This window comes from Butyricimonas sp., from assembly GCF_019423355.1.
In the GTDB taxonomy this organism is placed as follows: Bacteria; Bacteroidota; Bacteroidia; order Bacteroidales; family Marinifilaceae; genus Butyricimonas; species Butyricimonas faecihominis.
In genome coordinates, this window is record NZ_JAHZBP010000017.1 from 1 (window position 1) to 48,209 (window position 48,209).

At 44.5% G+C, this 48,209-nt stretch carries 38 protein-coding genes; 27 read left to right on the forward strand and 11 right to left on the reverse strand.

Features of this window, described 5'->3' with window-relative positions; translation table 11 throughout:
* The first annotated feature begins 199 nt into the window (after positions 1-199).
* The 21 genes from QVC79_RS17285 (at position 200) to QVC79_RS17385 (ending at position 30,943) form a co-directional block, all read left to right on the forward strand.
* Complete coding sequence (locus QVC79_RS17285; RefSeq protein ID WP_270593910.1) at positions 200-1,207, forward strand: hypothetical protein; 1,008 nt, start codon at positions 200-202, stop codon at positions 1,205-1,207.
* A 181-nt stretch (positions 1,208-1,388) separates the two neighbouring features.
* The gene (rpsA, locus tag QVC79_RS17290; RefSeq protein WP_124318081.1) at positions 1,389-3,230 is read left to right on the forward strand and encodes a 30S ribosomal protein S1; all 1,842 of its coding nucleotides are present in this window, start codon (positions 1,389-1,391) and stop codon (positions 3,228-3,230) included.
* Positions 3,231-3,233: 3 nt separating this feature from the next.
* On the forward strand, positions 3,234-4,166 hold the full coding sequence (locus tag QVC79_RS17295) for a ribonuclease Z (RefSeq protein ID WP_270593911.1): 933 nt from the start codon (positions 3,234-3,236) through the stop codon (positions 4,164-4,166).
* Positions 4,167-4,510: 344 nt separating this feature from the next.
* The gene (locus QVC79_RS17300; protein WP_270593912.1) at positions 4,511-5,077 is read left to right on the forward strand and encodes an RNA polymerase sigma factor; all 567 of its coding nucleotides are present in this window, start codon (positions 4,511-4,513) and stop codon (positions 5,075-5,077) included.
* A gap of 57 nt (positions 5,078-5,134) precedes the next feature.
* Positions 5,135-6,283, forward strand: coding sequence for a FecR family protein (locus QVC79_RS17305; RefSeq protein ID WP_270593913.1), 1,149 nt, complete (start codon positions 5,135-5,137; stop codon positions 6,281-6,283).
* 105 nt (positions 6,284-6,388) lie between these two features.
* Positions 6,389-10,063, forward strand: a complete 3,675-nt coding sequence (locus tag QVC79_RS17310) for a SusC/RagA family TonB-linked outer membrane protein (RefSeq protein ID WP_270593914.1) — start codon at positions 6,389-6,391, stop codon at positions 10,061-10,063.
* A 10-nt stretch (positions 10,064-10,073) separates the two neighbouring features.
* Positions 10,074-11,654, forward strand: coding sequence for a RagB/SusD family nutrient uptake outer membrane protein (locus QVC79_RS17315; RefSeq protein WP_270593915.1), 1,581 nt, complete (start codon positions 10,074-10,076; stop codon positions 11,652-11,654).
* Positions 11,655-11,673: 19 nt separating this feature from the next.
* Complete coding sequence (locus QVC79_RS17320; protein ID WP_270593916.1) at positions 11,674-12,753, forward strand: hypothetical protein; 1,080 nt, start codon at positions 11,674-11,676, stop codon at positions 12,751-12,753.
* Between the two features lie 262 nt (positions 12,754-13,015).
* Positions 13,016-13,948 carry an ABC transporter ATP-binding protein gene (locus tag QVC79_RS17325; protein WP_270593918.1) on the forward strand — a complete coding sequence of 311 codons (933 nt, stop codon included), beginning with the start codon at positions 13,016-13,018 and terminating at the stop codon, positions 13,946-13,948.
* Positions 13,949-13,960: 12 nt separating this feature from the next.
* Complete coding sequence (locus QVC79_RS17330) at positions 13,961-16,249, forward strand: Gldg family protein (protein ID WP_270593919.1); 2,289 nt, start codon at positions 13,961-13,963, stop codon at positions 16,247-16,249.
* An 18-nt stretch (positions 16,250-16,267) separates the two neighbouring features.
* The gene (locus tag QVC79_RS17335; RefSeq protein ID WP_270593920.1) at positions 16,268-18,553 is read left to right on the forward strand and encodes a Gldg family protein; all 2,286 of its coding nucleotides are present in this window, start codon (positions 16,268-16,270) and stop codon (positions 18,551-18,553) included.
* Positions 18,554-18,606: 53 nt separating this feature from the next.
* A complete protein-coding gene (locus QVC79_RS17340; RefSeq protein ID WP_270593921.1) occupies positions 18,607-19,794 on the forward strand; it encodes a FecR family protein in 1,188 nt (395 codons plus the stop codon).
* A 55-nt stretch (positions 19,795-19,849) separates the two neighbouring features.
* A complete protein-coding gene (locus QVC79_RS17345; protein WP_287642526.1) occupies positions 19,850-19,987 on the forward strand; it encodes a hypothetical protein in 138 nt (45 codons plus the stop codon).
* Positions 19,968-23,360 carry a SusC/RagA family TonB-linked outer membrane protein gene (locus QVC79_RS17350; RefSeq protein WP_270593923.1) on the forward strand — a complete coding sequence of 1,131 codons (3,393 nt, stop codon included), beginning with the start codon at positions 19,968-19,970 and terminating at the stop codon, positions 23,358-23,360. Before QVC79_RS17345 ends, QVC79_RS17350 begins: the two co-directional genes overlap by 20 nt.
* A 19-nt stretch (positions 23,361-23,379) precedes the next feature.
* Entirely contained in the window at positions 23,380-24,846 is a 1,467-nt protein-coding gene (locus tag QVC79_RS17355; protein ID WP_270593925.1) for a RagB/SusD family nutrient uptake outer membrane protein, read from the forward strand.
* Positions 24,847-24,875: 29 nt separating this feature from the next.
* The gene (locus QVC79_RS17360; RefSeq protein WP_164719738.1) at positions 24,876-25,571 is read left to right on the forward strand and encodes a DUF4843 domain-containing protein; all 696 of its coding nucleotides are present in this window, start codon (positions 24,876-24,878) and stop codon (positions 25,569-25,571) included.
* A gap of 14 nt (positions 25,572-25,585) precedes the next feature.
* A complete protein-coding gene (locus tag QVC79_RS17365) occupies positions 25,586-27,268 on the forward strand; it encodes a PKD-like family lipoprotein (RefSeq protein ID WP_124317469.1) in 1,683 nt (560 codons plus the stop codon).
* A 345-nt stretch (positions 27,269-27,613) separates the two neighbouring features.
* Positions 27,614-28,171 (forward strand): sigma-70 family RNA polymerase sigma factor, encoded by a 558-nt coding sequence (locus QVC79_RS17370; protein ID WP_124317245.1) that lies wholly within the window; start codon positions 27,614-27,616, stop codon positions 28,169-28,171.
* 151 nt (positions 28,172-28,322) lie between these two features.
* Complete coding sequence (locus QVC79_RS17375; RefSeq protein WP_158571832.1) at positions 28,323-28,481, forward strand: hypothetical protein; 159 nt, start codon at positions 28,323-28,325, stop codon at positions 28,479-28,481.
* A 157-nt stretch (positions 28,482-28,638) separates the two neighbouring features.
* On the forward strand, positions 28,639-29,913 hold the full coding sequence (locus QVC79_RS17380) for a DNA cytosine methyltransferase (RefSeq protein ID WP_124317246.1): 1,275 nt from the start codon (positions 28,639-28,641) through the stop codon (positions 29,911-29,913).
* Entirely contained in the window at positions 29,897-30,943 is a 1,047-nt protein-coding gene (locus QVC79_RS17385) for a hypothetical protein (protein WP_124317247.1), read from the forward strand. The genes QVC79_RS17380 and QVC79_RS17385 overlap by 17 nt, the downstream gene beginning before the upstream one ends.
* Before the next feature lie 9 nt (positions 30,944-30,952).
* Here QVC79_RS17385 and QVC79_RS17390 read toward each other — a convergent pair whose 3' ends face one another.
* Together QVC79_RS17390 and QVC79_RS17395 are read right to left on the reverse strand one after the other, a co-directional pair.
* Positions 30,953-31,435 (reverse strand): GNAT family N-acetyltransferase, encoded by a 483-nt coding sequence (locus QVC79_RS17390; protein ID WP_270593929.1) that lies wholly within the window; start codon positions 31,433-31,435, stop codon positions 30,953-30,955.
* Between the two features lie 9 nt (positions 31,436-31,444).
* Positions 31,445-33,064 (reverse strand): hypothetical protein, encoded by a 1,620-nt coding sequence (locus QVC79_RS17395; protein ID WP_124317249.1) that lies wholly within the window; start codon positions 33,062-33,064, stop codon positions 31,445-31,447.
* A gap of 154 nt (positions 33,065-33,218) precedes the next feature.
* On the opposite strand from QVC79_RS17395, the gene QVC79_RS17400 reads away from it, so the two are divergent.
* Entirely contained in the window at positions 33,219-33,368 is a 150-nt protein-coding gene (locus QVC79_RS17400; RefSeq protein ID WP_158571833.1) for a hypothetical protein, read from the forward strand.
* Between the two features lie 10 nt (positions 33,369-33,378).
* Here the strand turns inward: QVC79_RS17400 and QVC79_RS17405 are convergent, their stop codons facing one another.
* From QVC79_RS17405 to QVC79_RS17420, 4 genes are read right to left on the reverse strand one after another with little or no spacing between them, the layout of a single operon-like run.
* A complete protein-coding gene (locus QVC79_RS17405; RefSeq protein WP_270593930.1) occupies positions 33,379-34,110 on the reverse strand; it encodes an ATP-binding cassette domain-containing protein in 732 nt (243 codons plus the stop codon).
* The gene (locus tag QVC79_RS17410; RefSeq protein ID WP_270593931.1) at positions 34,100-35,014 is read right to left on the reverse strand and encodes a glycine betaine ABC transporter substrate-binding protein; all 915 of its coding nucleotides are present in this window, start codon (positions 35,012-35,014) and stop codon (positions 34,100-34,102) included. Before QVC79_RS17410 ends, QVC79_RS17405 begins: the two co-directional genes overlap by 11 nt.
* Entirely contained in the window at positions 35,011-35,652 is a 642-nt protein-coding gene (locus QVC79_RS17415; protein WP_124317252.1) for an ABC transporter permease, read from the reverse strand. Before QVC79_RS17415 ends, QVC79_RS17410 begins: the two co-directional genes overlap by 4 nt.
* An 18-nt stretch (positions 35,653-35,670) precedes the next feature.
* Positions 35,671-36,801, reverse strand: a complete 1,131-nt coding sequence (locus QVC79_RS17420) for a hypothetical protein (RefSeq protein WP_270593933.1) — start codon at positions 36,799-36,801, stop codon at positions 35,671-35,673.
* A 165-nt stretch (positions 36,802-36,966) separates the two neighbouring features.
* On the opposite strand from QVC79_RS17420, the gene QVC79_RS17425 reads away from it, so the two are divergent.
* Positions 36,967-37,875, forward strand: a complete 909-nt coding sequence (locus tag QVC79_RS17425) for a DUF5996 family protein (protein ID WP_270593935.1) — start codon at positions 36,967-36,969, stop codon at positions 37,873-37,875.
* Here QVC79_RS17425 and QVC79_RS17430 read toward each other — a convergent pair whose 3' ends face one another.
* Complete coding sequence (locus QVC79_RS17430) at positions 37,876-38,052, reverse strand: hypothetical protein (RefSeq protein ID WP_241241707.1); 177 nt, start codon at positions 38,050-38,052, stop codon at positions 37,876-37,878.
* A gap of 372 nt (positions 38,053-38,424) precedes the next feature.
* On the opposite strand from QVC79_RS17430, the gene QVC79_RS17435 reads away from it, so the two are divergent.
* Positions 38,425-38,727 (forward strand): hypothetical protein, encoded by a 303-nt coding sequence (locus tag QVC79_RS17435; protein WP_124317477.1) that lies wholly within the window; start codon positions 38,425-38,427, stop codon positions 38,725-38,727.
* Between the two features lie 253 nt (positions 38,728-38,980).
* Here the strand turns inward: QVC79_RS17435 and lpxA are convergent, their stop codons facing one another.
* From lpxA to QVC79_RS17455, 4 genes are read right to left on the reverse strand one after another with little or no spacing between them, the layout of a single operon-like run.
* Positions 38,981-39,760 carry an acyl-ACP--UDP-N-acetylglucosamine O-acyltransferase gene (gene lpxA / locus QVC79_RS17440; RefSeq protein WP_124317476.1) on the reverse strand — a complete coding sequence of 260 codons (780 nt, stop codon included), beginning with the start codon at positions 39,758-39,760 and terminating at the stop codon, positions 38,981-38,983.
* A 19-nt stretch (positions 39,761-39,779) separates the two neighbouring features.
* On the reverse strand, positions 39,780-41,162 hold the full coding sequence (locus tag QVC79_RS17445) for a TolC family protein (protein ID WP_151411479.1): 1,383 nt from the start codon (positions 41,160-41,162) through the stop codon (positions 39,780-39,782).
* A gap of 6 nt (positions 41,163-41,168) precedes the next feature.
* Positions 41,169-44,342 (reverse strand): efflux RND transporter permease subunit, encoded by a 3,174-nt coding sequence (locus tag QVC79_RS17450; RefSeq protein ID WP_124317474.1) that lies wholly within the window; start codon positions 44,340-44,342, stop codon positions 41,169-41,171.
* A 40-nt stretch (positions 44,343-44,382) separates the two neighbouring features.
* On the reverse strand, positions 44,383-45,558 hold the full coding sequence (locus QVC79_RS17455; RefSeq protein ID WP_164719743.1) for an efflux RND transporter periplasmic adaptor subunit: 1,176 nt from the start codon (positions 45,556-45,558) through the stop codon (positions 44,383-44,385).
* 205 nt (positions 45,559-45,763) lie between these two features.
* On the opposite strand from QVC79_RS17455, the gene QVC79_RS17460 reads away from it, so the two are divergent.
* From QVC79_RS17460 to QVC79_RS17470, 3 genes are all read left to right on the forward strand, one after another.
* Positions 45,764-46,330, forward strand: coding sequence for a Crp/Fnr family transcriptional regulator (locus QVC79_RS17460; protein ID WP_087420179.1), 567 nt, complete (start codon positions 45,764-45,766; stop codon positions 46,328-46,330).
* 147 nt (positions 46,331-46,477) lie between these two features.
* Entirely contained in the window at positions 46,478-47,401 is a 924-nt protein-coding gene (locus QVC79_RS17465) for an EamA family transporter (RefSeq protein ID WP_124317727.1), read from the forward strand.
* A 17-nt stretch (positions 47,402-47,418) separates the two neighbouring features.
* Entirely contained in the window at positions 47,419-47,946 is a 528-nt protein-coding gene (locus QVC79_RS17470) for a GNAT family N-acetyltransferase (protein WP_124317728.1), read from the forward strand.
* The last annotated feature ends 263 nt before the right edge of the window (positions 47,947-48,209 follow it).

Sequence of the window (48,209 nt, forward strand, 5' to 3'; positions counted from 1 at the left end):
GAGGATCGATGAAAGTCGATCCTTTCTTTTTTTATTCAGCATATGAAACTAACACGTTTTTCACGTGAGACAATAGATAGAAAATGAATAGTTGTCGTATTTACTATATAGTTGTGTTTTGGAATGTATAAAATACGCTATTTCCTTTGTTGTGTGGATGAATAGTCATACCTTTGTAAAAATAAATAATTCTTTGTGTATGAAAAAGGTGGTGTATATTTTGAGTTGTATTTCACTGTTTTTATCATGTAGAGGTAAAGACGTGTATAAAGCTCCGGAGGCAGATCTGAATCTGTTGAAACCATATGAGGATATGGAGGTCATCGTTCCGGAGGGGTATGCCTCGATTGTCAAGTTATATGATGATACCTTGGCAATTTGTACTTGTTCAACAACAATTTCGATCCCTACTTTCTGGGCGTCTAAATTGGGTCGGGCATCTGAAAATAGTCCGATCACAATTGAAAATGTAAAGAATGAGAATAATTATTATCAAGGTGTGTTAAATACTTGGCAGGTCGTGGCCTTTGAGGATAGTCGGGAAGGAGATTATGACTATAATGATTTGATCATACACGTGAACTGGAGCATTCGGGAAAATAATTACACGATATCCGTTCAGCCAATTGCTTTAGGATCTTCCAAGAAAATTAAGCTGGGATTCGAGAAAATGGATGGTAATATTTCGAGTGTGAACGAGGTAATCGTGGCCGAAGATTGTCGGAAAGATTTATTTGAGGGGAGAGAGGGATTTATCAATACTTTTTCCGGCAAAGAAAAGGTGATTATTAATAATGGTAAATATAAATACCAGAAAGAGTTGGCGAAACAGAGTAATGATCTTAGATGTGCCGTGAATTGGTTCATTGAAGTAGATGGCGGGACAAGATTATATGCTATTACGAATAACCCGATATGTCTTAATCAGGATGGAAGACCTTACGGATTGATATTCACTAGAATCTATGATGAGTATACTTATTGTAACGAGAAAGGGGAGCGTTGTGGAGTTGACTGGTTTCTATATCCCCAAGAGCTTGTGAATATATCTGATATTTATGATTTCGACGGCTATATGAAAACAGGAGATATTTCTATTTTCCGAACTCCCAAAGAAGGTTTTTATGACGCCATAGGGAAAGGTGAACCGATGGGAAAAGAGGGACTGATATATTGTCCGAATTCGTTGTATAACGTGAAACTATAATAGTAGGTTAAAACGGGGAGTTTTCCCCGTTTTTTTATTCCTTTTCTCGTTATTTTTCAGTGCATTTTGTTTGGTGGGTTGATATTTATTTGTACTTTTGCGCCCGTGTTATAAAAACATAATGTCTAATTTATTAGGAGATAAGCATTTATTATTTATTATGGCAGAAGAACAAAAAGAAATGCAAGTAGAACTTGCACAAGAAGAAACCAAGAAAGTTGCTCCCGTAGCAACAACAAGCGCTGAGGCTGACGAGAATTTTGACTGGGAAGCTTATGCAAATGATGATGTAATCCCCGCATCTGAAAAAGAAGAATTGGCTAACAGATACGCCGAGACTCTTTCATCTGTAGTAGAGAAAGAAGTTGTTGAAGGTACTGTTATCTCGATGAACAAGAGAGAAGTCGTTGTAAACATCGGTTACAAGTCAGACGGTATCATTTCATTGAACGAATTCCGTTACGATCCGGAATTAAAAGTGGGAGATAAAGTAGAAGTTTACGTTGAGACTCAAGAAGACAAGAAAGGTCAATTGACTCTTTCTCACAAAAAAGCAAGAGCTTTACGTAGCTGGGATCGTGTTAACGCGGCGTTGGAGAACGACGAAATTATCAAGGGTTACGTTAAATGTCGCACGAAGGGCGGTATGATCGTTGATGTATTCGGTATCGAGGCATTCTTACCGGGTTCTCAAATCGATGTTAAGCCGATTCGTGATTATGATATCTATGTTGGCAAGACCATGGAATTCAAAGTGGTTAAGATCAACCAAGAATTCAAAAACGTTGTTGTATCTCACAAAGCTCTTATCGAGGCTGAATTGGAACAACAGAAGAAAGATATCATCTCTAAATTGGAGAAAGGACAGGTACTTGAAGGTACTGTTAAAAATATTACCTCTTACGGAGTATTCATTGACTTGGGTGGCGTAGACGGATTAATTCACATCACAGACCTTTCTTGGGGTCGCGTAAATCACCCGAACGAAATCGTTGAGTTGGATCAGAAGTTGAACGTTGTTATTCTTGACTTCGATGACGAGAAAAAACGTATCGCTCTTGGTTTGAAACAATTGACTCCGCACCCGTGGGATGCTTTGAGCGCAGACTTGAAAGTGGGTGACCGCGTGAAAGGTAAAGTAGTGGTTATGGCTGATTACGGTGCTTTCGTTGAGATCGCTCCGGGTGTAGAAGGCTTGATCCACGTATCTGAAATGTCATGGTCTCAACACTTGCGTTCAGCTCAGGACTTCATGAAAGTGGGAGACGAAGTAGAGGCTGTTGTTCTAACCTTGGATCGTGACGAAAGAAAGATGTCTTTGGGTATCAAACAATTGAAAAACGACCCGTGGCAAAATATCGAAGAGAAATATGCTGTTGGCACGAAACACAAAGCTATCGTGCGTAACTTCACGAACTTCGGTGTATTCGTAGAGATCGAAGAAGGAGTTGACGGATTGATCCACATCTCTGACTTGTCTTGGACGAAGAAAGTAAAACATCCGGCAGAATTCACTCAAATTGGTGCTGAGATCGATGTTGTAGTTCTTGAAATCGACAAGGACAACAGAAGATTGAGCTTAGGTCACAAACAATTGGAAGAGAATCCGTGGGATGTATTCGAAACGATCTTCACTGTTGATTCTATCCACGAAGGAACGATCACTGAAATCTTCGACAAGGGTGCTGTTATCGCGTTACCTTACGGTGTAGAAGGATTTGCTACTCCTCGCCACTTGGTAAAAGAAGACGGAACTCAGGCTAAGGTTGACGAGAAATTACCGTTCAAGGTGATCGAGTTCAACAAGGGTGCCAAGAGAATCATTCTTTCTCACTCTCGTATTTTCGAAGACGAGCAAAAGGCGGTTGATAATGCCAAGAAGAAAGATGAGGCTAGCGCTACTAAAAAAGCAGTGAAGAAAGTGAAAGAAAAATTGGAAAAAACAACGTTAGGTGACATCACCGAGTTGGCTGCTTTGAAAGACCAAATGGAAGCTAAAGAAGAGGAAGAAAAGAACAATTAATTTGTGAAATTCGAATTGACTATATTAGGGTGCGGTTCTGCCGTACCCACGCTTCAAAGAAATGCTGCCGCTCAGGTACTCAATGTACTTGAGCGGTACTTTCTTATTGACTGTGGCGAGGGTACTCAACAACAGTTGAGACGCTTTAAAGTGCCATACAATAAGATCAATCATATTTTTATTTCCCATTTACACGGGGATCATTTTTTCGGACTAATTGGTCTATTATCCAGTTTTTCATTACAGAACCGTCGGGCTGAATTACATATCTATTCAGACAAGCGTTTGGAAGAGATCATCGAGTTCCAGCTGAAAGTGATGAACTCTCGGCTGAATTACCCATTGATATTTCATTACCTAGACCGTGAACCCGGTTTAATATACGAGGACCGTATGATGACGGTTCATGCTTTCCCACTGAAACACCGTTACGAGGCTCCCGTGACGGGATTCCTATTTGCCGAGAAAGAGAAGGAGAGAAATATTAAGCGGGAGATGACTGATGCTTTCTGTGTTCCCGTGGCCTTCATGCACCGTTTGAAGAAGGGGGAGGATTTTATCACGCCCGAGGGGGAAGTGATCGCGAATAGTCGTTTAACAACGGCTCCGCCAGCTCCTCGTTCATATGCTTATATGACAGACACGCTTTTCCGAGAATCTTTTGCTGAATACGTACAAGGTGTTGATTTACTCTATCACGAATCTACTTACGGGAACGAGTTTGAAGGATTGGCCAAAGAAACTTTTCACAGTACTGCAGGACAAGCAGCGCGAATGGCAATGCTTGCCGAAGCAAAACACCTTCTGCTGGGACATTTTTCGTCCCGTTATCCCGATCCGACCCCTTTACTGGAACAAGCACGGGAGATTTTTCCAAATACGGATTTGTGTTATGATGGGGCGGTATTCGAATTACCTGCGGTGAAACGGGGGTAATGTTGTCATGACTTACCTCGCTTTTGGGCTAAGGCTTGTCTAGTCTTTAGTATGATTCCTTTTACATTTAATTGATAGTTCATTTAGATCACGGAGCATTCATCCTGTATTCATGTTGCATTTATCCTCGATAAAATAGATATTTGAGACGATTTTGTTTGGATTCGGGGTAAGGGGTGAAGTATATTTGTTATAGGGTGAGATATGCTTGAGTGATGGGAGACTAGGGCGTAGGGTTAGTTTAATATGGGCGAAAGTAGAGCGTAGATTCAATTAGAAAGTGGAAAGAAATATCAAAGGTATCTGTTTTTTTTTTGTATATTTGCATCCTATATAGTGGTAATATGGGTAAGGAAGATTTAATATTGCAAATGTTCAAAGTGGCTGAAAAGAAAGCTTTTCAGTTACTATACGATACCTACTACGAGACTTTGGTACTTTTTGCGAATCAGGTTACCGGGGATTCGCAAGCAGCAGAAGATATTGTGCAGGATTGTCTGGTAAAATTTTGGATTTCCAAGCGCTATCGTACATTAGAATCCGGTTTGGATAAATACATGTTTCAAGCGGTTAAGTTTTCTTCATTGAATTACGTGAGAGGGGATAAACGTAAAAAGATTCTTCACGATCATGTCATCCGGGAGACGATGTTCGGGGATGAGGAAGTAGAGGATGAAAATGTTGAAATACTGGAGGTCGTGTATAAAGTTATTGATTTACTGCCGGAAGAAAGACGTAACGTATTTTTGCTGGTGTTCGTCGAGGGAATGTCCTATCAAGAAGTAGCAGATCAACTCCAAATATCTAAGAACACGGTAAAAACTCAATTAAGCCGTTCGCTAAAATTCCTTCGTGAAACCTTGAAAGACAGGTATAACGCGTTTCTTTTATTTTTTATTTTGGAAAAATAGACTTTTCCTGTCACCCTTTTTTCTTTTGGCGGTGATTATAGGGAAAATAGTCAGAAAATGAGAGAACTTGAAGATATTTTGGTCGATTATTTTGCGGGAGATGAACTTTCACCGGAGGAATCTCGTGTGTTGGTCGAATGGTTGGAACAGGGAAATCACCGGGAGATAATTACCGCTTTACAGGGAATGCATGCGGGAGCGGGGATCAGGAAGAGTTTGCGTCAGGATCCGGGTTCGGGGATGTCTTTTATACGGTATAGAATAGGGGTAGTACAAGGAAAGCGTAGATTCTTCTATTGGTCGGTAGCCGCTTGCTTGTTTATGTTGTTGGGACCTGTTGTGCTGTATTTTGGGAATTTCGGAAATGGGTCAGCATCGGATGGGGTGATCACCTCGGAACCTGTTGCCGGAAAATCGTATGCTCAATTGAAATTGGCCGATGGAAAGGAGATTCCATTATACGCGAATCGTGACGAGATGATTATAGCCGATAGTTTTATGAGTGTCGAGAATATGAATAAAACGTTGGTTTACAGGAAAAATAAAATAAATGAGAAGATCGAGTATAACACGTTGACGGTCCCGCTGGGGGCAGAATATAACGTGGTGCTGGCGGATGGGACAAAGGTATATTTGAATGCGGGTACCCTGTTACGCTACCCGGTTGTTTTTTCGGGAAATACACGCGAAGTTTATTTAGAAGGAGAAGGTTATTTTGAGGTGGCTAAGGATTCAACGAAAAGATTTGAAGTACACACGCCGGAAATGACAGCCGTGGTGCTGGGGACTTCGTTCAACGTGAAATCCTATGCCGATCAGGATCACGCGGCGGCAACCTTGGAAGAGGGGCATTTGAAAATCGTATGTGGAAACCGGGCCGAGTATGATGTTTATCCCGGTCATCAAGTGCGTTACGATAAATCAACCCGGGAAGCGGCAATGAAAAAAGTGGATACAAAATATTATACATTCTGGAAGGACGGGTATTATTCGTTTAACGAAATGTCTTTGGAGGAAGTGATGGAAATTTTGTCAAAATGGTATAATCTAAACGTGTTCTACGTGGATGATGAGGTTAAAGAAATCGAGTTTTCGGGACGTTTGAAGCGTTACGATGATTTTAGTTACCTGTTGGGTAAGTTCGAGGAAACAGGAGCGGTCGAATTTATTATAAAAGATAAAACGGTTACGGTCAAGAAAAAATAATGGGTTGAAAAACGATGTCTTCAACCCGTTAAATTCATTATATACTTTCTCTGCCCGTGGAAAGAACGAGAAGTATAGTATGTTGAATTTTAAACAAACAAATGTATGAAAAAAATCGAGTGGGGGGTAATTTACATGAAACTATTATGTGTTTTTCTTTTGGGGACTTGCATGTCCTTGCACGCTAACAGCTATTCACAGCAACGGAAAGTAACGCTGGAAGTGAAGGAATCATCCTTGAATGATGTCCTGCAAGAAGCTAGCCGGCAAACTCAATGTGACATTCTTTATAACCTGAGTTTTATCAGGGGAATTGTCGTGAAAGACTTGAACGTGGTAAACAAGGATTTACTGGAATTTCTGGATGAATTGTTACCACGCTACGGGTTGGCTTATTCTTTTGATAAAAACGTGGTGGTGATTAAGAAAAAGGAGGCAGAGAAAGAGGAGAAAAAATCGTTTACGGTGACGGGAAACGTGACGGATCAGGGTTTACATCCTTTGCCGGGAGTGACGGTGAGGTGGAAAGGTTCGACCGTGGGTACGGCAACGAATGTCGCTGGGAATTTTGATTTATTATTACCTGAAAGGAAAGAGGTCGTGTTAGTGTTTTCGTTCGTGGGGATGAGAGAGGTGGAGGTAAAGCTCGTGGATGACAAACCCGTTCACGTGGTGATGGAGGAAGAATCCTCGGAATTGGAGGAGGTAAACGTGATTTCGACGGGGTATTATAATGTGGATAAACGTCACTTGACAAGTTCGGTCACCTCGATCAAGGCCGAGGATATTATGATGCCCGGTGTCGGCACGATAGATCAGATGCTGGAAGGGCGTGTGCCTGGGATGATTTTTATGCAAAATTCGGGACAAGTGGGCACTTCACCTCGCATCAAGATCCGGGGAACTACCACCTTGTTGGGGGCAACGGCACCTTTATGGGTGCTGGACGGGGTGATTCTTTCCGATCCGGTGAACGTGGACCCGCAACAAATAAATGATCTGGATTTCGTGAATTTGCTGGGAAATGCTATTTCCGGGTTGAACCCAGAAGATATTGATCGAATCGACGTGTTGAAAGATGCTTCCGCGACGGCTATTTACGGGCCGAAAGCATCCAACGGGGTCATCGTGATTACCACGAAAAAGGGGAAAGTGGGAACTCCTGCGGTCTCCTACTCGTTGACGGGTACTTTCAGGCAGCGTCCGCGTTACACGGATCGTTCGGTGAACGTGATGAATTCGGAGGAACGGATTGATTATTCCAAGGAACTGGCTACGAAGGGGATCACGGTGACGGACAACAACAGTCACGTCGGTTACGAGGCCGCTTATTATGACTACATGAACGGGAAAATGAATTACGAGGATTTTGTTCGGGAGGTGAACCGGATGGAAACGGTGAACACGGACTGGCTGGGACTTTTGATGCACGATACGTTTTCTCACACCCACTCGTTGAGCGTTTCCGGCGGGTCGGATAACGTGCGTTATTACACTTCACTGGGATACATGGATGAGGAGGGTAACCTGAAAGGGGAGAGAAACGAGCGATACAGCGGAATGGCAAAGGTGGATGTGAATTATAAAAATTTCACCTTGTCGTTCAAGATCGATGGAAATATGCAGGACCGGAAGTACACGCCAAAAGACGTCGGGTTGGCCTCGTATGCCTATAACACGGCACGTAGCGTGAATGCGTATAACGAGGACGGCTCTTTGATGTACTACCAGAGGGTTAAGAATAATGAAACGTACGATGTTCCGTTTAGTATTATCAATGAAAGGGAACACACGAGTGACAAGATCACAACGGAACAGTCCGGTTTGTCCGTGAATCTAGGATATCGTTTCGTTCCCTGCCTGACGGGAAACGTGACGTTCGCATACAACGTGTCGCATACCGAGGAACAGGTGTATTACGGGGAAGAAACTTGGTATGCGGCTGATTTAAGAGCCAAATCCCGGGAGTCGGGCGAGGTGATAGCCAGTTATACTTTATTACCGAAAGGGGGTGAATTAAGATTAAACAACACGAAGAGCAAGAGTTACAACGTGCGAGCCTCGCTGATGTTTAATAAATACTTGGATAAAGATCAGGTGCATAACCTGAGCGCGTCGGTTATCGGTGAATTGAGTTCAAGTCGTTACACGGGTTTTAAAATCACCAAAAGGGGGTATTTGCCCGATCGCGGGATGGTGTTTGACATCATCGACGAGAAAGATGAGAAAGGTAGCCCTTACAAGGCTTATTTCAACTGGTTGAGAACGGATGAAGAGGCCCGGGGAAAAATGAGCAATTCATTGACGAACCAGGTTGGCCTGATCGGGACGATTTCTTATATGTACAAGGATTTGTATATTCTGAATGCGAATTGCCGGATAGACGGGTCGAATAAATTCGGGGATGCCAGTAATGACCGTCTGAACCCGATCTGGTCCGTGTCCGGACGGGGCAACTTGCAGGATGTCGTGAACAAATGGTGGGTGAACACCTTGGCATTGAAGATGTCATACGGGTATCAAGGGAATATGTCTGCCCAAGATTCGCCGGAATTGATCATTCAAAAGCAAGGCACGAATAAGTTTTTCAATGAATACTATTCCACCGTGAAGTATTACCCGAACCCGGATTTGAAGTGGGAGAAAACTTCCACGTACAACGTGGATGTGGAGTTCGCCTTGTTCAATAACAAGCTGAGCGGTAATCTTAGTTTTTATTATCGTCATACGACGGACGCTTTTATGTCGAAAACGGTGTCACGAATCAGCGGGGTCAATCATTACACGGTGAACAAGGGGGTGCTGGATAACTCCGGTTTTGAATGTACCTTAAATTTCGTGCCAGTTAACACGTTGGCAGGAGGCGTGAATCCGTCCGGGAAGAGAAAAGGGTTTATTTGGCGTTTGGACCCGAATTTCGGGTCGGTCTTCAACCAGCTGGTCGACAAGTTGAAATCAAAGGATCAGGTGCTTCAGGATGAAATCACGTACCGTGATTTTTTGAACGGGAAGGTGCAGATGGCGGGGCGTCCCGTGAATACTTTTTACTCGTACAAGTTCGAGGAACTTAGCCCGGAAGACGGTCGCCCGTTATTCTACGGGACGAATGAAAACGAGAAATTGAGCGTACATGGGGAGGAAATGACCTATCTTGATTATTACAAAACTTTGGATATGAATGATTTGTGTATGGCAGTGATGGAACATTCCGGTTGTCGCGAACCGTTCATGCAAGGAAGTATCAGTAATTATTTGGGATGGAATAATTGGGGGTTATCGTTTAACCTGGCGTACAGCATCGGGGGAAAGACACGCCTCATGCAGATGTACGGGGATGGCATGACGAATGCTCCCGGTGCGGAGCGGAATATGAGAAGGGAGTTCGTGAAACGTTGGAAACGTCCGGGGGATGAACAGCACACGAGTGTACCGGGCATATTGTCCTCGGAAGAGTACAAGAAAACGGCAAAACCTTGGTGGCAAAGTAAAAGCTACGAGTTTGCCGGAACGATTTGGGAGATGTATGATAACTCGAGTGTCCGGGTCGTGTCGAGTGATTACCTGAAATTGTCGAGTATCTCTTTGCGTTACGTGTTTCCGATGCCACTATGCCAGAAATTGCGGATGAAGTCGGCTTACTTGAGCCTGAACGGGACGAATATATTCACCATTTGCAGTAGCAAACTGAAGGGACAGGACCCGCAGCAATCCGGGACGTCGGATTTGATTAACATATCCGTTCGTCCGACTTATTCCCTTCAATTAAATGTAACTTTTTAACGTGTACGATATGAGAAAGATGTATGTTTTTTTAGCGATCAGCTTGGTTTTATGCGGCGCGTGCAGTCATTTTTTGGAGGAATCTTCTCCCGATCTGGTCTATGCGAGAACTTGTTCCGATTTGAACGAGATCCTGATCGGGAACGGTTATATGAAATGCGGTAAGCATACCCGGTTGGCAGCCGAGCCTTATTTGACGGACGTGTATTTCCCTTATTTGCACGTGATGGATGACGATATATGGGAATACGCGGTGGGAAAGTCGACAAAGGGGGTTGCTTTCACGTATCGGAATTTCTACACGTGGTCGGATCAGGTGAATATCGATTACCTGACGGGGAAGAAGTTAACGGACACGGACTGGGGGCGATTGTACGAGCATATCGGTTACCTGAACGTGATTATCGCTTACGCGGATAAGTTCATGCGGGATTCCGCCTCGGTGCGTGACCGGGTGATGGGAGAGGCCCGGTTCCTGCGGGGGGCGTATTATTATTACTTGGTGAATATTTATGCCAATCCCTACTCTCCGGGGACGGCAAGTAAAGAGATGGGGGTACCCTTGAACCTGACGGAGAAAATTGAAGATAAGTATTACGAGCGTGCCGATTTGAAAACTTGCTACCAACAGATTGTCGAGGACTTGAAGGTGGCGTCGGATCGGTTGGAGGGTGTTTCGTCGTCTTCCATTTATCGGGCTGACGAGGCGGCAGCACGGACTTTGCTCGCCCGGGTATACTTGTACATGGGAGAGTGGCAATCAGTTTTGGATGAATGTAATAAAATCTTAAAATTGAAGGATGTGGCTCTGTATGATTTGAACGGATTTGATACCGGTTACGAGGATAGCGGGAGCGATTATATCCGGAAGGAATATATGTTACGTGCGAGTAACCCGGAGATTTTATTTACTTCCGGGTCTGCCAATGCTTCGTTTCTGATGGGAGAAAGTATGCTAGGAAGTTTGAAGGCTTACACGGTATCGGAAGAGTTGAGGGATTTGTACATGAAATATGCCCCGGAAGGCGTGGAAGATTTGCGGGTGAATTGTTACTTGCTTCCGAGTAAATGGGACCCTACTCGTTACCGGGTGTTGAAATCGACGACGGACCAGACGAGTATAGATGTTTTCGATTGTTTCGTGATCCGTTCTGCAGAGGTTTACCTCAATAAAGCGGAGGCGGAAGCCATGCTGGAACGGGAGGGGGATGCGGTGTTGTCGGTGAAGGTGTTGCTGGAGAATCGTTTTAAAGATCATCGTGTTCCGGATGTTGGCGGGTTGCACGGGGAGAGTCTGGTCCGGTTCATCCGGGAAGAGAGGCGGCGGGAACTTTGTTTCGAGAGCCAGCGATGGTTTGACCTGCGGAGATACGCCGTGTCATCGAAATACCCGGAGAAGAAGGAAATCGAGCATCGTGTGTACGAGGCCGGTGCGGTAGATGGGAGCTTTGGCGTGTTCACCGGCACGTACGTTTTGAAACCCTACGGGGAGGATCCAGCCTGGGTGATGCCAATCCCTGCCGACGAGATTGTTTATAACAAGGGTAATTTGATTGATAATCCGAAACGAGTGGCAAGAAAATTCAAGTAACGATTAAAAGAAGATGAACATGAGACGAAATTATTTATTGTTGGGAATGGCATTACTTTCTTTATTTGCCGGGTGTAACCGGGATGCGGACGAGGTTGAACCGAGAGAGGTGAAAAATTGGTTTAGGATCGAGGATTGCGGCGACAAATTCGGGCATTTGGCATATGAAGTGTATCAGGACTACGGGATTCCGGTTTTTGTCAATGACACGATCGGGCGTACTCGTGTGGGAGAGGATGTGTACGGGGAACCCCTGTTTTCCTACGAGATATTGAACCCTAGGTATAACGTGTACACGTATTACAATAATACTTACGATCGAGCGTTAGAACGTGATACTGCGGTCATGATGAAAGCCCTGGAGGTGGTCGGGAACTGGGTGTTACCCAATTTTCCGGATGAGGAAGGAGCGAGAGTGAAGAGCTTGTTGCTGGTGGATTCGTTGTTTACCTCTGATTACGGGGGATATAATAATTCGAGCGTATCGAAAACGGATGTAAGCATGACGGCTTGGGTGTACAATACATCCCGGTGGTGTACCGTGGTCGGTCGGTTATTTGAAATTCAGAAAATGACGGATCGACAGTTGAAGTTCTGGGCAGGGATGATCCTGAGTGCCAATGTTGTCGATTGGTTGGGAGAGAATTACCCAGAAGGATTGGACGAGTTTTACGCGTTGACGGATAGCGATCATCCTCAATCGAAAAGTTTTTACGCAACCATGTGTATGTGCATGATTAAAATTCCTTCAGGAGAACTCGTGTATCCCAATTACCCGGAATATAATTCATGGAGTTGTTTCCGGATGGGATTTCTTGAGTGGGTGAGGGAGAGGTACGTGCAGGATTCATACAGTATTTTTGACGGTCAAATTCGAACCATCAAGCAATACCCACCGTCGAAAAAAATTGACGTGATGAATTACGTTGCTGCCGTGTACGCTTTTTCTGATGAAGAATTTGCTGCGATGATGCAAGAGGTCGATGGCGGGAAGAAGTGTATTGAGAAACGGTTGATTATGAAGGATTTGGTTGCTAAATTTGACGAGGCAACCGGGGTAACACGACAGGCTTTCGGGAAAATCACGTTTCATTCGTGAATCAGACCCGGACATGGCGTAATTTAACCGTGTTTCTGCCGATATAATTGGCAGAACGTTGAACAAAGCCGAGATAAAGACGACACAAAGCTGAGATACAGCCGAGTTGTGTCGTCTTTATCTTTTTGGGATGTCTTGGATGTGCATCGCCTAAGCCCTAAACAGGGATAAATAAGGGTAGAAAATAGTACCGTTTTCTATTTCAGGTATTCTATAAAGTGTAAGTAAAACGTGTGGTAATATTTATTCAAAACTATACTTTATGGAAGAATCAATTGTTAAGGTAAAGCATTTATCTCATCGTTACAGTGTACAATGGGCGATTCGGGATATTAATTTTGAGATAACGGAAAACGGTATTTACGGTTTATTGGGTTCTAACGGGGCGGGTAAATCGACGACGATGAACATTATGTGTGGGGTGTTGAAACAGACAGAAGGGGAGGTTTTCATCAAGGGAGTAAGTATGAGAGAGAACCCGGTGGAGGCCAAACGCTATATCGGTTTTTTACCCCAGAAACCACCCCTGTATAATGATTTAACCGTGGAGGAATTTTTGGCTTTCACGGCTAATATTCGTCGTATTCCCACGGGAGAGGTGGCCGAGGCGATTAAGGTGGTGATGGGACGATGCGGGTTAAGCCATTTCCGCAAACGGTTGGTTCGCAATCTATCGGGAGGGTATCAGCAACGTTTGGGGATAGCCCAAGCGATTATTCACAACCCGGCATTTGTCGTGCTGGATGAGCCGACCAACGGGCTGGACCCGAATCAGATCGTGGAGATTCGGCATTTGATTAAAGAGATTGCCGAGGAACGTACGGTGATTCTCTCCACGCATATCTTGTCGGAAGTACAGGCAACGTGTGATTATATCCGGATGATCGAGGAAGGACAGGTCGTTTTTGCCGGAACGGTGGAAGAGTTTGATAATTATATCGTACCGAACACGATATTCGTGAGTCTGGCATCGGCCCCGCCGGTGGACGAGTTGAAGATGCTTTCCGGTGTGGAGGATGCGGTAAGTATGGGAGGCATGGATTACCGGATAAACTTTTCGGATTCCCGGGAGGCGATTACCCAGATCGTGGAGGCAAGTGTGACCCGGAATTGGCAATTGTTGGAGATACGTATGGAGAAGAGTTCCATGGATAGCGTGTTTGCCGAATTGTCGGCCAAGAGTAAGAACCGCTAAAAAGGAGAGCTTATGAAGATGATATTCAAGATAGCGAAGACGGAATTACAGTCTTTGTTTTATTCACCAATTGCTTGGTTGCTTTTGGTGGTGTTTGCTTACCAAGTCGGGATGATTATGTCCGGGATGCTGGAAGATATTGTGGTTCGGCAGGCCATGGGATATGAATCGTGGAGGGTAACAACCATTTTTGGAGAACTTTTCGGGAATGTACAGGGAACCCTGTATTTTTATATTCCCTTGCTCACGATGAACATGATTAGCCGGGATTTGAGTGGCGGGACGATCAAGTTGTTGCAATCGGCTCCTTTGCGTAATGCCGAAATCGTGTTGGGTAAATACTTGGCATTGATGGTATTCGGGTTGGCGATGATGGGTGTTTTGTTATTTTACGTGCTTTTCGGGGTGTGTACGATTCAAAATATAGATTTCCCTTACGTGTTGACGGGAATGTTGGGGCTTTACCTGTTGTTATGTGCGTACGCGGCGATCGGTTTGTTCGTGTCGAGTTTGACTTCTTATCAAGTGATGGCGGCTTTCGGGACGTTGTTCATTTTGGCCATGTTTAATTACGTGGGTGGTGTGTGGCAGGATTACGAGTTTGTGCGGGATATTACCTACTGGTTGTCTATACGGGGAAGGACGGAAGAGTTTATTTACGGGTTGATTTGTAGCGAGGATGTGTTGTATTTCCTGATCGTGATTTTCCTGTTCCTGACGTGGACGGTCTATCGCCTCATCAACCGGGTGCAGAAACGGAGTTGGACTACTCGCTGGGGGATTTATCTGGGCGTGTTCTTGGTGTCGATGATGTTGGGGTACATGAGTTCCCGCCCGGCATTGATGGCATATCATGATTCTACCCGTATCAAGAGTAATTCATTGAGTAAAAGTAGCCAAGAGATCGTGGCGTTACTGGATGGAAAAGTGAAGATCACGACTTACACGAACTTGTTGGATCGGGACTTTTGGAGTACGTTACCCGATCATATTAATTTTGATAAAGAGACTTTCCGGCCTTACACGCGGTTTAAACCTGACATGAAAATCCGGTATGTTTATTTTTACGATAATGCGAATAATCCGGAGTTGGAGGAACAGTATCCTGATATGAGTGACGAGGAACGGGCCAAGCAAATCAGTGAAAATTATGGTGTGCCGTTCTCGATATTTCTGGCCCCGGAAAAGATGCGGGAGATAGAAGATTTGAGTGCCGAGGGCAACAAGACCATCCGTGTTATTGAACGGGAAAATGGTCAGAAGGCGTATTTGCGTTTCTATTTCCACGGTGGTTGGAAAGAGTCTCCGGGAGAGGCCGAGATTTCGGCCGCGTTCAAGCGGTTGGTGTCGGAAGTCCCCACGATCGGTTTCCTTGCCGGACATGGCGAACGGAATATTTACCGGGAGGGGGATCGGGAATACAAGCGGATTTCCAGTGATAAAAATACCCGCTCGTCAATGATTAATCAAGGGTTTAATATTGAAGAGGTTTATTTACATTCATCCCTTCCGGATAGTATTGATATTCTGGTGATATCCGAGTTGAGATCACCGTTATCGGCAGGAGAGATGAACTATTTGCAGGAGTTTATCGGTCGGGGAGGAAGTCTTTTCGTTTTGGGTGGACCCGGACGTCAGGAATTGATGAACCCAATTATTGAACAGTTTGGTGTTCGTTTTATGCCGGGCCAACTGGTGCAACCCACCCCGTTACTTCAGGCAGATTTGATTCAGTCCGTCCCGACGGATGAAGGTGTTGCGTACTGGTCCGATCTGGATTATATCCGGAAGAATGAAGGGTGCGTGGCTATGCCGGGGTGCGTGGGATTAGAATATACTCCGATAGAAGGGATAACAGTTGTTCCGTTATTTTCAACCGATACGGCGGGGTGTTGGAATAGAATCGTGGCGACGGATTTCGTGCGGGATTCGGTGTATTATACTCCAGAAACAGGAGATCAAGCGGGAATTTTCACGACGGCATTAGCGTTGACCCGTGATGTGAACGGTCGAGAACAACGGGTTCTCGTTGCCGGAAACACGGATTTTCTTAGTAACGGGGAGTTTGCCACGGGACGGAGAGAGGTTCGGAATTTTAACGGGATATTGAAACATGCCGCTTTTTACTGGTTGTCACATGAAGAGTTACCCGTGAATACGGCAGGAGATAGCCCTATCGACCGGAAATTGTATATCGGTGAGGCCGCGATGGAGGTTTGGTCTATCGTATTTATGGTCGTGATACCTGTTATACTGGCTCTTGCCGGGATCATTATATGGGTACGTCGTCGCGGGCGTTAATCTTTAAAAGTTTGTTTTATGAATATGATATATAAAATAGCAAAGACCGAGTTACAGATGTTGTTCTATTCGCCTGTGGCTTGGCTGGTTTTGATTATATTTACGTTTCAATCGGGGATGATTTTCTCCGGGATGATTGAAATGATCGAGCGGGAACAGGCTATGGGGTATGACCCGATATTTATCAGTTCTTCGCTTTTCAATCGACTGTTCTATAGCGTGCAAGATTATCTTTTCCTGTATATTCCTTTGCTGACGATGGGATTGGTCAGTCGGGATCTGTCGGGTGGAACGATCAAGTTACTACATTCTTCGCCCATGACGAACACGCAGATTATTTTGGGAAAATTTCTTTCCATGATGATTTTTGCCTTGTTGTTAGTGGGAATATTTGTCGTTTACGTGATTTATTGCCTGTTCGTGGTGGAGAATTTCGATGTGTGCTATATTCTTACGGGGATTCTGGGCATTTATTTGCTGATATGTACGTATGCCTCGATCGGGTTGTTCATGTCGACGATTTCTTCTTACCAGATTATCGCGGCGGTGGGGACCTTTGTACTTTTGACTTTCTTGAATTTCGTGAACGGCATTTGGCAGGATATTGATTTCGTGCGGGATGTTACGTTTTGGTTATCTCTTCGGGGACGAGCGGAGAGTTTCACGGGAGGATTGATTTCCAGCGAGGACGTGATTTATTTTATAATGGTTCCGGGGATGTTCCTTTGGTTCTCGATCATAAAGTTATCGTCCCGGGTAAGTCATAGTTCCAAGGGGCGGAATGCCATGAAGTACGTGGGTGTGTTTTTGGTGGTGGCTGTTGTTGGTTACTTGAGTTCCCGTCCTCATTTGATGGGATATGTTGACACGACTAGGGAAAAGAGCCGAACGTTGACCCCGAATAGTCAGGAGATCGTGAAAAAGTTGGAGGGAGGTCTGACAATTACAACTTATAGTAACTTGCTGGATGATGATTTTATGAAAGCCATCCCCCGCTACCAGAATTACGATAAGAGTAATTTCCGGGAGTATATTCGTTTCAAGCCGGAAATTAAGATGGAATACGTGTATTACTATGATTCGATTCAAAACACGAGGAGAAGGGGATTTTTGGCTGATCTTCCTTTGGAAAAGAGGGCCCGGCAAATTGCTCACTCCCACAAAATCAAGTTTTCGAGGTATTTAAGTCCCGATCAGATTAAACAGGTTATTGATTTGACTCCGGAGGATAATCGTTTTGTCCGTCAGGTAACGAGGGAAAGTGGGGAGAAGATGTTCCTGAGGCAATTTGATGACATGATGCGTGATCCTTCCGAGGGGGAGATTTCGGCAGCCTTTAAACGGATGGTGATGGAGCTGCCCACGGTCGGGTTCCTGACCGGACACGGGGAACGGGATATGAATCTTTATAGGGACCGGGATTATGCCTGTTTCGCACGTGATAAACGGTTTCGGTATGCTTTGTTGAACCAAGGGTTTGAGGTTCAAGAGGTGAACTTGAACGAGGATATTCCGACGTTAGTTAATATTCTGGTGATTGCCGATATGGCAAAATCCTTGACCGGGGAAGAGATGGAACGTTTACAGCGGTATATTGACCGGGGTGGAAATTTGTTTATCGTGGGTGATCCGAATAGCCGGGAGTACATGAACCCGTTGACGCAACTCTTCGGCGTGGAGTTCATGGAAGGGGTACTGGTGAAACCGACGGAGAATTTCCAGCCTGATTTGGTTATGTCCCGGCCGACAGCTGGAGCTTTGGAATTATCGTATTTCTACGAGACAATGGATAGCTGGAAAATGAGTGCTGTTATGCCGGGTGTTGCCGGATTGAAATATGCCGAGGATAAGGGGTTCAAGGTGACCCCGGTGTTGCAAACCGATACTCTTGGAGTGTGGAACGAGTTGGAAACGACGAACTTTATAGATGATACGGTTCGCTTTAATCCCGCAGTTGGGGAGGTAGAACAGTTATACACGACGGCAGTAGCTCTGGTCCGTCCGATGGGAGATCGGGAACAAAAGATCGTGATACTGGGTGATGCGGATTGCATCAGTAACGTGGAACTTTTTAAATCCCGCGAAGAGATTGAATCCGGTAATTTTTACATTATCCTAGGTTCTTTTGCTTGGCTTTCAGACGGGGAGGCTCCCGTGGATGTGCGTCGTCCGAAGTCGATTGATAACCGTTTGTTCTTGGGAAAGATGGGGGTAAAGGTGACGGATATTTTATTCAAATGGTTTATCCCGATTGTTCTGCTGATAGGTGCGATTTTCGTGGCCATCAGGAGAAGAGGAAGATAATTTTCTTGGAAAAAGTAGTACCAATTTGTGTTTCAAGTATTCTTTAAATAGTTATGAGTATAGATAGCATACATATCATATTGGATTTGATTCTGAAATCTTGGGCAGGGACGCTCACGCAACCGGAAGAAGAACGGTTGAACGAGTTGCTGGAGGACCCGGAGTGGGCACGGCTGAAACAGGATTTGGAAGATGATCGTTTTATCATGGGACGTTTTAAAGAATACGAGAAATACGATAAGATTGCCGATTTTTCATGTTTCTTGAAACGAATCCGCAAACATAAGAAACGGAGGGTGTTGACCGCAAGTGTCCGCCGTACGATTTACGTGGCGGCCTCTTTACTTGTTTTTGTCATGGCCGGTGGCGTGTGGTGGTCGGAACGGACAGTGATGATTTCCCCGGAAGAGGGGCGGGAAATCGTGATAGAGACGACGATTGATCGGAATAGTGTACGGTTAATTTTGGGGGATAACCGGATGATTCCGTTGACTCATAAAAACGAGGCTATCGTGTTAGGCATGAGGGGTATATTACATTCTGAGGGCCTGAGAACTTTGAATTACAAGTACGTGAAGAGTGATTCTCTCGAAAACGTGTCCGAGTACCACACGTTGATTGTGCCGAAGGGAGAAAGGCAGAAGGTTATTTTTTCTGATAGTAGCTGGGTGATACTGAACGCGCAGTCAACCATGAAATACCCGGTGGCGTTCCGTGGGGAAGAGAGAAAAGTGTACGTGGAGGGAGAGGCCTATTTTGAGGTGACAAGAGATGAGGAACACCCGTTTATCGTGTCGGTCAAGAATTTTGACGTGCGGGTGCTGGGAACCAGCTTTAACGTGATGAGTTATGATGATGAATTTGCATCGAGTGTTACTTTGTTATCCGGGAAAGTGGAAACGACTTCCGGGCATGATACGGTTCGGTTGTCACCGGGCGAGCAAGTGTCGATAACAAGTGATAACCGGATGACGGTTCAAAAAACAGATATAAATGTCGTAGTGTCATGGATGGATGGAAAATTCGGTTTTAGTAACGAAAGACTGGATGTGATCATGAGGAAGATTTGTCGTTGGTACGATGTGGAAGTACTGTATGCGGTTCCGGGAATCAGAGAACGTCGCTTTACCGGGGCGCCTGCAAATAATATGCCGTTGAAAGAGCTGTTGGAGGCATTAAGTACCACGACAAATCTACAATTCTCTTTACAGGATGGAGTGATAACCATTAAACAAAATTAGAACACGTAAGAAATTAACATTTAAACATGAATTAATAGAATCATAGGTATTCTAAATGGGAGAAGTATACCTACTAACTAATCTACAAACTGTGGTGAAACCCGTGCGGGAGATCGTAATGGGATATGATGTCAAGCAAGGTTTCATCCTTATGAAAATTAAAACTGATCTATATGAAAAAGAAGAAGTCTAATCTATCTGCAAAACGCGGGAGAGTCGGCACGTTGTTGATGCTGGTGATCCTGTTGCAGTCCTTTGGAATCGGAGTCAGTCGGGCGCAGTCGAACGATGAGCCGAGATTGACCGTGGAGTTCAACGAAACTCCCTTTATAGACGTGATCAATTACATTAAGCGTCACACGAAGTTTGATTTCCTTTATAATAACGAGGAGGTGCAGAAGATTCCGGCCGTGACACATTCTTTCAAATCTGTTCCGGCGTCACAGGTGCTTCAAGCCTGTTTAGAGGGAACGGAATATACTTTCCGCTTGTTTCAGAATATGATCGTGATCCAAAAGCGGCAGAAGACATTAGAGCCTGTTAGTGTTCGGGGAAAGGTGTTGGACGAGAAGGGAATGACTTTACCCGGTGCCACGGTAATCGTGAAGGGAACGAGTATCGGGGGAAGCACAAATGATCAGGGAATGTTCGTGTTCAGTTTGCCCAAGATGGATACGATTTATCTGTTGGTGAGTTTCGTGGGAATGGAAACTCAAGAGGTTGCGATCACGAACTTTACGCGGGAAGTAGTGGTACGCATGAAATTTGACACGAAAGAGGTGGAAGAAGTGGTCGTAACCGGTTACGGTAATGTACGGAAAACGAGCTTCACGGGTAATTCGGTGACGGTTTCCCGGGATGAACTGTTGAAAGTTTCCAAAACGAATGTCATGAAGGCTTTGGAGGTGTATGATCCTTCGTTCCGGGTGAAGACCAATAATCAATGGGGGTCCGACCCGAATGCCTTGCCGGAAATGCAGATCCGGGGACAATCGAGTATCGGGGTGAAGGATTTGGACCGCAACACGCTTTCCAAATCTGCCTTGGAGAATAATCCCAACCTACCGATTTTTATCATGGATAATTTCGAGACCACGATACAAAAAGTGTATGACATGGACCCGAACCGTATCGAGAGTATAACGATACTCAAAGATGCGGCGGCGACAGCGTTGTACGGTTCTCGGGCAGCCAATGGCGTGGTGGTCATCACGACGGTAGCCCCCAAATCGGGGGAAGTGCGGGTGACTTACAACATGGTTGGGACAATCTCAATGCCTAACTTGAATGATTATAACCTGATGAATGCCCGTCAGAAACTAGAGGCAGAAGTGGCATCCGGCATGTACGATGGGGAAGGAGAGGATTTTTGGATACAAAAAATGAGAATTGAAGAATACCAAGGGAAACTGAAAAACGTACGGGAAGGAGTAAACACCTATTGGTTGGCGAAACCCTTGCGTACGGAATTTAACCATAAACATAGTTTGTATCTAGAAGGGGGAAACGAGGAATTCCGTTACGGGATTGATTTAGGGTATAATAACGAGAACGGGGTCATGAAAGGATCTTACCGGGATCGTATCGATGCCGGATTCTCGATTTACTACACGACTTCGAAAGTACAGGTGAGTAATTATATCAGTTATGGCGTGACAAAAGAGAAGGAATCACCTTACGGGGAATTTTCGCAATATACCAAGATGTTACCCTACGAGCGCTACAAGGATGACGACGGTAAAATGTTGCGTATTTTACAATGGTCGCGGGTATTGGATTTCGAACCGTACAACCCATTATACGAGGCCGATTTGGGTAATTTTGACAAGGGGCAAACTAACGTGCTGGTCGAAAACTTGAGCGTGAACTGGTTTATCAAGCCTACTTTCTGGGTAAAAGGAGAGTTGGGTATCAGTCATTCAACGGGTAAGCGGGAGGCTTTTATTGATCCTTTATCCGTTAAAAATAACTTGGAATATGGTGATGACCGAACTAATGTGGGGAGTTTAACATTAACGAACACGGAATATACCTCGTGGGAGGGGAAACTGGCTATTTCCTATAATGAATCGATCAATAATCATAACATCAATGTCGGGGGTGGATTGGAAGTAAAAACGACACGCAGGCGCACGAATACCGGAACTTATAAAGGGTTCCAGTCTGCCGAATTTTCTTCACCCGAATTTGCCCGGTCGATGCCTTATAAACCTAGTTTTCAAGAAGTGCAAACTCGTCTATTCGGTATGTTCGCTCGCTTGAACTACTCGTATCAAGACATATACCTTCTGGATGCATCCCTTCGAATTGACGGTTCTTCCGAGTTCGGTTCCGACAAACGTTACGCTCCTTTCTTTTCAGGAGGTTTGGGATTGAATATTCACAAGTACGATTTCATGGAGAAATACGGTTTTATCAATCACCTGAAAGTGCGTGGTTCCTTCGGGCAAACGGGTAAGGTGAATTTCGCCCCATACGCGGCCGTTCCTACTCACGAGATTGATATTGACGAATGGTATATTTCCGGTCCGGCAGCAAGCTTGATGACAACCCGCGGGAATAGGGATCTGAAATGGGAAAAGACCAATAAATTCGATGTCGGTTTCGAGTTGGGTTTATTGAAGAATCTACTTTACCTTGAGTTTTCATGGTACAATGAAATCACGAACGGCCTGATCACCGATGTCACCTTGCCAAGTTCCACGGGATTCAAGACATACAAGAGTAACATGGGAAAAGTCGAGAACAAAGGATTCGAGATTCAATTCCGAAGCGATTTACTCAGCACGGCAGATTGGTACGTGGCAGTCTTTGCCAACTTGGCGCACAACACGAACAAGATAAAGAAAATATCCGATGCCTTGAAGGCTTATAATGATGCGGTGAACGAGTATTACAATCAAGAAATCGAAAGTCTCTGGGACAAGGACAATCCAAACCTGAACCGGGTGATGACGAAATACGAGGAAGGGCAATCCCTTTCCGCAAAGTACGGGTTGAAATCCCTTGGAATAGACCCTGCGAACGGTCAGGAACTCTACGTGTACCGGGATGGAACGGTAAGTTACGACTGGAGCGCGACAGAGATGCGGAATATCGGGGATGAAATGCCTTGGGGTACCGGTTCTTTCGGTGTGAATTTACGGTGGAAGAACATCATGTTCAGTACCAGTTTCCTGTATGAATTCGGTGGCGATTTCTATAATGAGACGTTGATAGACAAGGTGGAAAATGCCAAGATCGAGGAATATAACGTGGATCGTCGTGCCATGAGCCAGCGTTGGAAGAAATTCGGGGATGTGGTCATGTACAAGGATATTAAGGATAATACACAGACTACCGATCCGACTTCCCGTTTTATGCAGAGGAATAACGTGTTGAGTTGGAATTCCATGACGATTGGTTACGAGCTGGACCGGGAGATGTTGAAACGGATCGGGATAGAGAATATCCGGATTGAAGTCGGAACGAACGATCTGTGGCGGCTTTCCACGGTGAAGGCTGAAAGAGGTTTAAGTTACCCGTATGCGAACTCGGTAAATTTTTCCGTGAATGTTAGATTCTAATCGAATTAAAACTATGAACATGAAAACAATAAGATATATCATGGGACTTTTCCTGTTTTTTACCTTAACCTCCTGTAATGATTGGTTCGAGGTAAGCCCGGAAACCCAAGTGAGTAGTGATGACCTTTACGAGAAGGGAAACGGTTTCCGGATGCAGGTGAACGGTTTGTATAAAAGTTTGGGGAGTAGTAGCCTGTATGCCCAAGAATTAACGTGGGGTTTCCTAGATGTTCTGGGGCAGTACTACATCCGGCAGAATTTAGATAACGCTTACCAAGAGGTGAATGATTGCCAGTACGAAAATGCCAATGTCCTACCGATAATCGACGGGATTTGGTCGGGAATGTACAAGGTTATTGCCGATTGTAACAATATTATCGAACACGTGGATAAAGCCTCCAACAGTATTTTCGAGCTTGGTGAACCCGAACGGTTGAAAATACGGGGAGAGGCTCTTGCCGTGCGGGCATTTGTTCATTTCGATTTGCTTCGGCTTTTTGCCCCGGCTCCCGCGGTGAATGAAAATGGCTCGTGGATTCCTTACGTGACCAGCTCGGAGTCCGTGATTAATAATAAATTGACCGTAAAACAAGTATTGGAAAACGTGGAGCGTGATTTACTAGAGGCTCATACGTGTATGGTTCCGTGGGATTCGGCCATCGTTTATAGTGATTATTATGACGAGGAAGTTATCCGGATATGGCATATCATGGAACGTTTTTGGACGGATTGGAATACCGAAAGTGAAATCGCAGAATTCTTCGGTCACCAACGTTCTCGCATGAATATGTCATCCATACGGGGAATATTGGCACGCGTGTATTCCTACATGGGAGAGAAAAAGAAAGCGTACGATGCCATCGAGGAGGCATTCGCAATGGGCGGTAAGTGGGAACCGTGGGGATTTGAGAACATGGACTGGCTTGAGCCGGGGTATGGTCGCCTGTTGAGTGATGTGGTTTTTAATGTTTATAATACTCGTGCGGGAGATATAAATGCCCCGTTTATGACGGCCGAACGGCCGCTTTATATACGTAATGTTTATGATTTATTCCCGGCACAGCATCAGATAGACGGTCGGTTTGAGCGTTTGCTCAGTATGTTGAGCGGAAATTACTTGTCTATCAAGAGTAAAAAAGGGAATAATGATGTTGCATATCTTCCTATTTTACGCAAGAGCGAATTGTATTACATCAAGGGTGAGTACTTGGCATCTATCGGGCAAATAAGCGAGGCCGTGGACTTGCTCAGGGAAATCAGAAGTGCCCGCGGGGATATATCTTTGGATGATCTGAACATGATCTCCACCGAAGCCGGGTACATTCAAGCCATGCTGACCGATGCCCGGAAGGAGTTCATCGGTGAGGGACAATCATTCTACTTGTTCAAACGCTTGAACCTGCCTGTTTTTGACGGGATACAGAATATTGATTTCCGTGACCAGTATGCGCTGCCTGTTCCTAAAAGCGAGGAAGTGGTCTTTTAGAATTTGTAAACCTAAAAAAGTAAATGAAGATGAGATACATAATTATAATTCTCGTGACCATGTGCGTTTTCACGGCTTGTTCCGAGGATAAGTTCACGACTTACGATTCGACGAGGTACCTGTATTTTGCGAAAGGAATAACGGCCGATAGTATCACCGAGTCTTTTTTCTTCTACCCGGACGAGACCACGCATGATATTCGGTTGGAGCTATTGTTTGCCGGGGATCCGGTGACGGAGGCCATGACCTACCGCGTTGACGTGGATGAGAGCCTGACTACCGCCGTGAAAGGAACGGATTTCGATTTCGAATCGGAGAGAACGTGGCCGGTGGGTAAGGAGCGGGACACGCTTGTGTTGAAATTGATCAAAACGCCAAAACTCGATAACCAGATGTTTCGGGTAGTACTAAAAGTCACTCCGACAACTAATTTCGAAGTCGGCCCGACCAAGAATGCCCGTAGCCAGCGGGTGATTTTTACCTCTAAGGCGATTGCCCCGGCGTGGTGGGATGCCCATATCACGCAGTACTACCTTGGTGATTATAGTGATGCAAAGTATGCCGAGTTCATCGAGGCTACCGGCATTAGCGATATGACGAACTTCGGGCCTACCGAATTAAGGTATTACGCCTTGAAATTAAAATACCACTTGCTGGAATTGAAGAATGGCGGGAATCCGGTCATGGATGGTGACGTGGAAATGAGTGTTCCTATTGTTGGATAAATAAAACAAATGTCATGAAGATACATAAATATATATGGTGTGCTATGGTGATGTTTTTCCTTTTCGGTTGTTTTGACGATAAGGGAAATTATGACTATGCGGGGATTCCTGAGGTGAAAGTTCTCGGTTATATCACGAATGAGGAGGAACTTGGGAGTTTCTGGGATTTAACGGTTGGTGACGTGGTGATAGTCGAACCTATTCTTGAGTACACGGGTGATTCCACGGCTCTCGCTCTGAAATTTGAGTGGATTGCCGAGAATGGGACTACTGATGAGGTGAAGACCATCGGGTTTGGGAAACAACTGGTTTGGGAAACGGATATGGGTGGTTTTATAAGAGTTTCCTTGTTTATCACCGACACGTTGACAGGCTATCAGATCATTCACGAGGAGTTAGCGATGTGGCCCACGAACAGTGAATCCACCTCCGAGGCATGGATGGTACTTTCCGAGGTGGATGGGAAAGCTTGTTTCTCTATACTTGAAGATGCAAGTAACTGGGAGGGTACTAATTACGTGTACCGTTTCCGCGAGATGGTGGATTATTATCCGACACAGAACGGAGGACAGGAACTGGGCGGTCATCCGGTCAAGATTATGAATCATTGGCTGGGGGGCGGAAGTTCGTCAGCCCCCGGTATGTTACTCCTTCTTCAAAACGGGGGTATTGGTCCGATCTACATGGGGAATCAGGATTATCGTCGGGCTCTGGACTTGAAGGATGATTTCATTAATGGCGTGTTACCCAACGTGATCTTCAAAGATGCCGTGGCGAACCAAAAGAGTCATATCCTACTCTCGGAGGACGGGGGACTATACATGAAAGCAGTCGAAAATCTGGATGTATGGTTCACGGGTAAATACCTCGATGTCCCTGCCACGATAGAGGGAGGAATGAAAATCGATCGTTTGATACGGATGCCTTACTCCGGAAATACCACGGGAACTTTCGCTCTCGACGTGCTACATCATCGCTTGCTCTTCATCCAAGATCATAACGACTTGGAGTACGAAGGCGTGTGGGGAGATGCGAACGCAATATCCGAGATATTCACGGAGTCTGTTCCCGGTATTACTCTCGCCTTGAATAACCTGAAAGACATTGATGTCCTGTATTGTGGCTCTTACGTGGGACAAGTCATATCGGAATGGGGAATTCCAGATCGGACATCTGATGTGTTTATGCTTTATAAAGACAACCGGGCGGGGAGTGAGACCGTCGGGCAATATTGCATCTATACCTTCCAATTTGCTTACGATTTTGAACTATGGATTAACAAGGCTATCCCCAAAATCGAGAGAGCATTTCCCGCGGCTTTCCAGTATGCGATTCGAGAGGATGGGCAATTCTTTGTTTCACCCGCCGGGCAATATGAATTTCTGTTCTTTAGTTCCGGTGCTTCCCATAGTGAATTGTGGGGATACATATTCCGGGGAACGGGAGGAACAGACCCGATCAAGTTGTTTGACTTCGGAGGTCGGAAAATAGCCCGGATCTCGTCGACAGATGCGGGAAATGGAGGTAGCTCGATGGGAATGGATTTAACTGTGGCGCTTGAAACCGGGGAAATATACATGTTCAACGTGAATAACTCCCACTTTGGCACGGGTATCACTCCGAAGTGGACGTCAACCAAGAATTACGGTAAGATTGTTGATATACGGTATGATGGCCCGGCTAAACATGCGATTTAAAATGATATGGAGTGTCGTGCCGATAGAAGGCCGTTTAACCATCCGGCTATACAGCCGGATGGTTAAATAAATTTATTAAAATCGTTTATATTTTGTGTTTTTAAGTAATACCTATCTCATTTTTAGGTATTTTTATTCTGAATACGTGGCACTAAGTGATAGGATTTATTAGATAAACAAATTGTAACAAACGAAGAACGGGACAAAGGAAAATGTGAATTAAATTCTTCTGACGAGGGGTAGATAATCGGTGATTATTGAATCTTCGCCCCTTGGCTGTTCTTGTGTCTTCAATTGATGTTTTATCTCGATGTAAATGATATTTGACGTCTAATAGAAATAGATATGGTAAACCTTGAATCTATTTTGTCGGGCATTAACGCAAAGAATGAAAGATGCTGGGAGCAACTCTACACGTCTTGCTATGCGGCGATGTGCGTGTACGTGGAGTCGATCGTGAAGGATATGGATTGCTCCAAGGACATCGTGCAGGACTTGCTGGTGAATCTCTGGCACTCGGATATTCGGTTCGCTTCCGGCCGGGAATTGATGGGGTACTTGTATAAATCTTTGTATAATAATTCTTTACTATATATCCGTAACAAGAGAAAAAGAGCGATGATTCTTGATAAAATAGACCAAGAGAAAGAAAACGAGGATTTCTCGAAGGATTTCATGCTGGACACCGTACAGGAAGAGATCGTGCGCTTGCTACATCTTCATATTGGTGATTTACCGCGAGTGAGACGGCAGATCATGAAATTAAGTATTAGTGGTTTCTCCGGGAAGGAAATTGCCGATAAATTGGGCATTAGTGTGAACACGGTGAAGGTTCAAAAGAACAAAAGTATCAAATATTTGCGTGATCGGCTGATTCATTGTCGTCGGGAACTGGACTTGTGAGTGGTGTTTTGGAATATATTTTACATGGTGTTAAATTTATGATTTCATTAAGAAAATGTTTGGTAAATACAAAATAATGTTATATATTTACAGTGAGCAATGATAGGAGCGAGAGTTTGATTTGAGTTAGTAACTTTTAAAATGAAAAGAGATGAAAACTAAATGGAATCAAATGGTAATCGTAGTTCTACTACTGGTCGTCATCACGAGTATTGTTGTTTACACGTGGATAAGTTTTGCGGAGTTAATCAATTTCTTTGATCATGCTGCGAGCGAGGCATTCACGGGAATGAAAGTGGTGGGATTGTAACGGAATTAACGTTGTGAACCCGGGGATGTAAAACTTGGGGGAATTGGTTAAATGGTTGATTAACCGAGGAAGGAATAAATGGCGGATAAATTTTCCGAGCAGTGTCAATAACCCGATAAATATTGTTATTTTTGTAGGTGTAAAAACGTACAAGTAAATGGCATCTAAAACGATTCGGGTATTATCTTTATTTTCAGGTTGTGGTGGAATGGATTTAGGATTGGAAGGAGGATTCTCTATCCATAAGGGATGTATTAACGAGAAAAGTAATCCTGATTTTATTGAAAAGCAGGAGCGAGGTGAATTGGTAAAATTACATTCTACTCGTTTCCAACTTGTTTTCGCCAATGATATTTTGAAAGAGGCCCGGACGGCTTGGACCCATTATTTCGCCAAGTACGGTTACACGCCGGATGTTTACCGGGAGGAAAGTATCGTGGATCTCGTGAAACGGCACAAGGCAGGGGAACTGGTTTTCCCGGAAAAAGTAGACGTGGTTACAGGAGGTTTCCCGTGTCAGGATTTCAGTGTGGCGGGGAAACGTAACGGTTTCAATTCTCATAAAGATCATAAGGGAAAAATTATTGATGGGGAGATTGCCTCGGAAGAAACCCGCGGTAAGTTATATATGTGGATGAAAGAGGTGATTGAAATCACGAAGCCCAAGCTGTTTATTGCGGAGAACGTGAAAGGATTGGTAAATCTTTCCAATGTGAAGGAGATTATTCAACAGGATTTTTCCCGGGCAGATGGAGACGGGTATATCGTGCTGGAACCTCGTGTTCTGCACGCCGCAGATTACGGTGTTCCCCAATCCCGTGAGAGGGTGATTTTTATCGGTATTCGTAAATCTGCGTTAACACCCGCGGCCCGTGAGGCTTTGATGCGTGATGTTATCCCCGATGAATACGTGCCTTATCCGTCACCCAGTCATGCATATCATATTAAGAATAAGGGATTAATGCCCCCCCAGACGGTGGGAGGGATGTTTGCCGGACTGAAGGAACCGGAAGATAGTGATGATCCTGCACAAAAGGTCTATTCCAAAGCCAAGTTTATGGGTACTCATTGTCAAGGTCAGACAGAGGTGGATGTTAACGGGATCGGGCCGACGATTCGGGCAGAACATCATGGTAACATTGAATATCGACGACTGTCAAAAGAACATGGCGGTATCATTGACAAGGAATTGAAAAAGGGATTGAAAGAGCGTCGTTTAACCCCGCGAGAATGTGCGTTGATACAGACTTTCCCTCTTGATTATGAATTTGTGATTCCTCATGAGGAAAACAAACAGAGATATATTCTAAGTCCTTCGGCAGCCTATAAGATTATTGGAAATGCCGTTCCGCCTTTATTGGCTTACCATATAGGAAAACGAATTGAGAATTTGTGGGATCTTTATTTCGAACCTGATGAAGTCATTATTTAGTTTTCATATGCAAGATGATCGTGCTTTCGAAGAGCTATTAGCAAAAGTAATAGACTTCATGAATCGGGAAGCATTGACGTTTCCGAAAATGTATACTGGTTTATTAGGTAGTAAATTAGAAGACAAAGTCGTGGAGGTATTGCAACAATGTGCTGTCGGGACATGTTTTGAAGATCAGATCGTGAAATATTCCGGGCAACGTTTTCCTGATATTGTTATCGGTGGTTATTATGGGGTTGAGGTGAAAACAACGAAAGCTAATCATTGGAAGTCTACGGGAAGTAGTGTTGCTGAGGGGACTCGAGTGGAAGATGTGGAGCGAGTATACCTTTTGTTTGGAAAAATGTGTGAACCGGTTTGTTTTGTTTGCAAGCCTTACGAAGAGTGTTTATCGGAAGTTGTGGTAACTCACTCTCCTCGTTATTTGGTAGATATGAATTTATCAAAAGGAGAAACAATTTTTGACAAGTTGGGAATTCCTTATGATGAATTGCGTTGTCAACCGAATCCAATTCGAACCATTCTTGATTACTATCGTTCCCGGCTTAAAGAAGGTGAAGAATTATGGTGGTTGGATAATGATCATTCTAAGGTATCTAACCTTGTGATTCGTATGTGGAGTTCGCTATCTCCGCAAGAGAAACAGAGATACCAAATTAAAGGATTTATCTTTTTCCCAGAGTTATTAAGTAATCGTTCGGATAAATTCAATCGGATGGCTGTTTGGCTTGCAACTCAAGAAGGAGTTGTTTGTCCGAATCTAAGAGATATTTTCTCGGCAGGAGGGAAGGAGTGTATTACGAAAAACGGAGAGAGTTATTCTGGTGTGTCAAAAGTGATTGGGAAACTTTACAGGGAATTATCTGCAATAAAAGAATTTATTCAGCAGGTTGATGATGCTGAATTGCAGGAGTATTGGAAATGTCAATTCAATATCGGGGAAAAATGGGAAACGTGGTGTCAATTGGCAATCAATAATCTTGAAACAATCAACACAACCGGAATCCCTTTGAAAAAATTAATCTGTTAGTTTCGTTTTCTACAATTTTAACCGGAAAATATCGGATACTTGTTTAAAGCCGTGATGCTCGAAGAATTGATGGGCAGAATGGTTGTTGACGCCCGATTCGAGGTAACAATCCTGTATTCCTTTGTCCCGGAAACTTTCCGTCGCTCTTTGCAGGAGTTCCTGTCCGATACGCTTTCCCCGGTATGCGGGATCGACACTGAGGTCAAAGATAACCCCGTAAGGTCTGGCTCCGTCATTCGTGATACCGAACAAAACGAACCCGATAATTGTTCCGTTTTCCAGATAAAGCAGGAGCGTGTTGTCCGGGTTTTCTACTTGTCGATCGAGATAATTTAGCCACATTTCCTTGTAATTAGGAGCAAGCTCGTTACTATCGAGAGCGATTCCCATTTGTAGTTCCCCGTGGGAAATGTAGGCTTTGTGTGATTCGATAATGCGAGAGAAAAATTCGCAAAGTTGCGTCCTGTAATCGATAGAATATGTCTGTATCATGTACGTGAATTAAATTTGATGTGATTTCATTTTACTATGCTTTTTCCGGAGATAATGAATAATTACCCGGATCATGATTTTCATGCTGAAATATATACCAATAGAAGTGATAACAACCAGAACGACAGCCGTGAATACCCCAAATTCCTTGGAAATCATCGAGAACACGGGAGCCTCACCGTTACCTTCCAATAATACCCCGAAAAGGGAGGCTATGGAAATGAAAAGAAGAATATTCTTCGTGCTGTTAGCCTCTTTCAGATCGGCTATATTGTTGGCATTTGTTAGGGATTTATCCACTCTTTCCGTGATGTCCTTTAATTGCTGCTCGTCAGCGTCAATTCGTAGTCTTCGGCTTGTCTCGTGATACATATGCTTGTGAGACATATAGCGCAGGTAGCGTACCGAATCGAGTTGCAGTATTACATCGGATAAGCTGATACTTAGGCGGGCATTTTGCTCGATCATGTCTAGAATCTTGTCATTGATGATTGTGAATCCCTGTTGGCCGTCCTTTGATTCCGGGTGACTGTTATCCTTGATCGCTTGTCGGGAATTGAAGATATATTTATTCAGCACGTAGTTGATCGTGTGTTTTTTAGCCAACAGGATTTCGACTAGCACAAGATATTCCGGCCAACTGACGTGATAACGGTCTCGTCGGGCCAAGTGTTTTTTCCAGTCGGTGGGAGCTTCTTTCCCACGGTTTCCGTACGTACCGATAACGAGACTCATGTTTTCATTTGCCAGCACAAGATCATCGGTGTCAATGGCGATGTTTTTCCCACAAATATCTTCAAAACTGGAATCCATGCGGTAGGGCCACTCTTCGGGGTAAAGACTCATGAGGCCCACGAGTTCCGCCTTGTGACATTGTTCGATATGTTCGATAACTTGGTCTTCCCGCATCTGGTCAAAACGGATTCGTCCCTCGTGACCGATACTTTCCCAAATATCCAGAAAGATATAATTATGCCATCCGTATTCGAACTCTTGGGATTCTTTACTTTTTCTTGAATCGTTTTGTCTTTGCCTGTCAAAAAAATAGCGGTAGCGTTTTTGTACTTCATCGAAAGTAACGCCTTTCGTTTTCACGGTTGTCGTGTGGACGTGTGATTCTTCGTCGATGTGCAGGTCACTGATTGAAACGACTTTCAGGGAACCGTCGATTTCTTGGCCTTTCTTCTTGTTGTTGTAAACCCAATGTTCCACATGTTGCACGATCCCCGCTACGGCAATCAGTTGATCTGTGTTGAATGGAACATCTGTTTGGCAAAATTTGGTCCCGTTAATTCTTCCCGTCGGGCTCACGATAATCCGGTAGGAGATTTCAACTGTCTTGTTGAAAAATACGGCAGCCCGCACGTGTACGTGTCCCCACAGCCTAGCGGGAGTGTTCCCGTCAATGTCAATACATATATCGAACCCTTTCAAGCGATAACGGTTGATGACTTTATCCGAATGGGTAAACAACTGGTTGTCAAAATGCCCGTCATCATCCTTCTTGATGAAGAAATTCGTTTCGGGGTTCAAGGGAATTTCAATTCCGGCAGAAGTAAAGGTCTGTATCAGAATGACGGAAAATTCATTGTAGATAAGACCGGATTCACACTGGTTGTAATTTCTCATAGTACGCACGTTTCGTGCAAATATAAGCAAATTTTATAAATAAAACGGAGAAAGTATTTTTTCATAAAAGCTGATTTATTAGGAGATATTAAAAATATTCATTAGCTTTCCTAACTCGATAGAAATAAGTGTTTAATCAATAATAATAAAAAGTATGATGCTAGGAGGAGTGGTTGGAATTTTGTATGTGGTGTTAAAACTAATACTGTTTGTCGGTTTGGTTATTTTACTTTGGAATGTTTATGTCGCATTGCGGATATACATCAAAAAGAATAGTGATGTGAAATGGAAAGAAAAAGACTGACTTGTAAATGTCAGCCTTCTATTAATTCTTTCACGAAAGGTGTTGCCGGGGTATTCCTGATATGATCCGGGGTGTCCAGTTGCTCAACAAGCCCTTTGTTCATGACCATAACTCGGGTACCCAGTTTTAGAGCTTCTTTTATATCGTGGGTGATAAACACGATAGTCACTCCTAACTGCTCGTGAATGCGAATAATTTCACTCTGTAACATTTTACGTGTAATCTCATCAACCGCCCCGAACGGTTCGTCCATGAGCAGGATATCCGGGTTTGCGGCAAGGGCTCGGGCGATACCAACTCGTTGGCGTTGACCACCGGACAGTTCTGCCGGGTAACGGTCGAGCATATCTCTGTCAAGACCGACCACATCAATCAATCGTTCCACCGCTTTGCGGGTACGTTCTTTATCCCTGTGATTCAGTAGGCTGGGGACGTAAGCGATGTTTTTACGAATGGTCATGTGGGGAAACAACCCGATACCTTGAATGACGTACCCGATGTTACGACGTAAAAGTGTTTGGTTCTCTTTCGAAATATCTTTCCCATCGACATAAATGATCCCGAAAGTGGGAGAGATCAGCCCGTTAATTAACTTTAGTACGGTTGTCTTCCCAGAACCGGAACTTCCAATAATGGTTAGGAACTCGCCTTTCCGGATCTCCAAGTTGAAGTCCTTTAATATTTCCCGGTTCCCGTATGATTTATTGACGTGTTCAAAACGAATAGCAACATTATTTTCCATAACTCAATTGTGGATTAAGTAAACCTTTTTTCTTTAAAAACTCCACGGCAACTTCCCGTTCCGTGCGATGTTCCACGTCGACTTTGTAATTCATGTCGGCCATTTCCTGATCAGTCAGTATACCGTTCATCTTTTCCAGTATCCTTTCCAGTTCCGGGTGTTCCTTCAATGTTTCCTCTCGTACGATTGTCGCGCAATAGTAGGAAGGGAAGAAGTGCTTGTCATCTTTTAGAACCGTGAGATTCGCGTGGCTTAACTGCCCATCCGTCGTGAAAATGTTGATTACATCAATCTTGCCGGATTTCATGGCCTCGTACTTCAATCCAATGTCCATATCCAAGTTTTTCTTGAATTTGAGGTTATAGTAGGCGCAGAGATCCGCATACCCGTCATTAATTTCGTAAAAGTCATATTCCGCCCCGAAAGTGAATAAAGCGGGATAAAGGGCCAGATCGGAAAATGTTTTTAAGTTATATTTTTTTGCCATTTCATTACTTACAGCCAAGCTATAAGCATTGTTAAAGCCGTAGGGGGCAACCCATTTCAGCCCGTATTCCCGGGAATATTCTTTTTGTAACTCGGAGAACAATTGGTCGGGTGGGAGTAGCGTGTCTTTTTTCAAGATCACCAACCAGCCTGTACCCGTGTATTCCGGGTAAAGGTCGAAATCTCCCTTGACCATGGCCGGATGAATGTTGCTCGTGCCACCACCCACGCCTTTCGTGATTTTCACGTGCAAATCGGAGTTTTCTTCAATGAGCAGGGCAAGCATCTCTCCGAGAATGAATTGTTCGCTCATCGGTTTGGTGGCAATATGGATCGTGTCCTTTTTCGACTCGCATCCCGAAAGGAGTACGAGGCCAATGAATAGTGCAAGTAGTCCGTTTTTCATGTTTTTTTTCATAGTAATTTACGTTTTCTTTTAATATGCTTTTCGTAGCGTCCCACACCCCAATCTGCCAGCAAGGCTAGCAGGGCTATTAATAAACTCCCGGCAATCGTCATGGCCGAATTATTGGTTGTGATTCCCCGGTAGATGGCTACTCCTAATCCCCCGGCACCGATAAATGCGGCGATACCCGTGAGGGCGATGGTCATCACGACCATGTTACGTATTCCCGACAGGATAACAGGAAATGCCAGTGGAATCTGTATTTTATAGAGTATCTGGAAGGTCGTGCTGCCCATTCCCCGTGCCGCCTCGATAATCTCCTTGTCGATGCCGATAATTCCCGTGTAGGTATTATGGACCATCGGAAGCAGGGCGTAAATGCTCAAGGCGATGATGGCCGTGGTGTTACCGATTCCGGAAAAAGGAATCAAAAAACCGAACAGGGCAATTGACGGGATGGTGTAAATAAAGTTCGTGAGGCCCAACACGGTGGATGAACTTTTCCGGTACATACTAATCATGATTCCTAGTCCCAATCCAACCATCGTGGCGATCACGATGGACATCAGTGATATTTGCAGGTGCTCCCACGTGAGGTCTAGGAAAAAGTGCCAACGTTCCACGTATAGAGTGTAAATCTCTTTTATCATTTGCATTGCGTTTAAAAGTTAAAAATAATAACCCACGTTCACGTTAAAACGGGCGTGCCAAGAATCACTTTCGCCACCGGCACCGAAACCATTGAAATTAGGTCCCAGCCACCCGTGATTTTTACCTAGAGCATAATCCACGTAAATACACACGGGGCCACCGTCCAGCATACATCCCGTGACGTTTTGGAAACTATCTTTGTAATCGTTGTTCTGTTTGTCGAGCCAACCGAAGTCGTTGTACACTTGTATTTTCTTTAGAAATTTCCTGTTTACCGGGATCGTGTACCCGGCTCCCAACATATACACGTTTGCCTTGGCGGCTACCAGATAGGGGGCCCCGTAAGCCGTCATCGAGATCAGCTCATCGTCATCTCCCTCGCCATTTTTAGGGTTCATGGCATAAGTTGTCAATTGTGCTTTCAGGCTGACTCTTTTTGTGGTTAGTTCATAATGTAGGGCGAAAGCGTAATGTGTACCGTTCTTGCGGGTGTCGAGGTTGTAAAGTTGTCCGAACTCTGCCGATCCGCCTAATCGTTGCCGGGTAGATTCCCCGAATTTATAAAAGGCTTGTCCGTTGATTTGATTGATCTCTTTGTTCCGTCCGGCCACGTCGTAACCGTATCGATCATCGGAAGTCTCGTTATCTGACCCGAAAAGTAGTTCATCTGCATTCTTGAAAAAAGCGAAAGTAAAATCCCACGTGTCACCTTGATATAAATACTTGATTCCCATGTCTGAATCGTCTTCTAGTCCGATGTAATAAGCGATTTGCAGGAAGAAATTGTGCGAGGCGATAGGTTGAATACCGAAAGGCACTCCCGTTAGTCCCAGTTGCATTTGACTTTTGTCGTTGAACTGGTAGCCGATCCACCCGTATTTCAGCATGGGACCACCGAAATCTTTGCTGTAAAAGCGGTAGTCTGCGCTTAGAATGATATTTCGGTAGGAGCCTGACAATTTGAAGTATAACACGTCGAAACCAAAATCTCCACCCCGGTCACGATGTCCGGGTTTCCAATCGCAGAAATTGTAATTAAAACGGAGCGCTCCCCCGAGTTTGAACTTCGGTAACACCCGTTCTTGTGCCTGACTTATCACCACCAGTAACGTTAGGCATATTCCTAGAAACAGTCTTTTATATTTCATACCCATTTTTATCTTTCAAGGTATAACGGGAATGTTAAAAAATAGTTTCCTTAAATTTATCGTTTGTTAGTAAAATCAACTTTAAAGTAACCAGACGGTGGAAAAGTAGAACCTTTTTAACTTCTTGGCGTTAAAGAAAAAAGAAACGAAATAAAAAATAATAAGATGAACAAGAAATTTTTAAATTATACGGATTGGCAAGGAACTGCCGACACGCTGCACATGTATCTTCAGATGTTGGGAAAAGTGAAATTGATGCGTTGTCATCAACGTCCCGAGTGGGCACACGTGCGTCTTTACTTGACGGTGGAAGGGGTATCCACGGGGATTATACCCGGTGATGATTCTCCTTTCGAGATTCAGGCAAACTTCATGAAACATCTGGTCGTTTTCCGTAACGGGAACGGGAAAGTGGTTACGTTTACTTTACAGGACGGGCTTTCCGTGATGGAATTCTACAAACAGTTCATGAAGGGACTGGAAGAGATCGGTTCCCCGACAGCGATCAATGTCCGTGCTCAGGAGTTCTACGATCCGATTGATTTTGACAAGGACACCAAACATCATCATTACGATAAGGAGGCCGTGCAACTTTGGCATCAAAATCATCTTTTTGCGTACGAGGCATTACGGGGTTTCCTTTCCGGTTTCCGGGGAAAAGTGGATGGGCCGGCTTACTATTTCGGTACGATGGACCTCACGGGAATCGTGTATAGCGGAGAGTCGGCTCCGTTTGGCATGAATAAGCCGATTTCTGACCATGCTTTCGATGAACGTTATTTCGAGTGCGGTTTCTGGCCGGGCGACGTGAATTATCCTCGTCCTGCTTTCTACGGGTTGCCTTATCCTTTCATAAGTGATATAAAAGGTAATGATCATTTGATTCGTCCCGCGATGGCAATATTCAAGCCCGAGAAGAAAGAGTTTTTCCTAACGCTGGAAGATGCTTTGGCTTATGATGATCCGTTTGATGCCGTCCATCAATTCCTGCAATCCAGTTTTGATATTATGCAGAAAGTACGTCCGTGGCAGCATCTGAACTGGATTACGACGCCGTTAACTTATTCAAAATAGTTATATCTTGGGGTGAAGAGGGTGAAGTTTTTCCCTCTTCTGTTGCTTGCAATATATGCAACCCTCGTAATGTACCGTTTGTAACTTTCCACAACCGGGACATTGGAATTTCTCCTGTTGTTGCTGTAAAAAAGCGTTTTCCCCGTACTCTTTGATAAATTCTAAATTCTCGATCATGCTCATGTTGTAATGAGTACGGTAGCGCTCGTCTAGTTGACGGAGGCGCCGACAAGGATATTGGGAACACTCAAAACAATATAACTTTCTCTTGTCACATCTTGTGATAACGCAGTTGGTACTTCTTCTTCTACATCCCGGGCAATTCTTTTTCTTGTTTTGGAACGAGTGGCATAATTCGCAGTTCATCCCACATGGTGCTAGCGTGGTTATCATGTTTATTTGCTCTTGCATATTGTTGTTATCTCTTCATGCGAATATATGAATAAAAATAGAATAAATGGATTTTAATAATAGAACAATATTTGTAAAACGACTTGATTTTTATAATTATTTTTCATATATTTATAGTACGATATTACTAACTAAATTATGAACGTCATGGGAGGCGAAGGACACGTATTTGATATGATTCGACGCACGAAACAGAATCGAAAAATGCTTCAGGAGCGTCGTGACCGGATGAAAGATCTCGTTGAGAAAATGAACGAGAAACCTTTAACGGGGTATCCGAACAAGTTGGCGGAAGGGGAAATGGAACAAATCGAAAGAGACATAAAATCGAGAGAACATGACGAAAAGGTGTATTACACCCGTTTCATGTTTGCTTTTCTGGGAATTTTGCTATTAGTTATGCTCGTGGCATGGGGAATGTGGAGAATGCTGGGAGCGTGAAAGTATTGGACGAGATACACTATAAAGCTTGTTACACTTGTGATTCGCTGGTAAGTGTTCGATAACTATTCGATAAGTGTTCGATAAGTATTCGACACGTGTCGTCAATTTATTCCTGATTTATCCTTGATATTTACTCATGCTATCGACGAGAGAGTGCTGGGACACCGATGGCATAAGGGGTAAATGAATTCAGGGCTGCTCAATGTGAATTGGCAGCCCCGAATCGTTATTTGCTAGAAAAGTGTTAGTGTCACATGGTTGTACCGATTAATCCTTTCGTGGATTGTTCTATGAAATCAAGGATACATTGAATTTCCGGTCCGATAGTAATGGTCTCCTTGATTCTCAGTAGGGCGTTTTCAACGCTTGTCCCACATTGATACACTTGACGGTAGGCTTTGGCTATATCGTCAATGATTTCTTCCGTGAGTTTTTGCTCTTTACGCAGAATGTAAGCGTTGATTCCGTAATAGGCAATTGGGTTATGGGCAGCGACAATGTAAGGGGGAACGTCCTTGTTGGCCCGGCACCCGTCTTTTACTAGGGCCCAAGTGCCGATGCGACACCCGTGTTTCACGATCACTCCACTACCCAGTATCACGTTGTCATCGACAATGCAATTCCCCGCTGTCTTGGCTGCATTTCCCAGCACGCAGTTGTTGCCGAGATGGGTGTCGTGTGCCAGATGCACGCTTTCCAGCAGGAAGTTCCCATTGCCGACAATCGTGCAATCTGTTGTGTTAGTTCCCCGATTGATGATCACCTTCTCCCGGATCGTGTTGTTATTCCCGATTTTTAAAAGGGTATCTTCTCCCTTAAACTTGAAATCTTGCGGAGTAGCCCCGATAATGGCTCCCTGATAGACCGTGTTGTTTGTACCCATGCGTGTACCGCTCAGAATGCTGGCATACGGCATGATCGTGCAGTTATCCCCGATCTCGACGTTCTTGTCGATATAGGCGAAAGGATGGATAGTTACATCCTTTCCTATTTTTGCATCGGGATTAACGTAAGCTAGTGGACTTATCATGATAATTTGTATTTAAAGGTTATTCGGTTCGTCCACCACCTAGGGCATGATACAGGTTAACAACGGCTTGTATGCGTTGGAACTCGTCGGATATTCCGGAGAGTTGGGCGCTGAGCAAGGACTGTTGTGCCGTGAGCACTTCTAGGTAAGTGGATGTTCCTAAAGTTAGTAATTCTTGCGTGTATTCCACGGATTTTTCTAAAGAAAATATCTGCTTTTCACGTTGTTCTATTTTATCTTGTGCCGTTTGGTACTGCACCAACGCGTTGCTAACTTCACTTCCTGCGTTTAATATTGCCTGTTCAAAACTAATCAAGGCCTCTTCTTGTTGTGCCTTGGCAACTCTTAAACGGGCCGTGAGGGCTCCCCGGTTGAAGATCGGTTGTGTCAGTGATCCCACAGCAGAGGCAATCATCTTACCCGGGTTCGTGATGTATGACCCGGAGCTATTGGTCCAGCCGAGCGTTCCGCTGATTGATATTTGCGGGTAGAATGCCGAACGGGCTTGGTTCGTATTGTAAAACGTGCTGGCTAATGCCATTTCGGCCGACTTCACGTCCGGACGGTTCGATAATAATTGAACGGGTATACCGACATTTAACAGGGTAGGCAGGGATTGATCTTCCAGCTTACCTCGTTCGATACGCTGCGGGGCTTGTTTCAGCAATAGAGAAAGTGAATTTTCCGCTTCCCGGATGCTTTTTTTCAAGTCGGGAATAGAGGCGGCAATCATGTAGCTGTTAGCCTCGCTTTGCGCGATAGCGGCCTCGTTTACCATCCCGGCCTCTTTCATCGCTTTCATGGTTTCCACGCTTTTTTGCCATAATACGGCTGTCTCTTCCGTGATGGCCAGTTGCTTGTCCAGCATGAGCAGCGTGTAATATGTGTTGGCAATCGTCGAAATGACTTGTGTCTGAACGGCTTGCTTGTACGCCTCGCTTTGTAGTAAGGTCGCTTTTGCTCCGCGTTTGGCATTCGTTAATTTGCCGAACAGGTCAAGTTCCCAACTGGAAACGACCGGGAGCGAGTAAATCTGCGTGGCGGCAGCTTTGTCAAAACTACTTACTGTTCCCTGAGGAGATAATCCTAGGGAAGGTAAGTATGCCAAGCGGGAGGACATTAATCCTGCCTCTGCCTCTTTCACTTTCAAGATAGCAGTTTGCAGGTCACTGTTTTGTTCCAGTCCCTGACGAATTAATTTCTGTAATTGGGGATCCGTGAATACCTCTTCCCAGGGTAAATTACCCATGTTCGTGGTATCCGATACCAGTGTGTCATTTACAGAAACCGGGTCCCGGTACAGGCCTTCCATATCCACGTCCGGGCGGTTGTATTTCTTGTAAATGTTACAGCTGCTTAACAGGGCACCCATGCATATCGTGTATATAACAACTTGTTTCATCTTTCTTTATTTTGTGTATTGTTCTATTTCAGATTCAAGTTCCGTGTTATCCGTGTCATGCCATTCGATCGGTTTAATCTTCTCTTGCAGGTATTGGAATGCAACGAACATGGCAGGTACCGTGAAAATCTGGCAAATCATACCGATTAACATACCACCAATTGCTCCGGAGCCCAACGTGCTGTTACCGTTTGCACCAACACCGCTAGCGAACATCATCGGTAGCAAACCGATTACCATGGCCAAAGAGGTCATCAAAATCGGACGGAGACGGGCGGAAGCACCCAATACGGCGGCAGAGACAATGCTCATTCCGGACTGACGTCTTTCAAGGGCGAACTCGGTGATCAGGATGGCATTTTTCGCCAATAGACCGATCAACATGATCAAGGCAATCTGCATGTAGATGTTGTTTTCAACACCCATGAACTGTGCAAATATGAAACTGCCCATTAACCCGAAGGGTACGGAAAGTATAACAACCAATGGTAGAATATAGCTTTCGTACTGGGCACTCAGTAACAGGTACACGAACACGAGACAGAGTACGAAGATTAACGCAGTTGTACTTCCGCTGGCACTTTGTTCCTCACGGGTCATACCGGAGAATTCATATCCGAAACCGGTGGGCAATGTTTCTGCTGCCACTTCCTCGATAGCTTTGATGGCTTGTCCGGAACTGTATCCGTCGGCAGGAGAACCGTTCACGCTAATGGCCGTGAACATGTTGAAACGTTTGATGTTATCCGGACCGTATACCTTGCGTAGCGTAACGAATTGGGTAATCGGTGCCATTTCATTTCCGTTTCTAACCATGATTTGGTTTAAGGTTTCCGGGTTGGCACGGAAATTGGCATCAGCCTGAATCATGACACGGTACAATTTTCCGAAACGGTTAAAGTTAGAGGCGTATAGACCTCCGTAATATCCCTGCAATGCAGACAGTAACACGTTGGGGGATAGTCCGGCTTCTTTACACTTGGCCACGTCAATGTCTACCATGTATTGCGGGTAATTCGGGTTAAATGAAGTTCGTGCCGCGGCGATTTCCGGACGTGCATTTAGTTTTTCCAAAAAGTTCTGGGTGATGTTGAAGAACTCGTTCAAATCACCGCCTGTTTTGTCTTGAAGGTTGAATTCGAATCCATTCGTCAAGCTATATCCCGGAATCATCGGTGGGGCGAACAATAGTACTCGTGCATCCTTGATCAATCCTTGGGTTTGCATGTATAATTGTCCGATCACGCTGTTTACATCTTGGCCTTTGCTTCGTTCATCCCACGGTTTCAGACGGCAGATAAACGTACCGTAAGAACTACCTTGTCCGGCAATGAAGCTATACCCGGCAATTTCAGTCCGGTCGGAAACAGCTGGATTGTTGGCGATTAGACTGTCCACCTGTGCCAAGGCGATTTGCGTGGTTTCCAATGATGTGGCAGGTGGGAGGTCAACGATCACGAAGAAGGTTCCCGTGTCTTCATTAGGTACCAATCCCGTCGGGGTTTTCTGCATCAGGAATACAAGGACCACCATGCTGGCAACTACTGTCACGAACGTGATTACCTTGTGGTTGATGAAGAAATTGATCCCTTTCTTGTATTTGTTCAATGTCACGTCGTAGGCGGCATTGAAGGCGGCGTGGAACCGGTTAATGAGTCCTTTTTTCTTGTGATCCTCGCTCTTGTCGTGAGGTTTTAAGAAAATGGCACACAATGCGGGACTTAATGTCAAAGCGTTGATGGCGGACAAACCGATGGAAACTGCCATTGTCAAACCGAACTGACGGTAGAATGTACCGGAAGTACCGGTGATGAAGCTCACGGGGATGAATACGGCCATCATCACGAGGGTGATGGACACGATCGCTCCGGAAATTTCGCTCATGGCATCAATAGACGCTTTAAGCGGGGATTTATACCCTTGATCCAGTTTCGCGTGCACGGCCTCAACCACCACGATGGCATCATCGACCACGATTGCGATAGCCAGCACGAGGGCGCAAAGTGTTAGCAAGTTCATGCTGAACCCGATCAGGTAAAGCACAAAGAACGTACCGATCAAAGCAACCGGAATCGCTATGGCGGGAATCAACGTGGACCGGAAGTCTTGCAGGAAGATAAATACAACGAGGAACACAAGGATAAATGCTTCGATCAAAGTTTTCAACACCTCGTGGATAGAGGCGTACAGGAAGTCATTGGCACTAAGTAATATACTGTATTCAACACCGGGAGGGAAGTCTTTGGAAACATCTTCCAACAATGCTTCGATGTCTTTGATGATTTGCGTGGCATTGGAACCCGCTGTCTGGAAGATCATACTGGTGACTCCGGGGTGACCGTTTGCGTTGTTCGAATAACCGTAGCTTAATCCACCCAGTTCGATGCGGGCAACGTCTTTCAATCGTAGGATTTCCCCGTCGGAAGTGGCCCGGATGATTATATCCTCGAATTCCTCTGTCGTCTGGAGACGTCCTTTGTATTTCATGATATATTGGAATGATTGATCGCCACTTTCCCCGAATTGTCCGGGAGCGGCCTCGATGTTTTGTTCTGCCAGTGCAGCCGTAATATCGGAAGGCATTAACTTGTATTGTGCCATCACGTCGGGTTTTAACCAGATACGCATGGAGTAGTCCGCTCCAAATGCCATCACGTCACCCACACCGGGAACACGTTGGATTTGCGGAATCAAGTTAATCTTCATGTAGTTTTGAAGGAACGTCTGATCAAACCGGTCATCCGTGCTGTAAACGGTAAAACCTAGCAACATACTGGTTTGACGCTTGCTGGTGATTACTCCCACTTGGGTAACTTCGGCAGGCAGGAATCCTTGCGCTTTGGCCACGCGGTTTTGCACGTTTACCGCGGCCATGTCCGGGTCTGTTCCTTGTTTAAAATATACCTCGATGGAGGCGTCTCCCGTGTTGGTAGCGGTAGAAGTCATGTACATCATGTTTTCCACACCATTGATTTGCTCTTCCAACGGAGCTATCACGCTGTTTAGCACCGTTTCCGCGTTTGCTCCGGTGTAAGACGTGCTTACCCGAACGGTAGGGGGGGCGATGTCCGGGTATTGCGTGACGGGGATGGAAACCAACCCCAGAATACCCAAGATCACGATGATAATGGAAATCACCGTGGAGAGAACGGGACGTTTAATAAAATTATCTAATTTCATAATCTTAATTCATTCAAAGTCATTTGTTCATGTTCTTCCATTATCGGGCGATTGCCTGTTGGCGTTTGGCTGCCGATTCAGCCGGGGTGATTGCTTTGATGGACATACCGTCTCTCACGGATGTTCCCACTCCTTCAACCACGATGCGGTCCCCGATGTTTAGCCCGGAGGTGACAACATAGTTTTTCCCGTCGTTAATGGGTAGTATGGTGATCTCTCGGGTTTTTACAACAGAACTGTCTGTTACAACGAAAGCGAATTTCTTATCTTGGATTTCCGAAGTTGCCTTTTGGGGAATAATGATTGCGTTGTCTGATTCCTCCGGCAACAGGATAACTCCTGATCCACCGCTACGCAAGATCCCGTTCGGGTTAGGGAAGGTGGCACGCACGCTGGCAGAACCCGTCGTTTGATCAATTACCCCGCTTAACGTTTCTATCTTGCCTTTTTCGGAATAGATTGAGCCGTCAACCAATTGTAATTCCACTGCCGGCATCTGGTTTAATACTCCTTGGGTAGCCCCGTTGCTTTGACGGGTTAGTTTGAGAAGGTCTTTCTCGTTCATGGAGAAATAAACGAACATCTTGGAATTGTCTGATACCGTGGTTAACGGTGTTGCCATACTGGGGCTAACGAGACTACCGACACGATAGGGTATCTTTCCGATAACTCCATCCGCGGGGCTGGAAACTTGCGTGTAGGACAGGTTTTTTTCAGCGTTGATTAACTGGGCTTCAGCTTGGGCCAAATTAGCTTTCTGTTGTGCTAATGTGTTTTCTGCCGTTTGTAATTCGTACTGGCTGATAATGTTTTTTTGCGCCAGCATTTTTTTATTCTCGGCGGTGAGCGCCGCTGTTGCAACTCCTGCTTCTGCAACCTTAACAGCTGCACGGGCCACGTTCACGGCTTCCTCGTATTGTACGGGGTCAATAACAAACAGCGTTTGACCTTTCTTTACTACCGAACCTTCATCCACGCATAACTTCGTGATGAATCCACTCACGTTCGGACGAATCTCAACGTCCTGACACCCCTTGATTGTTGCCGGGTAAGAATTATTCAACTTTGATACGCTGGGCTCAATCGTGATGACTGCATATTCAGGAACTCCCGCTTGGTGTCCTGCCTGCTTGTTTTCGCAGGCAAAAAGAGCAGTTCCTAACATAATAACAATCAATCTTTGAGACAAAATAATCATTGACTTTTTAATTTTCATATGCTAGATTTTAATTAATTGTATTCGTGTATAACTTTAAAAACGCCTTATAAAAGGCGACACAGAGTCGAATAGACAAAAGGTATACCAAAATTGTAAATAGAAATGTAGATTTTATTTCTTTTATAGAAAAATTATACATGTGAGCAGTTAATTTTAAGTTTCTGCTCAATTTTACATTATCTTTGCCGAAAAGGTTTGGATCATGGAGGTTTTTATCAGGAAAATAAGGGAGGCTTACCCGTTATCGGATGAAACCGTTCGTTTATTGCTCGGTCACACGGAAAGAGTTGTTCTTCCTAAAGGAGAATTATTGATGCGGGAGGGAACGGTTGCAAAATATACTTATTTTGTAATAAAAGGATTTGCCCGAGGATTTTTCCATAAGGAGGATAAGGATATTACGATCTGGTTTGCCTCCGAGGGTATGTCCCTTTTGTCCATGAACGGGTATATGTTTTCAACTGCCGGGTACGAGAACGTGGAGCTGCTGGAAGAATGTGACCTGTTGAAAATATCAAACGAAACATTAAATCGTTTATTTGATTCCAATATTGAACTGGCAAATTGGGGACGACGGATGTCTGACGGGATTATATTGAAATTCGAGAAATTATTCATGGAACGTTATTTCATGTCGGCCTCGGAACGTTATCATTTATTGGTTGAACGGGAACCGGAAATTCTTAAGAAGGTTCCACTTCGTCATATCGCATCATTTTTGGGAATTTCTCAAGTGTCGTTAAGTAGGATCAGGGCGGGAATTCAGTAATTTTAGATTTTAAATTCTGATTGTACAAATCCAATGTTTCTTAATTTTATCATGTTTTGACTCGATACTATTTTTTACATATGTAAATTGAAAAGTCGGGAATTTTACAGACCTTTGGGGCCGTTAATTTAAAAAGCAGAAAATAAAATGCGGCAGTTGAAAGGTGTATTATTAGCGATGATTTCATCATCCACGTTCGGGTTGATTCCATTGTTTGCCCTTCCGGCAATGCAAGAGGGGGTGGGATTGGACTCCGTATTGTTTTATCGTTTTGCCATTTCCGCGGTGGTCGTGGGTGCCTATTTGCTTTTACGGCGTGTGGATCTTCGGATAACTTTAAAGGAGTTTGGAACGATGTTCCTGTTAGGAGGAGCGTATGCCTCTACTTCACTTTTTCTGACAGCATCTTACCTGTACATTCCTAGTGGGGTGGCCACAACGATTCATTTTCTTTATCCGGTGTTGGTTACCGCTATCATGATTGCTTTTTTCAAAGATAAAATATCACTCTCGGTAATCATTGCCACGGTACTGGCTATTCTGGGAGTCTATTTATTAAGCAGTGGTGAAGGGGAAGGAGTGACGAGTTTGAAAGGACTTTTCATGGTACTGTCGACCGTGGTGACTTATGCCATATATATCGTCGGGGTAAATAAATCCTGTATACAGCACATGGATGGATTAAAAATGACCTTTTATATGTTATTTTGTTGTACAATCATCTTTGGAGCCAACATTCTATTAAAAGGGCAGGGATTGGATATGATGCCGAATGCGAATGCCGTGGTGCATATCTTTTTGCTGTCTTTAATCCCAACTCTTGTGTCCGATTTAACGTTAATATTGGCAATACAACACGTGGGATCAACCACGGCTGCTATAATGGGGTGTATGGAACCCTTGACGGCAGTAAGTATGGGAGTTTTGTTTTTGGGAGAACGTTTCGGGTTGGGGCAGATACTGGGAGTTGTTATCGTGCTGGTAGCCGTGTTCATCGTGATCCTGTCCAGTCATCCGGGACATTTTTCTATGAAACGTTTGATCCCGGCATTTATGAAAATAAGAAAATAAAATTAAAGATTCGTGTTATGGTAAATTTGATTAGAATAACGGAGCCGACAGATATTCGTTTACAAAAACTTATCCCACTCTATAAGGAGGCTTTCCCGGAAGAGGAGAGGCGAAATATCAAGCAATTGGAACGGTTGATTCGAGAAAAAACAGAGATGCATTTTAATGCCATAGAGACGGATGGTGTTTTGGCCGGTTTATTTATCTACTGGGATATGCGGGATTTTTATTACCTTGAACATTTAGCCGTTTTCACCCCAATGCGTAATCTGAAAGTCGGGCAACAGGTGTTGGATTATATCGCGGAACATTTAGACGATACGCGATTGTTGGAAGTGGAACCGACCACGGATGAGATGACCACTCGCCGGGTGAATTACTATCGTCGTAACGGGTATGAGATTCTCGACAAGACGTACATGCAACCTTCTTACGATGAAGACATTGAAGTCGGTAATCTTTGGATTATGGGGAACCGGAAATCCGATCGTTTACAGGAGTTCATAGAGCGGATAAAACAGGTGGCTTATAGGGAAAATCGATAATAATGAAACTTTCTTTAGGCGTGCTACTTATTTAATGATAACCTACACTTTCGCTAAAGTTAAACTATCCTTTCCTTTGATCACGAACATAGCATGAACACATCAAGTACATAGCATGAACATTGGTGTATGTATATGCTATGTTAGTGTCGTGTCTGTATTCCCTTGGTGTTTTAGTGTAAGGATAGAGAAGGGGCGGCTGAAAATTAAGTTTACTATAAGGGGAGGGAGGAAAAAAGATAAGGATCGATTTCTCGATCCTT

Bases quoted from the DNA above. Each gene is read 5' to 3' on its own strand.
- QVC79_RS17285 (WP_270593910.1), top strand. From the start codon at position 200: ATGAAAAAGGTGGTGTATATTTTGAGTTGTATTTCACTGTTTTTATCA.
- rpsA (WP_124318081.1), top strand. From the start codon at position 1,389: ATGCAAGTAGAACTTGCACAAGAAGAAACCAAGAAAGTTGCTCCCGTA.
- QVC79_RS17300 (WP_270593912.1), top strand. From the start codon at position 4,511: ATGGGTAAGGAAGATTTAATATTGCAAATGTTCAAAGTGGCTGAAAAG.
- QVC79_RS17305 (WP_270593913.1), top strand. From the start codon at position 5,135: ATGAGAGAACTTGAAGATATTTTGGTCGATTATTTTGCGGGAGATGAA.
- QVC79_RS17310 (WP_270593914.1), top strand. From the start codon at position 6,389: ATGAAAAAAATCGAGTGGGGGGTAATTTACATGAAACTATTATGTGTT.
- QVC79_RS17315 (WP_270593915.1), top strand. From the start codon at position 10,074: ATGAGAAAGATGTATGTTTTTTTAGCGATCAGCTTGGTTTTATGCGGC.
- QVC79_RS17320 (WP_270593916.1), top strand. From the start codon at position 11,674: ATGAGACGAAATTATTTATTGTTGGGAATGGCATTACTTTCTTTATTT.
- QVC79_RS17325 (WP_270593918.1), top strand. From the start codon at position 13,016: ATGGAAGAATCAATTGTTAAGGTAAAGCATTTATCTCATCGTTACAGT.
- QVC79_RS17330 (WP_270593919.1), top strand. From the start codon at position 13,961: ATGAAGATGATATTCAAGATAGCGAAGACGGAATTACAGTCTTTGTTT.
- QVC79_RS17335 (WP_270593920.1), top strand. From the start codon at position 16,268: ATGAATATGATATATAAAATAGCAAAGACCGAGTTACAGATGTTGTTC.
- QVC79_RS17340 (WP_270593921.1), top strand. From the start codon at position 18,607: ATGAGTATAGATAGCATACATATCATATTGGATTTGATTCTGAAATCT.
- QVC79_RS17345 (WP_287642526.1), top strand. From the start codon at position 19,850: ATGGGAGAAGTATACCTACTAACTAATCTACAAACTGTGGTGAAACCC.
- QVC79_RS17350 (WP_270593923.1), top strand. From the start codon at position 19,968: ATGAAAAAGAAGAAGTCTAATCTATCTGCAAAACGCGGGAGAGTCGGC.
- QVC79_RS17355 (WP_270593925.1), top strand. From the start codon at position 23,380: ATGAAAACAATAAGATATATCATGGGACTTTTCCTGTTTTTTACCTTA.
- QVC79_RS17360 (WP_164719738.1), top strand. From the start codon at position 24,876: ATGAGATACATAATTATAATTCTCGTGACCATGTGCGTTTTCACGGCT.
- QVC79_RS17365 (WP_124317469.1), top strand. From the start codon at position 25,586: ATGAAGATACATAAATATATATGGTGTGCTATGGTGATGTTTTTCCTT.
- QVC79_RS17370 (WP_124317245.1), top strand. From the start codon at position 27,614: ATGGTAAACCTTGAATCTATTTTGTCGGGCATTAACGCAAAGAATGAA.
- QVC79_RS17375 (WP_158571832.1), top strand. From the start codon at position 28,323: ATGAAAACTAAATGGAATCAAATGGTAATCGTAGTTCTACTACTGGTC.
- QVC79_RS17380 (WP_124317246.1), top strand. From the start codon at position 28,639: ATGGCATCTAAAACGATTCGGGTATTATCTTTATTTTCAGGTTGTGGT.
- QVC79_RS17385 (WP_124317247.1), top strand. From the start codon at position 29,897: ATGAAGTCATTATTTAGTTTTCATATGCAAGATGATCGTGCTTTCGAA.
- QVC79_RS17390 (WP_270593929.1), bottom strand. From the start codon at position 31,435: ATGATACAGACATATTCTATCGATTACAGGACGCAACTTTGCGAATTT.
- QVC79_RS17395 (WP_124317249.1), bottom strand. From the start codon at position 33,064: ATGAGAAATTACAACCAGTGTGAATCCGGTCTTATCTACAATGAATTT.
- QVC79_RS17400 (WP_158571833.1), top strand. From the start codon at position 33,219: ATGATGCTAGGAGGAGTGGTTGGAATTTTGTATGTGGTGTTAAAACTA.
- QVC79_RS17405 (WP_270593930.1), bottom strand. From the start codon at position 34,110: ATGGAAAATAATGTTGCTATTCGTTTTGAACACGTCAATAAATCATAC.
- QVC79_RS17410 (WP_270593931.1), bottom strand. From the start codon at position 35,014: ATGAAAAAAAACATGAAAAACGGACTACTTGCACTATTCATTGGCCTC.
- QVC79_RS17415 (WP_124317252.1), bottom strand. From the start codon at position 35,652: ATGATAAAAGAGATTTACACTCTATACGTGGAACGTTGGCACTTTTTC.
- QVC79_RS17420 (WP_270593933.1), bottom strand. From the start codon at position 36,801: ATGAAATATAAAAGACTGTTTCTAGGAATATGCCTAACGTTACTGGTG.
- QVC79_RS17425 (WP_270593935.1), top strand. From the start codon at position 36,967: ATGAACAAGAAATTTTTAAATTATACGGATTGGCAAGGAACTGCCGAC.
- QVC79_RS17430 (WP_241241707.1), bottom strand. From the start codon at position 38,052: ATGATCGAGAATTTAGAATTTATCAAAGAGTACGGGGAAAACGCTTTT.
- QVC79_RS17435 (WP_124317477.1), top strand. From the start codon at position 38,425: ATGAACGTCATGGGAGGCGAAGGACACGTATTTGATATGATTCGACGC.
- lpxA (WP_124317476.1), bottom strand. From the start codon at position 39,760: ATGATAAGTCCACTAGCTTACGTTAATCCCGATGCAAAAATAGGAAAG.
- QVC79_RS17445 (WP_151411479.1), bottom strand. From the start codon at position 41,162: ATGAAACAAGTTGTTATATACACGATATGCATGGGTGCCCTGTTAAGC.
- QVC79_RS17450 (WP_124317474.1), bottom strand. From the start codon at position 44,342: ATGAAATTAGATAATTTTATTAAACGTCCCGTTCTCTCCACGGTGATT.
- QVC79_RS17455 (WP_164719743.1), bottom strand. From the start codon at position 45,558: ATGAAAATTAAAAAGTCAATGATTATTTTGTCTCAAAGATTGATTGTT.
- QVC79_RS17460 (WP_087420179.1), top strand. From the start codon at position 45,764: ATGGAGGTTTTTATCAGGAAAATAAGGGAGGCTTACCCGTTATCGGAT.
- QVC79_RS17465 (WP_124317727.1), top strand. From the start codon at position 46,478: ATGCGGCAGTTGAAAGGTGTATTATTAGCGATGATTTCATCATCCACG.
- QVC79_RS17470 (WP_124317728.1), top strand. From the start codon at position 47,419: ATGGTAAATTTGATTAGAATAACGGAGCCGACAGATATTCGTTTACAA.